Source organism: Actinosynnema sp. NPDC002837 (assembly GCF_040295345.1).
In the GTDB taxonomy this organism is placed as follows: Bacteria; Actinomycetota; Actinomycetes; order Mycobacteriales; family Pseudonocardiaceae; genus Actinosynnema.
On the sequence record NZ_JBEOVG010000008.1, the window covers coordinates 114428 to 169631 of the forward strand.

A 55204-nucleotide genomic window follows, 5' to 3' on the forward strand; every position below is an offset into this window, starting at 1 on the left:
GCGTTGCTGGCCATCGGGATGAACGGCGAACCGCTCCCGGTCGAGCACGGCTTCCCCGTGCGCATGGTCGTGCCCGGCCTGTACGGGTTCGTCTCGGCGACCAAGTGGCTGGTCGACGCCGAACTCACCACGTTCGCCGACTTCGACGCCTACTGGGTCCGACGCGACTGGGCGCGCCGTGCCCCGATCAAGACCATGTCCCGCGTCGACCGGCCGAAGGCCTTCGAGCAGGTGCCCGCGGGGAGGTTCGTCGCCGCCGGGGTCGCCTGGGCGCAGCACAGGGGCGTCGACAAGGTCGAGGTCCGCGTCGACGGCGGTCCCTGGCAGGCCACGACCCTGAGCACGGAGGTCGACGTCGACACGTGGCGGATGTGGCGAGTCGAGCTGGACCTGCCCGCCGGGTCGCACACGCTGGAAGTGCGGGCCACCGACCGCACCGGCCACACCCAGACCGGCGAGCGGGCCGAACCGATCCCGGACGGCGCTTCCGGTTGGCACACGATCGTGTTCACCACCCGGCCTTGACCAGCCGCGACCCGGGAAGTCCGAACTTTCCCGCCGGTCCGCCAATCCGACGCGGCGACGGCGCCGAACCACTCGTGACAAGCCTCGGAGCCCTCGTTCCGAGCATCGTCCACAAAGGAGCACCCCTCATGCGCAACACCCGGCTCGCGTCCGCGATCGGCGTCCTCGCCGCGGCACTGATCTCCGTCACCGCCTGTAGCAGCGAACCGGCCGCGTCGAACACGACGTCGGCGGCGGCTCCGACGACCACGACCACCACCGAGGCGATGAGCGACGGCGTCACCCGGACCAGTGATGTCTTCGGCGCCGGCTGTGCGAGCCTGCCCGCGGACACCGAAGGCTCCCTCGACGGCATGGTCGACGACCCGGTGGCCACCGCCGCGAGCAACAACCCGTTGCTCACCAAGCTCGTGGCCGCCGTCAAGGCCGCCGGCCTCGTCGACACCCTCAACAAGGGCGACGCCGGCTACACCGTCTTCGCGCCCTACGACCCCGCGTTCGACGCCCTCGGCGCGGACGCGCTCAACGCCGTGCTGGCCGACAAGGCCAAGCTCACGACCATCCTGACCTACCACGTCGTGCCGCAGCGCATGGACAGGGACGGCATCGTGTCCTCCGCGAGCCTGCCCACCGTCCAGGGCGGCACCCTCAAGGTCGAGGGCTCCGGCGACAACATCACCGTCAACGGCTCGAAGGTGCTGTGCGGCAACATCCCCACCGCCAACGCCACCGTCTTCGTCATCGACAAGGTCATGATGCCCGCCTCCTGACCCAGGGCGTCCGACGGGAGGGATCGTGGCCGCGTTCCGGCCGCGATCCCTCCCGTCGTGTCCCGGAGGCGGCGGTGGGGCTGCCCGCGCCGGAGGGGTGACGGAGCGTAAGGTTCGCGCATGGCCGTCGGTGGCAGCAGGAGGGCGCGTGCGGCGCGCAAGCGGAAGCGCCGGATGGAGCGCGTCGAGCACGACCTCTCCGTGGCGGAGTGGGCGGCGCTCAAGGAGGCGTGGGGTGGTTGCGCCTACTGCGGGTCGACCGGGGTGCCGCTCCAGAAGGACTGCGTGCAGGCGCTGTCGCGCGGCGGGCGCTACACGCTCGACAACATCGTGCCCGCGTGCGGGTCGTGCAACGCGAGCAAGTGCAACGACGAGGTCACCGGCTGGCTGAGGCGGAAGCGGCTGGACGAGCGGGCGTTCCTGCTGCGCCACGTGGAGGTCAACGCCGAGCTGGCGTCGCGGTTCACGCCCCCGGCCGTCCAGGCGATCGAGGCGCACGACTAGCCGGCGGGACCCGCCACTTCGGCAAGGGCTCCGCATCCCGGGCTTCCGGCCGGGGGAGGGCGCTCGCGTTCGCCGCGAGCGCCCGTCCCGTCAGAACGAGTTGCCGAACGCGCTGGACAGGTGCTCCTTCGCGTCGCGCAGGGCCTCGTCGATGATGCGCGCGGCTTCCCTCGCCTGCTCCGGCTCGTGCGCGGCCTGCACCTGCAACCGGAAGCGCGAGGCGCCGGTCGGGGTGACGGGGAACTCGACCATGAACGCGAGCACCCCCCGGTCGAACAGCAGGCGGTTGACCGTCCGGGCCAGCTTCTCGTTCCCGATCAGGACCGGCACGATCGGGCTCGGCGAGCCCATGCAGGTCAACCCGCGCGTGGTCAGCTCGTCGCGCAGGGCGTGGATCGCGGAGAACAGCCGCCCGCGCAGGGCGTCGCCCTCGTCGGTGCGGATGATCTGGGCCGCCTTGAGCACCACCGCGGTCTGCATGGGGGACAGGGCGTTGGAGAAGAAGTGGGACCCGGCGAACATCTTGATGTACTGCTTCACCGCGGGCGACCCGGCCGCGACGAAGCCGCCGTTGGAGGCGAAGGTCTTGGAGAACGCGCCCATGACCAGGTCGACCTTGCCCAGCATGTCCTGCATGCCCAGGACGCCGGTGCCGCCGGGGCCCATCGAGCCGAGGTCGTGGGCGACGTCGACCAGCAGGGTCGCGTCGTAGGCGTGGCAGACCTCCTGGAGGGTGACGAGGTCCGGCCAGTCGGCGTCCACGGAGAACAGGCCGTCGGTGATGACCATGATCCCGTTGTGGGTGTCCGTGGCGCGGATCCGGGCCAGGTGGGTGCGCACCGCCTCGACGTCGAGGTGGGTGTAGCGGGTGATGTTCCTGGTCGCCGCACGCGCGCCCGTCTGCAGGCACGAGTGGGCGAGGCGGTCGATGAGGACGTGGTCCTCCTGGCGGACCAGCCCGGTGACCGTGCCGAACCCCGCCGACCACCCGTTCGAGAACAGCGTGACGTGCTCCAGGCCGACCAGCTCGCCGAGGGCGACCTCCAGCTCGTCGGAGATGCGGGTGTTGCCCAGCACCATCGGCGACCCGGCGCTGTGCGGGCCGAAGTCGCGCATCGCCCGCACCGCCGCCTCCCGGATCTCCGGGTGGGCGTTGAACGACAGGTAGTCCTGGGAGTTGAAGTTGATGCCCCTGGCCGGTTTGCTCAGGTCGTTGGTGATGGTCGCGAACCCGCCGGGCGCGGCCTCCAGGACCCGGGAGTACTGCCAGGTCTCGGTGCGCCTGCGCGCCTCCACCCAGCCGTGGAACTCCTCGGTGCGGCCGAGCAGGTTGGCCCCGACGGGCCGGAAGAAGTCGTAGGCGTTCTTGTCGAGCGCGTAGTCCTCGTCGGGGTCGATCGCGGGCGCGGCCGTCGTCGCCGGCTCCCACATCGGTTCCAGGTCGGCGCGGACCGCCGGGTAGTCCTCGCCGAAGAAGCGGACCACCTCGTCCTCCGGGAGGGTGTCCAGCTCCTCCAGGTCCTCCCACGGGATGTGGGACGCCCAGTTCCGCATCATGTCCGACACCTCGCGGGCGGCCTCGGCGACCGCCTTGGCCGCGGCGAGCGGGTCGAGGTCGGCCGCGTCGGCGGCGGCGATCAGCGCGGCGACGACCTCGCCGTCCTCGCGCTCGTGGGCCAGGACGCCGGTCATCGGGTCGCCTCCGCCGCCACGCGCAGGAACGGGTTGCGCTGGTACTCGCGGTAGGTCGCCTCGAAGTCGGCGAACGCGTCGTGCTCCAGCGAGGACTCCTTGGCCGTGTCGTTGAGCAGGAACACGTTGGACGGGTCGAAGAACTCCGACACCGGCGCCACGTCGACGTGGGTGGCGATGAACCGGTCGGTCTCCGCCTGGTTGCCGCGCAGGATCGCGAACAGCTGCAGCTCGTCGTGCCGCAGCGGCTTCATCTCCGCGAGCGTGCACACGTAGTCGTAGTAGGCCGCGGCGGTCTGGCTGCGGCGCTTGGCGGCGTACCCGGCCATGGCGGTGTCCCGGTCGGTCTCGCCGCCGAGCCACCGGCCGACCGCGTCCGCGGCCAGCTCCGCGTCACGCAGGGCGTGGGTGATCCCGAGTGCCGTGCACTGGTCCTTGAACGACTCGGCGTCGCCCACCAGCACCCAGCCGGGTCCGTGGAGCTGTCTCAGGTACGCGGCCTGGTCGAGCGTCCCGTAGAAGCGCTCCTCCCGCCGCGCCCCCGCGACGGTGTCCGCCGCCTCCTCGCTGATCAGCCCGAGCGCGCGGTGGAAGTTGCCCTCGACGTCAGCCCGGAACTCCGCGGCCCACTCGCTGGGACCCCACGTCAGCACCATGGTCTGCCCGTGGTTGGTCGAGGCCATCGCCATCCCGAGCCTGCCCCGCCGGTGGATCTGCGCGTCGGCGTCGGGGATGCCGCTGAAGTAGCTCCAGTACGCGTAGGTGCACCTCGGCCGCTCGTCGAACTTCTCGACCCCGAGAGCCCGCGCGACGAACGAGTTGCGCCCGTCGGCCCCGATCACGACCTGCGCGTGCTCGACCGTGCCGTCCCGCCCCTTGATGCCGATGACGGTCCCGTCCTCGTCCCGCAGGAGCTCTTTGACGGTGTAGCCCTCGCGGAACTCCACACCGGCGCGGACCGCGTTGTCGACCAGGATCTTGTCCAGCACGTGCCGGCGAACCGAGAAGTACTCAGTGGTGATACCGGTGTCGTCGTCGTGCAGCAATCGGAACTGGTTGCGCAGCAGCTCTTCGGGGACGCTGCCGCTTAACGAGATCCCATTGTTGACCACCGTGACCTCGGTGTGGGCGGGTGTCACGGCCCGGACCTGGTCCAACACCCCCAGGCGGTTCAGGTAGGACGCTCCGTGCGGCCAGACGAAATGCGTGGACAGGACATCACTGGGAAAACGCGACCGGTCCACCACCAAAACCCGGAGCCCCCTTCGGGCCAGGTGCGTACCGACGGCCGCCCCGGCACACCGACCACCTATCACAATGGCGTTGTACATGTCGATCATCCCAACAGTGTCGCAATACCCTGTACAGGGCCGAACGGCCGAGCGTCCCCCTGCTTTCGGGGCACCGGTCATTCACCGCCGCGATCGACGAATCGGACGCCCCGATCAGGCGGTTCCGGACGCGGATTCGAATTGCAAAGTGACGATTCCTTGCATCTCTGCGATTCCGCGCCTGATCGGCATCGGGACGCGCTCTCCGCCGGACCGCTCTTTCACCGCCGCCGAAGCCGCTCGGCGGCCAGCCTGCCCGAGATGAGCACCGGCGGGATGCCGACGCCGGGCGTGGTGCCGCCGCCCGCGAGCACGATGTTGCCGTCGCGGAACGGGAGGTTGCGCGGGCGGAACGGGCCCGTCTGGGTGAAGGTGTGCGCCGCCGAGAACGGGGTGCCGGCGGCCTGGCCGGCCCGCCCCCAGTCGTCGGGCGTCGTCACGGACAGGACCTCGACGTCGGGGTCGAGCAGCTTGCGGGCGACGAGCTCGTCCACGACCTCCGCGGCGTAGCGGCGTCCGACGGCGTCCCACCGGATCGGCGCGGCGTCCAGGTTCGGGCACGGTGCGAGCACGTAGTGCAGGTGCCGTCCCTCCGGGGCCAGCCCGGGGTCGGTGAGGGTCGGCGTGGTGAGCAGCAGGGACGGGTCGCTCATCAGGCGGCCCTCCCGGATGATCTCGTCGAACGTGGCCTCCCACGCGGCGCCGAACGAGATGGTGTGGTGGGCCGTCCCTTCGGCCACCCGGCGCGCGCCGAGGTGCACCACCATCGCCGACGGCGACCACCGCAGCGTGCGCCGTGGTTCGCCGCGCAGCAGCCGCGTGCTCTGAGCGGCGCCGGTGGCGAGCACGACGGCGTCGCACGGGAAGCGGCCGGTCGTCGTGCGGACGGCGGTCACCCGCGGGCCGGTGCGGTCGAGCGAGACCACCTCGGTGTCGTAGTGGAACCGGACCCCTGCCGCCGCGGCGGCGTCGGCGAGGGCCTGCGGGACCGCACGCATGCCGCCGCGCGGGAACCAGACGCCGGCGATCGTGTCCATGTAGGCGATCACGGCGTAGGCGGCGAGCGCGTCGGTGGGGGACACGCCCGCGTACAGCGCCTGGAACGTGAAGACCCGGCGGAGCCGGTCGTCGTGGAGGAACCGACCCACCGCCCGGGACAGGGAGCCGAAGCCGCCGAGCCGCGCGAGGGTGACGAGGTCGCGGCCGAGCAGGTCGAGCGGCGAGTCGAAGCTCGCGCCGATGAACCGGTCGCGCTCGACCCGGTACAGCCGGGTCAGCCAGGCGCGCAGCTCGCGGTAGCCCTCGGCCTCGCGGTCGCCGGCGAACCCGGCGATCGCCTGGCCCATCGCGTCGGCGTCGGTGTGCACGTCGAGCGCGCTGCCGTCGGCGAACTCCGCCCGGTACGCCGGGTGCAGCGGCACGAGGTCGAGGTGGTCGGCGAGTCGTCCGCCCACCGCCGCGAACGCGTCCTCCAGCAGTTCGGGCATGGTCAGCACGGTCGGCCCGGTGTCGACGAGGTGCCCGGCCACGTCCAACCTGCCCGCCAGGCCGCCGGGGTGGCCGTGCTGCTCCAGCACCGTCACCTCGTGCCCGGCCCCGCGCAGGTGCAGCGCGGCGGACAGGCCGGCCAGGCCCGCGCCGACCACGACGACCGAGTCCGTGCGGCCCTTGACCACGTGCACCACGGCGTTCCCCGATCAATCGCGGCGGCGGACGGCCTTGACCGCCAACTGCCTCAGGTGCGTTCGGGCGACGTCGTCGACGGCCGCCCGGTCGAGCGCGGCGAGACCGCTCGCGGTCAGCGCTTCGATGTGCTCCTCGACGGCCTCCGCGGCGCCGTGGTCGATCAGCAGCGCCCGCGCGGCGGTCACGGTCCCGTCCGGCACGGGTCCGCCGTCGAGGCAGCGGAGCAGCGTCCGCGCCGCCGCGTGGTCGCCCGCCGCGGTGGCCCGGGCGATCGCGATGGCCATCAACGGGGTGCGCTTGCCCTCGCGCAGGTCCTCGCCCACCGGTTTGCCGGTCACCGCCGGGTCGCCGAACGTGCCGATCAGGTCGTCGCGCAGCTGGAACGCCACGCCGATGTCGCGGCCGAACACGCGCAGGCACTCGATCACGTCGACCGGCGCGCCGGCGAGCGCGGCGCCGAGGTGCAGCGGCCGTTCGACGGTGTACGCGGCGGTCTTGAGCGCCGCGACCCGAAACGCGCCCTCCAACGACCGGTCCCGGCCCGCGACCGCGAGCAGGTCGAGGTGCTGACCGGCCATCATCTCCGTCCGCATCCGCTGCCACGGCCGCCACGCGCGCTGCAACGCGTCGGCGGGCAGCCCGGCCGTGACGAGCGCGTCGTCGGCCCACGCCAGCGCGAGGTCGCCGGCCAGGATCGCGGTGGAGTCGCCGTAGCGGCGGGCGCTGCCCGACCACCGCGACCGCCGGTGCCGCGCGGCGAACGCCTCGTGCACGGCGGGTCTGCCGCGCCGGGTCGCCGAGCGGTCCATCACGTCGTCGTGCACCAGCGCGCAGCACTGCAACAGCTCCAGCGCCACGAGCGCGCGCACGACGGCCTCGGCCGTGTCGCCGTGCACCTCGCCGCCCGCCGCCCGCCAGCCCCACCACGCGAACGCGGGCCTGATCCGCTTGCCGCCGGCCAGGGCCAGCGCGCGGACCTCCTCGGCCAGTTCCCCTGCGGCGTCGACCTCCGGGCGCGTGCGGAAGAAGTCGTCCAGCTCGCCGGCGAACCGCGCCGCGAACGAGTCGGGCGCCGGGGGAGTGGGCGTGCGGGTGTCGACGCCGGCCAACAGCGACATCGTCGCTCCCTCGCGTGGTGGGTCGGGGCTCTGCGGATCGAGCTAAGCAGCGCGACGCGCGTCCCGCACAACGAGCGGCGTTGGTTGTGCGGTGGGTCGCGGGCCGACTTAGCGTGAGGAGGTGCCATCGCGGGAAGGACGCCCACGCATGTCCGCAGACCGGGAACTGGATGCCGCGGGCATCACCGAACCACAGCTGCGCGACGCCTATCGACGGTGCCGCGCGCTCAACGCCGAACACGGCCGCACGTACTACCTGGCGACGAGGATGCTCGGCCCGGAGCAGCGGCCCGCCGTGCACGCGCTGTACGGCTTCGCCCGGCGGGTGGACGACATCGTCGACGACGTCCACAGCGGACCGGCGCGCAAGGCCGAGGGCCTGGCGGCGGTCGAGGCCGACCTCGCCTCCGCGCTGGACCTGGGCACGAGTGCCGATCCCGTCGTGACGGCGCTGCTGGACACCGTGCGCCGGTACGACATCCCCACCGCGCACTTCCGCGACTTCATGGCGTCCATGCGGATGGACCTGACCGTCACCGACTACGCCACCCGCGCCGAGCTGATGCGGTACGCGCACGGTTCGGCGGCGGTCATCGGCCTGCAGGTGCTGCCGGTGCTCGGGACGGTCGTGCCCAGGCAGGAGGCGGAGCCCGCGGCCGCCGCCCTCGGGATCGCCTTCCAGCTCACCAACTTCATCCGCGACGTCGGGGAGGACCTCGACCGCGGCCGGGTGTACCTGCCCGCCGACGAGCTGGCGGCCTTCGGCGTCGACCGGGACCGGCTGGCGTGGGCCCGTGCCGCCGGCCGCGTCGACGACCGGGTCCGGGCGGCCCTGCGCGACCAGGTCCGGCGCACGCGCCAGGAGTACGCCCGGGCGCTGCCGGGCATCGCGATGCTCGCGCCGCGCTCGCGACCGTGCGTGAGCACCGCCTACCGGCTCTACGGCCGGATCCTCGACCTGGTCGAGGAAGCGGACTGCGACGTGCTGTCCCGGCGCGTCGCGGTGTCGAACGGCCGCCGGCTCGCGGTCGCGCTGCCCGCGTTCGCGAGGGCCGTGCTCGCCCGTACGGCCTGACCACCTGAGGAGTGACATGCCCGACCGTCTGCCGTTGCGCGCGTTCGCGAGGGCCGTCCTCGCCCGCACGGCCTGACCACCTGAGGAGTGACATGCCCGACCGCTTGCCGTTGCGCGCGTTCACCAGCCCGCCCTGGTCGCAGCAGGAACCGACCTGGCGGGACGCGAAACCCGCGCTCATCGAGACGGCGCTGAAACGCGCCACCGCCCGGCCCTCCGGCAACTGGTTCGTGGTCGCCGCGAGCCGCGAGGTGGTGCGGGACCGGCCGTTCGGTCGGACCGTCGCCGGGCGCGAGGTGGTGCTGTGGCGCGGGCCGGGCGACGTGCCGGTGGCCGGTCCCGGCTCGTGCCCGCACCTGGGTGCGCCGCTGTGCGACGGCGCGGTCAGCGGCGGCAGGCTGGTCTGCCGGTGGCACGGGCTGGCACTGGGCGGAGAGCGGTTCGGCGGGTGGAGCCCGTTCCCCGCGCACGACGACGGCGTGCTCGTCTGGGTGCGACTGGACGACGTGGGCGGCGAGGAACCCCTGCCCGAACCGGTTCTGCCCGCACGTCCGGCGGGCAGGGGGCTCGACGCGGTCACCACGCTGATCGGCCGCTGCGAGCCCGAGGACGTGATCGCGAACCGGCTCGACCCGTGGCACGGGGCGTGGTTCCACCCCTACTCGTTCGCGAACCTCCGGGTGCTGGAGACGCCCACCGAGGAGCGGGACCGGTTCCTGGTCGAGGTGACGTTCCGGGTGGTCGGCAGGCTCGGCGTGCCGGTGACCGCCGAGTTCACCTGCCCCGAACCGCGCACGGTGGTGATGCGCATCGTCGCCGGCGTCGGTGAGGGCAGCGTGGTCGAAACCCACGCCACCCCGCTGGGCGAGGGGCGGACGGCCGTGGTCGAGGCGACCCTCGCGCACTCCGATCGACCCGGGTTCGCGCTGGTCAGCAGGGCCGCGCCGGCGATCCGGCCGGTGATGCGGCGGGCCGCCGCACGGCTGTGGCGCGACGACCTCGCCTACGCCGAGCGCCGCTACGCCCTCCGGTCGAAGGGCGTGTTGCCCGGCTGAGACACCCTCAAGTTGAAACGGTTCTGAGTCGATTTTACGATGGGGTCCGTCAGCATCGCCGACTCGCCGAGGACGTGCGCCATGCCCGAGCTCTCCCGCCTGCCCCGCCCCGTCGCCGAGTCCTGGGACTGGCAGCTCTCCGGTCTGTGCCGAGGCATGGACAGCACCTACTTCTTCCACACGCCCAACGAGCGCGGCTCCGCCCGTGAGCGGCGCGAAGCCATGGCGAAGGCCATCTGCCACCGGTGCCCGGTGATGCGGGAGTGCCGCGAGCACGCGCTGGAGGTGCACGAGACGTTCGGCATCTGGGGCGGCCTGGGTGAGAGCGAACTGCGGGCTATGCTCTCCGAACGCGCCAGGAAGTGAGCCCGCAGTCGATGAGTTGGACACCCCGCGCGGTCGCGGCGATGCTCGGCATCTCACCGACCACGCTGCGCACGTGGGACCAGCGCTACGGGCTCGGGCCGTCCGACCGCACGGCGGGCGGGCACCGCCGCTACCGCGACGACGAGGTGGACCGGCTGCGGCGCATGATCGCGTTGACCGCGCAGGGCGTCGCGCCCGCCGCCGCGGCCCGGCAGTCGCTGGAGCACGCCCCGGCGTCGCCGCCGCCTGCCAGGCCCGAGCTCACCGCCGCCGCGGCCCGTTCCGCCCGGCGCGGGTTCCTGGCCGCCGCCGACCGCCTCGACGAGCCGCGCGTGCGGCGGTTGGCGGCCGAGCTGATCGCCGGGCACGGTGTCGTGGCGGCCTGGCAGGAGGTGCTCGCGCCGTTCCTCGTCGAACTGGGCGAGCGGGTGCGCAAGCGCGGCGCCGGGATCGAGGTGGAGCACCTGGCCAGCGCGGGCCTGCTGCACGCGCTGCGCGCGGTGCCCCACCCCGAGCGCGACGGCGTGCTGACCGCGTTGCTGTCGTGCGCACCGGACGAGCAGCACACGTTGGCGCTGGAAGCACTCGGTGCCGCACTGTCCGAAGCGGACCGCCGGTGGCGCAGCCTCGGCGCGCGGGTGCCGTCGACGGCGTTGCGCGACGCGCTGGAACGCCTGCGCCCGGCGGTGGTCGTGGTCTGGGCGCACCACGTCGACCTCGCCGCCGCCGTGCCGATCGGGGAACTGGGGCGGAGCACCGACGCGGTGCTCCTGGCCGCGGGCCCCGGCTGGGAAGGGCTGTCGTTGCCCGAGTCCGTGCGCCGGCCGGCCACGCTGGCCGACGCCGTGCGCCTGGTCGTGGACCCGCTTGGCGGTTAGTGGCGTGGCCGGCACCGGTGCGGGTAGGTAGCCGCACCGTCCTCGCGTCACACCGCCCCGGCCACCGGGGTCGAACTCGTCGGTGCCGCCGCGCGTTCCTCGGGTGATCGGTGGAAGATCGCCAGGAGGGCGAACCAGACCAGGATCAAGATGCCGGCCGGACGCAAGAACGATTCCGGGAGCACGTTGCCCACGAAGGAGTACGCGGCGAGCCAGACGCCCGTGACCACGCCGACCGCGCGGACCGGCCACGTCTTGCCGACCAGGGAACTCGACACGATCCAGACGCCGGCGAGGACGTGTCCGCCGAGCCGGACCGCCCAGGCGGTGTCGTGCGCGACGTCGTTGATCATCAGGATGCCGGCGAGCACGTCCAGTGCCACCCAGCCGTAGCCGGCGGCCTTGGCCCACGGCGCCGCGTCCAGGCGCGAGACGAGGAAGAGGATGGAGAGGTGGAAGAAGACGCCCAGGTATTCGCCCCACGCCACGCGCGGGTCCACGAAGAAGGCGACAACGGCCGGGAGGAAGAGCACGAGCGGGAGGAGTGCCGCAAAGCGCAGGTCGGCGTGGTGCCGTCGGCTGGCGAGCATCGAAGAAGTCCTTAAGTTCGGCTGCCTTGTAGGGTCGAACCGTAGAAGGGTGGTGTTGACATGTCAACACTTGGTCCGGGTGAGTCGACCGAGCTGTGGCTGCTGTGGAAGCGCGCGTACGAGACGGTTCGCGCCGCGGTCATCGCCGACATGACCACGGCGTCCGGGCTCTCCGAGGCAGAGCTGAGTGTGTTGGTGTGCCTGCACGAATCGGGCGGTGCACTGCGGCAGAACGCCATCGCCGCAGCCCTGGGCTGGGACCGGACCCGGCTCTCGCACCAGCTGACCAGGATGGAGAAGCGCGACTACATCGAGCGCGGCAAGGTCGCGAACGGGGTCGAGGTCACCCTGCGACCGGCGGGACGGCGCACGGTCGACGCGTCGGTGCCGACCCTGGACGCCTCGACTCGTCGTCACCTGCTGGACCGCCTGGGCCCCGACGACGCGAAGGCGCTCAAGGACATCGTCGAGCGGTTGCTGTCCGGCGAGAACAGCCGCTGACCACCCGTCTCGGCTACCCGTCCCCACCAGTGCCGTCGCGGTGCTGGGACGGGTCGTCGGGCGCCGGGGTCCGGCCCCACCGGCGGGCGACGGCGCGCAGCAGAGGACCCCGACCCGCGGTGGGCACGCTCCACAGCTCCGTCCCGGCGACGCCCCACCGGCTCAGCAGCCGGTTCGCCGCGGCGAACCCCGTGGTCGCCGCGCGTTCCATCAGCGCGACGGGCAGGTCGATCCGCACCAGGTCGCCCGCCAGCACGAGGAACTCGTCCGGGGTGCCCACGGTGGGTCGACGGGCGAACCCTCCCGCCGGGAACAGCGGGCAGTCGGCCCGCAGCTCGTGCCGCTCGTCCACCACACCCGCCCGCTTGGTCTCCGGGTAGACCTCGGTGAGCTGCTCCCACAGCCGCGCCCGGGGATCGGGCTCGTCGGACGGCAGCGCGTACCCGTGCAGCTCCACCACCGAGCCGCCGGTGCGGGCGGCCCAGGCCCGCGCCTCGTGCTCGTAGTGGTCGAGCACGCTCACGTTGTCCAGCAGCCCGTACCCGCTGGTGCCGAGGAAACCCGGGCGGTCGGGTTCCACCGGCCGGTCGAGCCAGTACCGCGACACCAGGAACGGCGGCGCGGTCCGCAGGTCCGCGATCCGCTCGCGCCACGCGGCGTCACCCAGCCCGGGTGACGCGGCCACGACCCGGCGCAGCCCGGGCACGTCGGCGGCCAGCACGACCGCGTCCGCGTCGAGCACGTCACCGGCCACGTCCACCGCGAACCGCCTGGTCCCGCCGGGTCGCACCGACCGCACCTCGACGCCCCGCCGCACGGTGGCGCCCAGCTCGGCGAGGTGGCGGCCGAGCGGTTCCCACAGGCCGTGCGGGAACGGGTCGGCCGCCACGTCGAACAGCAGGCCCTCCGCCGAGCCGAGGAAGTAGACGTGGAACATCACCGCCAGCTCGGCCGCCGACATGCGGCTCGGGTGGGCGAAGAAGCTGCGCGAGAACACCTCGAACGCCAGCGCGTGCGCGGGCCGGGGGAAGCGGATCCGCTCCAGGTAGGTGGCCGCGTCCAGCCCGTCGAGCTCCCGGTAGACCTCGGGCACCGACACGTCCAGCAGCGGCAACGCCGCCCGCGCGTCCACCGACGGCAGGTCGGACCACCGGAACGTCGGGCTGCGGCGCAGGAAGGCCAGCGCGTTCCAGGGCAAGGTCGTGGGCAGCCCGGCGAACCCGTCCCGGTGCCCGCCGGTGTGCCACAGCGGGTAGTCGGGCAGGCCCACCAGCGCCCGACCGCCGGGATCGACCCGGCGCAGCAACGAGCGCAGGTTGTAGTACTGCCGGAAGAACGCGTGGAAGCCGCGCGTCATCGTGACCTCGCTGCCGTCGGCGAGCCGGGTCGGCCACCCGCCCACCCGGCCGCCGAGGTGGTGCTCGCGCTCGCACACCACGACCCGGGCCCCGCGCTCGGCGAGGATCGTGGCGGCGGCCAGCCCCGCGATGCCCGCGCCGACCACGACCACCGTCGGCGCGTCCCCGTCGAACCGCGTGCGACCCGAGGGTGCGGCGACGCGAACCGCCTTGCGGTCACGAGGCTTCACGGGCGCTCCCGTTCCGGCGCACGCCCCGCGAAGGTGTGCACGACCCCGAGCTGCCACCCCGGCACCGGACGGCTGCGCACGCCGACGAACCCGGTGCGCCGGAGTCGGTCGCGCAGCGCGCCCGCGCCGTCGAACCGCAGCACGCTGCGCCACAGGTAGGTGTAGAGCGAGCGGTCGCCGGTGAGCAGCCACCCGGCCGGCACGACGACGAGTCCGCACATCGCGGTCCAGATCGCCGTGCGCGGCAGGGAATCCCGCACGGAGTACTCGTGCAGCACGAGAGGCGCACCCGGCTTCAACAGCCCGCGCACGGCCCGCAGCGCGGCGTCGGGATCGGTCAGGTTGCGCACGAGGTAGGCGGCGAACACCGCGTCGAACGGCCCGCGCACCTCCAGGTCCTCGACCCGGCTGTGCACGAACGCGACGGTGTCCGGCCACCGCTTGGCCCGTGCCCGCGCGAGCATCCCGGCGGACGCGTCCACCGCGACGACCTCCGCCTCCGGCGCCACGTCCAGCAACGCCGCGGTCGACGCGCCCGTGCCGCAGCCCAGGTCCAGCAAGCGCAGCCCGGCGCCGCGTCCGCGCAGGCCGAGCGCCCGCGCCGAGGTCCGCAACGCCCGGTGGTAACCGGGGTTCAGCCCGACCAGCAGGTCGTAGCCCCGCGCCGCGCGGTCGAACGACCCCGGCACGTCAGCGGCGGTCAGCCGAGTCACGCGCACTCCTCCTCCGCTCCCACAGCAGCAGCACCGCGGTCACCATCGCGAACCCGTACAGGAAGTCCTCGACCGGGATGTCCCACGGCGCCCGCACCCCGCTGATCGCCCAGTCCGCGTACAGCACGACGGGCGCGTCGAGCCTGGTCAACCACCCGTCCACCGGGACCTGGAAGCCGAGCACGATCGCCATCGTGACCCAGTAGACGACCCGTCGGAACAACCCCGTGCGCAGGACCAGCAGCTCCCACAGCACCACCAGGACCGCCGCGGTGGTCGCGGCCAGCAGGTACTCCCTAGCCATCGCGCAACAACCGGCCGACGGCTTCGTAGGTCAGCAAGGCGCAGAGCGGGATGGCGACGAAGAACAACACCTCTTCGATCGGCAGGACACCGCCCAGCACCACGCCCGTCGTGCCGTCGCGGTGGAAGCTCCAGTGCCCGCGCGCGATCGCCACGACGTCCCACACGACCAGCACCAGCAGCACGGGCAGGACCGTCCGGGCCACGTCCGGACCGCGGCGGTACACACCGCGGCCCACCCACTCCAACGGCAACGTGACGAGCAAACACACGGCGAGCACGGCCACGTACTCGTACTGGCTTCTCATCGCACCTCCGCGGCTCTGCCTGTCGTCGACAGTAAGAGCACGCACGTGGGTCCGCATGACAAGCGGCCGCGACCACCGGGTGATCGGCACCCGGGCGGACTACGGCTTGCCCGATCGGGGGGAACGTCGCCGGTCGGGCGGTCGCGGGTCGGCCCGATCCCCGAGCAGGGCGGCGAACCCGTCGAGGTGACGTGCCAGGCCGTACTCGAAGAGCTGGTCCAAATCGGACGCCACACCCTGAGGAATCGTTGCCAGCAAGGGGAACTGCCCACCGGCGAGCAGTTCGTCGGCCCGTGCGCGCTGCGCCAGCCACCACCGGTCCAGCGGCACGCCGGTCTCCTGCTCGGCTTCGACCTCGTCCGCCAGGGGCAGGGCCGCGGTGATCACCAGTGCGTGCAGCGTGAGCGCTTCGCGGACCCGTGTCCCGATGGGCAGTCCGAGCCCGTCGAGCGCGCGCAGGACCCATTCCGTCTGGGCCATCATGTTGGGCACGAGCAGCGGGCGGGTGAACGAGACGGCTCGGGGCAGCCAGAGGTGCCGTCGGCACAGCCGCCACTGCCGGCGGGCGATCAGCTCCAGCTTGGCGCGCCACCCCGGTGGCCCTTCGACGGGCAGGTCCGCTTCGCCGAAGACCACGTCGGCCATCTGCGCGACCAGCTCGTCCTTGTTCTCCACGTGCCGGTACAGCGACATCGGGCCGACGCCGAGCTCGGCCGCCAGCCGCCGCATGGACACCGCGTCGAGCCCTTCGGCGTCGGCGATCGCGATGGCGGTGCGCAGCACGTGCTCGCGGTTCAACGCCTGCCGGGCGACGCCCGCCCGCACGGCCCGGTCGGTCGACCGCGCCGGGTCGGTGCGGGCGCTGATCACCGTGCCGGACCCGACCTTCGTCTCCACCAGGCCGTCGTCGCGAAGGGCCGCCACCACCTTGGTCGCGGTCGCGACGGCCACGCCCCACCGCTGGGCGATCTGCCGGGTGGAGAGCATCCGGTCGCCGGGCCGCAGGTCGCCGGTCAGGATCCGGGCGCGGAGCTCCGCGGCGATCCGCAGGTAGGGAGGGTTCGGCCGTGGTGACGACATGCCGAAATCGTACTAGTCCAGTTCTTCGAGGTACTAGTGCACTTCGGAGCCGTAAAACGCGATCTCTGCGTGCCTCGTCGATACGGTGTACGCATGTCGCCAATACGGTGTACGCACCCGCCTGCCCGTCCCACCATGGACGGATCGTCATGACCTCGACCGCGCCGCGCGCCGCTGCGCCCGACCGTGCGCGAGCCTGGTGGCGTCGCCCGTGGATCGCGCCGCTGATGACGGTGGCCGCGGTGTTCCTCGCCTTCTCCGTGCCGCCCTACCTGACCTTCGACCCGTCCCTGTCCCGCCTGCGACCGCCGGAGGGCGACGACCTCTACTACCCGCTGCTGGTCGGGCACGTCCTCTTCGGCGCGGTGGCCATGGTGACCGCCTGCTTCCAGGTCTGGCCCTCGTTCCGCGCGAGCCACCCGCGCGGGCACCGGATCACCGGCCGGATCTACGTCTTCGCGGGTGTGCTGCCCGCCGGAGTGCTCGGGCTCTACATCGGCTGGCACACCGCGGCGGGCCCCTCCGTGCGCGTGGCCAACCTCGTGGGCTCCGCCCTGTGGGTGGCCGTCACGATCATGGGGCTGCGGATGGCCCGCCGGCGCCGTTACGGCGAGCACCGCAGGTGGATGTCGCGCAGCTTCGCGCTCAGCATGTCGATCACGTTGAGCCGGGTCGTCACCATCATCGCCACGATCGTGCTCATGCCGCAGCTGGACACCACGTTCAAGGGCAGCCGGGAACTGCTCCAGTACAGCTCAGCGAGCATCGGGGTCTGGCTCAGCCCCTTGCTCCTGCTGCTGATCACGGACTGGGTGCTCGAACGCCGCAAGCCCGCCGCCCGCCGCCAGGCCGCCGGTGGCACGGGGCCGCCTCGCGGCGCGGACGCCACCGCTCAGGTCCGGTGATGGGCCACCGGGCGTTGCGGGACGCTGGCCCGCAACGCCCGGCGGCACGGACTAGCGCTTGTCCGAGACCTTGATCCTGCCCTCGATGATCTGGGCCTTGAACCCCTCGAGGATGCCCTGGAGGTTCGCGTCGATCCGGCCGCCCGACGTGGCGTAACCGACGCCGTTCACCTTGAGGTCGAAGACGTCCGGCAACGAGGCCAGGTCGTTCTTCGCGGCGGCCTTGAAGAAGTCGTACACCGCCACGTCGACGCGCTTGAGGCTCGACGCGACGATGACGTCCTTGGTGTCCGCGAGCGCCGGCTGGTTGTACTGGTCGGCGTCGCACCCGATCGCCAGCACGCCCGCCTGCTTCACGGCGGAGAAGACGCCGATGCCGGACGCGCCCGCGGCGGGGTAGAGGACGTCCGCGCCCTTCTCGATGAGGCCCTTCGCGGTTTCCAGGCCCTTCGCCGGGTCCTGGAAGCCGGTGAAGTCGGTGGCCGGCGTGATGTACTTCTTCTCCACCACGATCTTCGGCGCGGCGGCCTTCGCGCCCTGGACGTAGCCCGCCTCGAACTTGTGGATCAGCGGGATGTCGACGCCGCCGACGAAGCCGACGTGGCACTTCTTGCTCTGGTACGCGGCCACGACCCCGGCCAGGAACGCGCCCTCCTGCTCGGCGAAGACCAGTGGCGTGACGTTGGCCGCGCCCTCGACGGCCGAGTCCACCAGACCGAACTCCACGTCCGGGAACTCCGGCGCGACGACCCGCAGCGCCTCGGTGTACGCGAAGCCGACGCCGACGATCGGGTCGAAGCCCTCGCGCGCGAGCTGCCGCAGGCGGGACTGCTTCACCGACTCGTCCTCGTTCGGGGCGGCGGAGAGCTCCCGGGTGTTCTCCTTGGCGACACCCAAGTCCTTGATCACCCGGTCGAACCCGGCGGCGGCGAGGTCGTTGAACGACGCGTCGCCACGGCCGCCGATGTCGTAGGCCAGACCGATCTTCAGCCCGCTTCCGTCGACCTTGTCCTCGGACTTGGCGTCGTCGGCGGCGCCGGCGCTCGACGTGGCGGGCGGGCTGGGCGGGGTCGCGAACTCGCACGCGGCGCCGGCGACGTCGGTCGACCCGGTGCTGCCACCGGAGTCCTTCGCGCAGGCGCTCACGACCATGAGGGTGGTCAGCGCGATAGCGGCCACAGCGGTGCCACGGACAGGACGGCGCACGGCTCGGTTCCCTCCCAGTTCGTCGAGCGGACACTCCCCCCGCTGGGGGTATCAGGGCTCGCGCGACGGACCGTACCTTGCTCACCGTGACCGTTCGGACGAGCGTTCACCTATTGGGAACGCGTGCGGCACTCGGTCCGGCGACGGACCGGAAACCGAGCGACAACCCCGACGCGCGGGCAATACTGTGCGCCGCATGGACGAACAATCCGCCTCGCTCACGTGGCGGCCGCTCACCCGCGAGGACGCCAAGGCGTCGGCCGACCTCCTCAACGCCATCGAGACCGTGGACCGGATCGGCGAGAACTACACCGAGGAGGACACCCTCCAGGAGCTGGTCGACCCCTACGCGGACCTGGAGCGCGCGAGCCTCGCCGCCTTCGACGGCGAGGTGATGGTCGGGTACATGAAGATCCGCTACCAGCCGGTCGCGGAAGAGGTCCACCGGGTGTTCCTCGACGGCGGCGTCCACCCGGGCTACCGCCGCCGCGGCATCGGCGCCGCGCTGGTGGAAGCAGGGGTGGCGGCGGCGAAGGCGGTGCACGGGCGACATCACCCCGCGCTGAAGCTCGTGGTCGACGTCCACAAGGTCGAGCACATCGCCGGTGTGCCCGAACTCGTCCGCTCCCGGGGCTTCGCGCCGGTCCGCTACTACCGGTACCTGGAGCACCCGCTCGGCGACGCGGTCCCGGACGCGGCGATCCCCGAAGGCCTGCGGGTCGAACCGTGGTCGGCGCGCAACGACGAGGAGTTCCGGTCGATCCGCAACGAGTCGTTCAGGGACCGCTGGGGCTCGGCGCCGATGCCCGTGGACGCCTGGCGGAACAAGATCACCAACCAGACGTTCAGGCCGGAGGCGAGCTTCCTGGTCCGCGACGTGGCGAGCGGGGCCGGGGTGGGCATGCTGGTGACCATGCACTGGGAGGCCGACACGGTGGCCACCGGCCGTCGTGACGCCCGCTTCATGCTCGTCGGAACGCTCCGGGAGCACCGGCGGCGGGGTGTCGCCGGCGCGCTGATCGGGCACGCCCTGCGTGCCGTCGCCGACCAGGGCTACGACCGCGCTTGCGCGAGCGTGGACTCGGCGGACCCCTCCGGCGCATCGGGGATCTTCGAGAGGGCCGGCTTCACGCCGACGATGCGGCACGTGCGCTGGGCGCTCGAAGCATGACGCACCGGCCGGCCGCCGACCCCCGCAGGCCGTCGTGGCTCCGGTGACCGCGGGTCTGGTCCGGGCCGGCGAGGACGCCTGGCGCCTGCCCCTGGCCGGGCTGTCCGTCGCCCAGTGCCGCGTCGACCACGCGGTGACCTTCCTCTTCGACTCCCCGGACGGGACCTACGACCTGCGGATCGAGGAGGACTTCGCCTTCGTGTCGGCCGAGGGCGTCGAGGTCGTGCTGCGACCGGAGACCGACCCGACCGGGTTGGGCCCGGTGCTCGCCTGCACCCGCACGTCGGTCACGGAGGCCCTCGCCTTCGACGACGGGCGCCTGACGGCGTCGTTCGCCGACGGCAGCGGGCTCGCGGTCGACAGCTCGCGGGAGTACGAGCCGTGGATGCTGTCCGGCCCCGCCACACTGCTGGTCGTGTCCACTCCGGGCGGCGGCCTGGCGGTGTGGCAGGACCGCCTGATGCTCTGAGACGAGCGCGACCGGATCTTGGGAGGTGTCGAGTTGTCGGGTGCGGTGTTCCGCGGCATGCGGCCGTGGGCGTTGGACGCCGGGATCGTCGAATGCGAGGGAACGGCTCTGGGCGTGGTCGACCTCCACAACGAAGCCGACGTCGTGGAGGTCGTGATCACCACTGACGGCACGGTCCGCCTGCGCTTTTCCCACCCGATGAGCGGGCGTGCGTTCGAGTTGGCGTTCACCGGCGTTTCCCGGTTCGAGGCGACCCGTCTCGATCACCACCCCGACGACGCGGCCCTGTTCCACGACCTGAGCCACGTTCCGGTCGAGGGCGGCTCGGACTGCGAGATCACGCTGGCGGCACTCCGGTTGGAGCTGAGGGCGGCCGGGGTGGAGTTCTCCGTCTGAGCAGCGGTCCGGGACGGTGGTCGGGAAGGCGCCCGGTCAACCGATCCCGTTGGTCCACTCGGCGACCGCGCGGTGGTAGCCGGGCGCGTTCGGCGAGAAGTTGAGCGAATGCCCGTAGCCGGGGACGACGTAGGCGCTCAACCGGGCCTCGGGCGCGTAGAACGGTCCCTCCGACGTGCGCAGCGCCTCGCTGGACGAGCAGTCCGCGCCGAGCGGCGGGCCGCAGAAGTTCCCGTCGCCGCCGCCCATGACGACCATGACCGGCACGGTGATCCGCCGTGACACCGGGACGAGCTGGCTGATCAGCACGGTGCCCACGGTCTCCGCCGGCGTGACGACGTCCTTGGTGGCTTCGTCGAAGTCGAGCGCGCCCCGCTCCGCCACGCCGGGCGCGTGGAACGACGAGTGCCGGGAACCGGCGATCGTGGTCAGGTAACCGAGGTCGAGGCCGTGCGCCCGCGTGCGCGGGTCGAGCGCGGCCGGGACCAGGGTGGTGAACACCGGCACGGCGCCCGGCAGGTTGATCCGGTGCGTGAGCCCGGTGATCACCACGCCGTCCACGTCCCGGTACGTGTCCGCCTCGATCGTGGCCACCGCCGAGCCGATCGAGTGGCCGACCAGCACGACCCGGTCGAACCGCGGCCGCAGCGACCCGACCACCGCGTGCACCGCCCTGGCCTGGGTGGAGAGGTCGAGCAGGACGCTCAACGGCTTGGAGCTGCGCCCGCTGCCGAGCCGGTCGACGGCGACGGTCGCGATGCCGGCCCGGTTCATGGCCTGCCGGTAGGACCGGGTCTCCGGGACGTGGCCGATGTCCCAGTAGGCGCTGTTGTACGTGCCACCGGGGACCAGCACCTGGAGCGTCGTGGCGCCCGGCGGCACGCACAGCCGGCCGTACACCGAGTGCACCGCCAGGGCGACCCGCACCGGCACCCTCACGTCCTCGCACGCGGTCTGCTCCGCGCCCGCCGTGCCGGGTGCGAGGCAGAACCCGGCGGTGAGCAGCGCGACGGCGACGATCCGGCGCAAGCGCAACGAACCCACGGACGACATCCTCCAACTCAGTTCCGGGGAACCGCCGTCATCAGCATCCCGCTGGGGTAGGCGGCGGAGGTGAACTTGACCCGCACGGGCTTGCCCGGCACGGGTACCAGCCGCCACCGGGCCGCCACGGTGGCGACGGCGATGGCGATCTCGGTCTGGGCGAACAGGTTCCCGACGCACTGGCGCGTGCCCGCGCCGAACGGGACGTACGCGCCCTTCGGGATCAGCGCGGCGCGTTCGGGGGACCACCGGTCGGGGTCGAAGCGGTGGGGGTCGGAGAACGACGCCGGGTCGTGGTGCAGGGCGTGCGGGCTGAAGATCACCTCGGCGCCGGCGGGCAGCGCCACGTCGCCCAGCCGCACGGGCGCGAGGGTGCGCCGCATCAGGAACCACACCGGGTACGCCCGCAGCACCTCGTTCACGACCTGCCGGAGGTAGACCAGGCGGCCGACGTCGGCGAACGTGGGTGCGCGCCCGCCGAGCACCTCGTCGACCTCGGCGTGGACGCGGCGCTCGACCTCCGGGTGCCGGGCGAGTTCGTGGAACGTCCAGGCCAGCGCCAGCGCGGTGGTCTCGACGCCGCCGACGAGCAGCGTCATGACCTCGTCGTGGACCTGCTCGTCGGACATGCCCGCGCCGGTGTCCGGGTCGCGGGCGGTCAGCAGCACCGACAGCAGGTCGCCCCGGTCGACGCCGTCCACCCGCCACCCGCGCACCACCTCCAGCACGATCGCCCGCATGCGCGCGATGGCCTGGTCGAACGCGCGGTTGCCCGGCAGGGGGAGCTTCTCGACGAACGACGGCGACAGCGCGCGGATCATGCCCTGCTTGAGCACGGTGAACAGCGACCGGCGCACCTCGTCGACCGCGCGCTTGCCCAGTTCGGTGGAGAACAGCGCCTCGCCCACGATGGTGACGGCCAGCGCCTGCGCGTCCTCTTCGACCACGCGCACCTGGCCGGGGCGCCAGTCGGCCGTCCAGTCGGCCGCCGCGCGCGCCATGGTCCCGGTGTAGTGGGCGATCCGGTTGCGGTGGAACGCGGGCCGCACCATCCGGCGCTGGAGCTGGTGGAACTCGCCGTTCGAGGTGGCCAGACCGTTGCCGAAGATCGGCTGGAACCTGTCGAACAAGGCGCCCTTCCTGACCGACGTCCCCTTGGCGACGAGAAGCTCGTGGACTAATCGAGGATTCGTCACAAAGTAGGTCCGCATCGTGCCGAGGTCAATTCGGACGACGTCGCCGTGATTCCGCAATAATGCGGTGAACAGGTGTCGGCGGCGCAACATCGACACGGTGTGGCCGAGCACGGGAAGGCGACCCGGGGCCACCGGGACGGACATATCCGCTCCTCGCCTCTGTTGTCGGGACGGCCCACCATAGAAGCCGTTCGGGTGAGGTCGACAGTGCCCGATCGGGTGACTGCGCGCACTCGGGTGTCGCAATGACGCTATCGACCGGCTGGTTAGGATGATGCCCTCTTTCCGAAAGGGTGTTCGCAGTGGTGCAACCGGAGTGGATTCCCCAGAGCGTCGACATTTCGGTGCCGAGCATGGCCCGCACGTACGATTACCTGCTGGGCGGCGCGCACAACTTCGCGGTGGACCGCGACCTCGCGGTGCAGGTCGAGCGCATCATGCCCGACGCCCGGTCCGCGGCCAGGGTGAACCGGGCGTTCCTCGGTCGGGCCGTGCGGCACATGGTCGAGCGGGGCATCACCCAGTTCCTCGACATCGGCTCCGGCATCCCGACCGTGGCCAACGTGCACGAGGTCGCCCAGGCCGAGGACCCCGAGTGCCGCGTGGTGTACGTCGACAAGGACCCGATCGCGGTGGCGCACAGCGAGCTGATGCTGGCGGAGAACGACCGCGCGGCCGTCGTGCACGCCGACATGCGCGACCCCCGGTCGATCCTCGGCCACCCGGAGACCCGGCGGCTGCTCGACTTCGACCGGCCGATCGGCCTGCTGGTGCTGATGATGCTGCACTGGGTCCCCGACGAGGCCGACCCGTGGCGGCTGATGGCGACCTACCGCGAGGCGCTGGCGCCCGGCAGCCACCTGGCGATCACCCACGTCACCGCCGACAACCAGGACGAGGGCCTGTCCGACGTGACGGACCTGATCAAGGACAGCCGCAGCGCCGACCAGCTCAACGAGCGCTCGCACGACCAGGTGCTGGCGCTGTTCGGCGACTTCGAGCTGGTCGAGCCCGGCCTGGTCGGCTGCGCGGCGTGGCGGCCCGGCGGTCCCGGCGACATGTCCGAGACCCCGGGCATGAACATGGTGATCTACGGCGGGGTCGGCCGGAAGCCCTGACGTGCCCGCGTGCCGCCGGCACGCTCCGGCCGGCCGAGATCCCGGCGAGGCGTTGACCTCGAAGACCGCGCTCGCGGCACCGGCGTCCGTGAGGACGCTCCACGCGCGGGTGAGCACCCCGTGCTCGAAGAGGTGCAGGACGCGGCGCGTCAGGTAGGGGTGGTGGGACGGTTGGCCCGCACTGAGGAGTCTCCCCGTGGGTGGTTCCGTGCCCCTGACCGGCGCGACTTGACGAAGGTCAAGTGTGGTCGGTGTCGAAGGTGGGGTCAGGTCCGTGCCGGAAGTGCGCGGCGCCCGCCCCTGTCTCGCTCCTAACTTCGCATCGAGCGGAGTCGACCCGTGGACGCGGGTCGGTGGAGGGGACGTGACGAAGTGCGGTGGGGTGGGACGACCCGGTCCGGGAGCGACCTGTACGACGGGATCGTCGAGGTGGCGGGTGCGGCGCCGGCGTGGGTGCGGGGGATCTTCTCCTGGTACACCGACGTCGGCCTGCTGCTGTTCGGCGCGCTGTTCGTGCTCACGTGGTGGCGGGCGCGCGGTCGCAACGACTCCGAGGCCACCGCCGCGGCCCTGCTCGCGCCCGCGTCGACCGTCGTCGCGTACGTCGTGAGCGAGCTGCTGAAGACCTTGGTGGACGCGGACCGCCCGTGCCGCGCGCTGCCGGTGGACGCGATCATCGCGCGGTGCCCCGAGGTGGGTGACTGGTCGTTCCCCAGCAACCACGCCACGATCGCGTCGGCGGCGGCCGTCGGCCTGGCCCTCGCGTGGCGCGCGCTCCTGCCGTGGGTGGCGGCCATGGCCCTGCTGATGGTGTTCTCCCGCGTGTTCGTGGGCGTGCACTACCCGCGCGACGTGGTGGTCGGCCTGCTGCTCGGCGCGGCCGTGGCGTGGTCGGTCCTCCGGCTCGGCACGCCCCGACTGACCGCGCTGGTCCTGAGGTCCGGCGACCACCCCCGGCTGGGCCGGCTGCTGCACGCCACGCCGCCCGACCTGACCGCGACCCGCCGACTCCGGCGGCCACCGCTGCCCGGGCGGCGCGACCCCCGTCAGGGCGGCGGGCGCTGACCGCACGTCGGCGGCACTGTCCGATGTGGACGCTCCGCTGGACCGGCGTGCCGCCCGACCGGCGCGGCTGAGGCCGCCGGGAAGAACAAGACTGTTCCTCGGCGGATTCGCCGCGCATCCTCGACGCCACTGATCGTCGATTCGTGGGGGCGCGGGACGTGAGCGGCAGTGAGGTCGAGAGCGAGCAGGATTACGTGGCGGGCCTGTACGCACGGGTGGACGCCCTGCGGGACGAGGCGGCGGCGCACTTGGCGGCGGCCCGGCGCGCCGGTGCGGACCGGGACGCGGTCGCCGTCTGGGAAGCGGAAACGACCCGGCTGGACGCCGTGGAACAGGGGCTGTGCTTCGGGCGGATGGACCTGCGCGACGGCCGCCGCGTCTACGTGGGCCGGCTCGGGCTGTTCCGGGACGAGGACGACGAGCCGTTGTTGGTGGACTGGCGCGCGCCCGCGGCCCAGGCGTTCTACACCGCGACCGCGGCCGCTCCACAAGGCCTGCGGCGTCGTCGGCGGATCAGCACGCGTGGCCGGGTGGTCGTCGCGCTGGACGACGAACTGCTCGACCCGGACGTCGCGGGCGCCGATGGAGGCCTGGTCGGGGAGGCGGCGATGGTGGCGGCGGTGAGCGCGGACCGGACCGGCCGGATGCGCGACGTCGTCGCGACCCTGCAAGCGGAGCAGGACCGGATCGTCCGGGACGAGTACCGGGGTGCGCTGGTCGTGCAGGGCGGTCCGGGCACGGGCAAGACTGTGGTCGCGCTGCACCGCGTCGCCTACCTGCTGTACCGGCACAAGCACCTGCGCACGCGCGGTGTGCTGGTCGTGGGCCCGAGCCGGATCTTCCTCGACTACATCGGCCAGGTCCTGCCCGGCCTGGGCGAGCACGGCGTGGTGACCGCGACCATCGCCGACCTGCGCGCGGACGTCGAGGTCAGCCGGGTGGACCCACCCGGCGCCGCCGAGCTCAAGGGCCGGGCGGGCATGGCGGACCGGCTGGCGGCCGCGGTCCGCGCGCGGGTCCGGGTTCCCGACGAGCCGGTGGACGTCTGGTTCGAGCGGCACGTGCTGCGGCTCGACCCGGAGACCTGCCGCCGTGCCGTGCGGAACGCCGCCCGCACCGGGCTCCCGCACAACCGGGCCAGGCTGGTCTTCCACCGGGAGGTCGTGGACGTGCTCGCGCGGCGGCTGGTCGAGGAGCTGGAGGCCGTCGTGCTCACCGACACCGGCGAGGCGATCGACGGCGGCAGCGCCGACGGGCGGCTCGGCGAAGCGGACCTGCGCGCGCTGGCGGCCGCGGGCGTGGTGATCGACCAGGACGATCCCGGCGGGGGACGGGACGTGCTGGACGAGGCCGACCGGGCCGCGCTGCGGGACTCGTTGCTCGCCGACCGCGGCGTCCGGGTCGCGCTCGACGACGTGTGGCCGCCGCTCACCCCGGAGCGCGTGGTGGCGGACCTGCTCGCCAAGCCCGCGGGGGACTGGAGCGCCGCGGACGTCCCGCTGCTGGACGAGGCGGAGGCCCTGATCGGCCGCGACGGCGACGGCCGGACGACCTTCGGGCACGTGGTCGTCGACGAGGCGCAGGAGCTGTCCGAGATGGCCTGGCGGATGCTGATGCGCCGGTGCCCCACCAGGTCGATGACCATCGTCGGCGACCTCGCCCAGACCGGGGACCCGGCCGGCGCCTCCTCGTGGGCGGACGTGCTGCGACCGCACGTGGACGACCGCTGGCGGCTCGCCGAGCTCACCGTCAACTACCGCACCCCGGCGGAGGTCATGGCCGCCACCGCGGACCTGCTCGCCACCCACCACCCCGGACTGCGACCGCCCCGGTCGGTCCGGTCGACCGGCGAAACCCCGTGGCGCGTCGGCACGACTCCCGCCGACCTGCCCGAGGTCGTCGCCGACCTGGCCCGGGCGTGGACCGGCGGCCGACTCGCGGTCATCGCCCCACCGACCCACTTCGACGCCCTGGCGACCGCGTTGTCCCTCAAGACGCCGGCGGACCTGACCGACGAGGTGGTGCTGCTCGGTCCCGGCCAGGCCAAGGGACTGGAGTTCGACTCGGTCCTGATCGTCGACCCGACCGCGATCCTCGACGCGGCGCCGCTCGGCCACCACGACCTCTACGTCGCCATGACCAGGGCCACCCACCGGCTGGGCGTCGTCCACCCGGGACCACCACCGGCCGAACTGTCGGCCATGCGCGAACTGCGGCGCTGACGACGCGGTGGTGGACGGGCGTTCGCCGATCGGCGACCAAGATCGACGAACGCCCGGTGGCGGCGGGTCCGGCCGTGGAAAACTGGCCGTCGATCGAAGCGGCCGATGTGGGAGTGGTGGATTCATGGGCATGACGCTGTCGTTCACCCGGGTCACCCCGGAGGAACTGGACCGGGCGTTCGAGGACCCGGAGCTGGCGTGGGAGCACGTGGACGACGAGGGCCGGCCGGACTGCTTCCTCGAGAAGTCCTGGGCGGGCATCCAGTTCCTGCTGGACGAGGCCGGGGTGAGCGTCGACGTGTACGAGGACGGCGACGCCATCGACGAGGAGTGCACCCTCTTCGGCTGGCACGACGACATGGTCGCGGCGGCCGCCAAGGCCTTGGGCGCGGTGCCGTTCGAGGTGTTGGAGGGCTACTACGACCCGCGGAAGCTGAGCGAGAAGGACGTCTACCCCATGAGGCACCTCTGGGACGACGACGACCTCGACTACCTGCGGCACAACTACCGGGACCTGGTCACGTTCTTCGAGGAGACGGCCGCGTCGGGAGGCGCGGCGATCCGGCACTTCAGCTTCTGACCCGCCGACCGGCCCGAGCGGAAGAACGGCCCGGCGCGAGTGTCGCCGCGCCGGGCCGGGTACTTCCGAGTTCCGGTCGTTCGCCGGATTCCTAGCCGAAGTTCACGTCACTGCACCACATGTAGGCCTGGTCGAGGTGCGAGGCCTGCCAGATGGTGAAGACGATGTGGTGCCCTCGGTACGAGCCGTTGGTCGAGATGTTGAACCTGATGTCCTTGGCGGGCGCGTACCTGCCGGTCTGCGTGATGAAGTCGAGGTTGTCCCAGCCCAGGGTCTGGGTGGCCGGGTTGAACCCCTGCTTGCTGATGTACACGCGGAAGTAGTCGGCGCCGTGGCTGGCCTGGTCGTACAGGTGCATGGTGAAGCTGCTGCCGACGCTGGTCTGCTTCCACTGACCGGGGGTGTTCAGGGAGTTGTTGCGGGACAGGGCGTTGCTGCAGAGCTGCCCGTTCGGGGTCCGTCCCTGGAAGTTCCCGCCGAGCCCGTCCCGCAGCGCGCTCATCCAGTTCCACATGGTGTCGGCGTTCGCCTGGAACGCCTGGTAACACATGGGGTCCTGCTGCTGCATGGCCGGGTTCGTGTGCTGACTGCCCCACGTCTGCCAGCACTGGTACTGGCGGGTGGCGGGACCGACGATGGTGCCGTGGGCCGAGGCCGTCGGCGACCAGACGAGCATGGTGGCCATCACGCCGAGGATCAGCGCGATGATGCCCTGCCGTCGGGTGACGGACACCGAGGTGCTGCGCATTCGCATGGAGGAACCTCCACTCTTCGGATGGTTGAGCGGCGGCGGCGGAAAATGGGAGCGCTCCCAGACCAGTCATCACACTATACGTCACTCACCGAAACTTCAACGAAACATTGTGTAGTGGTCGCGGCTTTCCGCATCTCGGGAACCGCAGGCCGTTGACGTGCGGCAATGGGTCCCCGCTCGGGTGTTCCGGCGATAGTGCCCGGTATGACCGGTTAGTTGCGGAGTACGGGCATGTCCGCCGACCGGCGCAGAACAACGGCACCCATTCGGCAACGGCGCGCTAGATGATCTCCAGGTTGGCCATCATCCCCATGTCCTCGTGCTCGGCGTTGTGGCAGTGGAAGAGGTAGCGGCCCCGGTAGCCGTCGAAGCGGGTGATGATCTCCACGGCTTCGCCGGGCCGCAGGGAGACGGTGTCCTTGAGGCCGGCGTCGTGCGGCAACGGCGGCCCGCCGCCGCGCGTGAGCACCTGGAAGCCGACCAGGTGCAGGTGCACGGGGTGGTGCACGTCGGCGACCAGCCGCCACACCTCGACGTCGCCGAGCCGGGTGGTGACGTCGGTGCGGGCCGGGTCGAACGGCAGCCCGCCGATCAACCACCCGCGACCGCCGTGCATCCGCCCGGTGCGGAAGGAGAAGTCGCGCACCGCCACGGCGTCCGCGCGGCTCCACGTCGGCAGATCGGTCGACAGCGTGCGCGGGACGCGGCTGTCGTCCTTGGCGCGGCGGGCGACGCGGAAGGCCATCACGTCGCGGGTGCGGCCCGAGCCGAGCCGGTTGAGCAGCCTGACCCGGCCGCCCACCGGGACGCCGGCGAAGTCGACGATCACGTCGTGGCGCTCGGCGGGCGCGGTGGGCAGCAGCCGGTGGGTGACGGGCGCGGCGAGCAGTCCCTGGTCGGCGCCGACCTGAACGAGGTCGAGCGCGCGCCCGTCGTCGGTGACCGCTTCGAGCTCGTAGTGCCGGGCGTTGGAGGCGTTCAGGACCCGCAGCCGGTAGCGGGCCGCGTCGACCTCGTGCACGGGCCAGGGCGCGCCGTTGACCAGGATGACGTCACCGAGGACACCGGCGAAGTACGGCTCCTGCACGCCCGGTTGCTCGTGCAGGTCGGGGTCGAGGGAGGGGTAGGCCAGGCTGCCGTCGGCCGCGAACGCCCGGTCGGTGATCATCAGCGGCAGCTCGCGCGGCCCGGCGGGCAGGCCGAGGCCGTCCTCGGCGTCGTCGCGCACGACGTGCAGCCCGGCCAGGCCGCGCCAGATCGCCGGAGCGGTGAAGTCCATCCGGTGGTCGTGGTACCACAGCAGCGTCGGCCGCTGGTCCAGCGGGAACGCGTAGTCCCGCGTCAGCCTCGACACCACGGCCCGCGGGTCGCGCATGCCGTGCCCGCCGTGCCCGGCGGCGTCGTGCCGGTCGGGCAGGACCAGGTCGGTCGGGTAGCCGTCGGAGTCCGCCGGCGTCCGCCCGCCGTGCAGGTGCACGACGGTCGGCACGGGCAGCTCGTTGCGATGCGTCACGGTGACCGGCCGGCCGCGCCGCGACTCGATCGTCGGCCCGGGGAAGGTGCCCTCGTAGGTCCACAACGGCGTCCGGACACCGGGCAGGATCTCGGCGCTCGCCTCGCGCTGGGTGATCTCGTAGCGGTCGGCGGCGACCGGCGCCAGCACGCCGGGGATCGGCAGCGGCGCCTGGAACGGCGGCGGCAGCGGCACCGCGCTGCGCAGCTCGGCGCCGGTCGTCGCCGGTCGGCGGGCCAGCACGGCCGACGCCGACAGTCCCGTGGCCGCCACCAGCCCGAGCGCGCCGCCGATGCCCAGCACCCGCCGCCTGGTCAGGCCGTCACGCATCGCGGGCCTCCCGTCGCGGGAAGGGGCGGCGCCAGACGTCGATGAACTGCACGACGAGCGCCGCGACGGTCATCACCCCCAGCGGGACGTGCAGCCACAGCGCGCTTTCCAGGCCCGCGAAGTACTGCGCCGTCTCGGCCGCCACCACCGCCACCGTGGCCAGGAACGGCCCGGCCCGCCGCAACCGGGCCCAGACCACGATCGCCACGATCACCTGGACGTAGCCGATGGAGGACGTCACGTCCGCGCCGACGGCGTGCCGGCGCAGGCTGTCGAAGTCCCCGGTCAGGTACACGCCGGCGAACACCGGCTGGGCGACGATCGCCACCACGTGCGCGCTGACGACGGCCCGGTAGACCCATTCGGTCGGCGCGGTCCGAGGCGCGGCAACGGATCCCGGCCCGATGGCCATGGGGGATCCCTCCTCACTGGTGATCTCGGGTGCGAACGCCTCTCAAGCTATGACCTGTGAGTTATCGTGTCTAAGATCGATATTGCTATGGCGTTATGCACGCGGAGGCATGGTGGAGCTGAACTCGCTCCGGCAGTTCCTGGTGGTGGCCCGGCTGGAGCACCTCAGCCGGGCCGCCGACGAGCTGCGCGTCGCCCAACCGTCGCTGAGCCGCACCGTCGCCCGCCTGGAGCATGAGCTGGGCGCGCCGCTGTTCGACCGCGGCGGCCGGCTCCGGCTGAACGACACGGGCAAGCTCTTCCGCGATCACGTCGAACGCGCGCTCGGCGAGCTCGACGCGGGACGACGCGCCGTCGCCGAAGCCGCCGACGAGGGGCAGGGCGCCGTGCGACTGGCGTCGGAGACCTTCCTCACCCTCACCGGGCCGCTGGCCGCCTACAAGCGGGCCCACCCGTCCGCCGAGGTCGCACTCCACTGGTCGCCGGCCGACGACATGGCCCGCCGCCTGCGGGCGCAGGACGTCGACCTGTGCGTGGCCTCGCAGCCGATCCACGCCGAGGGCCTGGCGTCGGCACGGCTGTTCGACGAAGCGGTCGGCGTGGGCACCCCGCCGGGCCACCCGCTGGCGAGCCGCGCTTCGGTGCGCGTCGAGGAACTCGCCGACCTGCCCTTCGTCACCGCGCGCGAGGGGCACTGGATCCGCCGGCTGCTCGACCGGCTCTTCGCCGCGCGCGGCCTCACCCCGAAGATCGTCTGCGAGAGCGACGAGCCCGGCGCCATCGCGGAGCTGATCGGCGCGGGGCTCGGCGTCGGCCTCGTCCCGGCGTTCGCGCTGCGCGGCGCCACCCGCGTCCCCGGCGCCTGGGTGGCCGTGGACAGCGCCGACTGCCGCCGCACGGTCACCCTGTACTGGGGCGCGGACAGCCGCCTGTCCGCCGCCGCGCGGCTGATGCGCACCACGATCACCGACTGGGACTGGACCGGCGGAGAGCCCCGGGACCGGCGCTGACGGTCAGCCGGCCGTCCACGGGCGGAGCTTCTCCGGGTTGCGCACCGCCCAGATGCGCTTGATCCGGTCGCCCTCGATCTCGAACGCGTACACCGACACCGTGACGCCGTCCTGCTGGGCGATCAGGCCGGGCTGGCCGTTGACCGCGCGCTCCAGCATCGTCTGGCCGCGCAGCCGGTCCGCGAGGTGGCGCAGCGCTTCGGCGATCCGCTCGGCGCCCTCCACCGGGCGCAGCGACGTGCGGACCAGGCCGCCGCCGTCGCTGATCACCGTGGCGTCGTCGGCGAGCAGGTCGACGAGGGCGTCGATGTCCCAGCTCTCGAAGGCCTGCTTGAAGTCCCTGACGATCCGGGCCTGCCGGGCGGTCGGGGTCGTGGGCGCCTGCGCGGCGCGGATGCGGCGGCGGGCCGACGAGGCCAGCTGGCGACAGGCGGCCGGCGTGCGGCCGACGATCTCGGCCACCTCGCCGAAGGGGTAGCGGAAGACGTCGTGCAGGACGAACGCGACGCGCTCGGCGGGCGTCATCGAGTCGAGCACGACGAGGAAGGCCATGCCGACCGACTCGTCCAGGGTGATCCGGTCGGCCGGGTCGGTGGTGGCGGCGCCCGCTCGCCCGCCGGCCCACTCGGTCCGGTCGGGCAGCGGCTCGGGCAGCCACTCGCCCACGTAGCGCTCACGCCTGACCCGCGCCGAGCCGAGCAGGTCGAGGCAGACGCGGCCGGCGACCGTGGTGAGCCAGGCGCCCGGCGACTCGATGGCGTCCCGCTGCTCCCGCGACAGGGCGTACCAGCGGGCGTAGGTCTCCTGGACGGCGTCCTCGGCCTCGGCCAGCGAGCCGAGGAGGCGGTAGGCGAGGTTGATCAGCTGACGCCGCTCGCCGACGATCGCGCTCAACCCCGCGTCGGACCGGTCGTGCTCGGGTCCTGAGTGGTCGGTCATGTTCCGCTGGCTCCCCCGGGTCGGCTCTTCCCTCACCCTGTCCGACGGGATAGCACACCGAAACGTCAGGTCGCCGTGCCGCCCGTCCGGGACGACCGCCGTGCCGCCTCACATTCCACCCGGCTGCGTCGTCGTACCCGGCAAGTCACGAAAGGGGTGGATGGCGATGCCTGTGCACCGCGAGGCGGAGGAAGCCGGGATCCGGCGGCAGGTCGACCGGATCGTCGAAGCGCTCAGGGCCAAGGATCTCGAAGGCCTGGAGCGGATCTACGCGCCGGACGTCGTGTCCTTCGACGTCGAGCCGCCGTTGCGGCACGTGGGAATAGCGGCGAAGTCGAAGAACTGGGCGAACGTGTTCGCGTTCTTCCGGGAGGTGGACTACGAGGTGCGGGACCTGAGCGTCACCGCGGGCGACGACGTGGCGTTCGGGCACGGCTTCGGCCGGCTCAGCGGCACCACGCGGGACGGCGTGCCGACGAGCGGCATGTGGGTCCGGGCCACGTTCGGCTTCCGGAAGGTCGACGGCCGGTGGTTGATCGCGCACGACCAGGTCTCCGTGCCGTTCGACGTGTCGACCGGCCGAGGGGTGGCCGACCTTGAGCCCTGAGCCGCCCGCCGTGAACGTCGCGATCATCTACTACAGCGCCACCGGCAACGTGCACGCCTTGGCGCAAGCCGCCGCCGAGGGCGCGGAGGAGGCCGGCGCGCAGGTGCGGCTGCGCAAGGTCGCCGAGACGGCGCCGGCGGCGGCCGTCGACTCCAGGCCGGAGTGGGCCGCGCACGTCCGGAGCACCGCCGACGTCGCCGAGGCCGCCCACGACGACCTGGAGTGGGCCGACGCGGTGCTGTTCGGCGCGCCGACCCGCTTCGGCAACCCGGCCGGGCAGCTCCGGGCGTTCATCGAGACGACCGGCCCGCTGTGGTTCCACGGCAAGCTCGCGGACAAGGTGTACTCGGCCTTCACGTCCTCCAACAGCCCGCACGGCGGGCAGGAGTCCACGATCCTGGCGTTGAGCACGACCTTCCACCACTGGGGCGGGATCATCGTGCCGCCTGGGTACACCGACCCGATCCAGTTCCAGTCCGGGAACCCCTATGGCACCTCGCACGTCGCCGGCACCGGTGCGCCCGGCGAGGTGACCTTGGCGGCGGCGCGCTACCAGGCTCGCCGCGTCGTCGACGTCGCGACCGCGCTGAAGGCCGGCCGCGCCGCGTGACGAGAAGTCCGAAAACCTCGAACGGAGAAGCGATGAGCTCGAACGAGTCCGAAGTGGTGGCGTTCCTGGAGGGCCGCGCCGCCGCCCAGCAGGCGAAGGACATCGACCGGCTGATGTCCTGCTATTCCCCCGGGATCGTCTACTACGACGTCGTGCCGCCCCTGCGGTTCACCGGGACCGAGGAGGTGCGGCGCAACTTCCTGCGGTGGTTCGACGGCTACGAAGGGCCCATCACCCTGGAAACGCACGACCGCACCATCGTGACGAGCGGCGACGTCGCGTTCGCCAACATGCTCCACCTGGACTCCGGTGAGCGCAAAGGCGGCTTCCAGCGGTCGATCTGGGTGCGGGAGACCGTCTGCCTGCGACGGTCGAACGGCAGGTGGTCGATCACGAACGAGCACGTCTCGATCCCGTTCGACCCGACGAACCTCCAGGTCTGGCTCCCGACGGAGAAGGACCAGCCCGCCTGACCGCACGCCCGGGGTCGGACGAGGGCGTGCCGCGTCCTCGCCCGACCCCGCCGGTCACCTCGCCGCCGTGACGGCGGGCGCGGGTTTGCCGCGCGACACCGCGACGCCGACCAGGCAGAGCGCGCCGCCCGCCAACGCCACGAGACCGGGCACCTCGTCGAGCAGCGCCCACGACAGCACCACCACGATCGCCGGCACGAGGTACGTCGTGGCGCCGAGCTTGCCGGTGGTCATGTGGGAGAGCGCGTACGCCCACGTGTAGAACGCCAGCGCGGTCGGCAGCAGGCCCAGGTACACCACCGAGAGCGTGGCGCTCGCCGGCGCGTCGCCGAGGTCGCGGACGAGCTGCCCGCCGAACGGCAGGCACACGATCGCGCCGACCACGCAGCCGAACGTGGTGGCCTGCAACGCGGACGCGTGCCGAAGGGCGGGTTTCTGCGCCACCACGCCGACCGCGTACCCGGCCGCCGCGACCAGGCAGAGCAGCGCGCCCCGGGTCGTCGAGCCGCCGCCGGAGTCGACGAGCCCGACCGCCGCGACGCCCGCGAACGCGATCGCGAGCCCGACCAGCAACCGCACCGGGAAGCCCTCGCGGAGCAGCCACCCGGCCAGGAACGCCACCAGGATCGGGCCGACGCCGACGATCAGGGCGGCCGTGCCCGCGTCCGCGTGCCGCTCACCCCAGTTCAGCGCGACCATGTACAGCGCGAACCAGAACACCCCGGACCCGATGATCCCCGGCCACGCCGCTCTCGGCGGCACGCCGACACCGCGCAGCGCGGCGATCGCACCGAGCGCGATCGCGCCGACCAGCAACCGGCCGAGCGCCAGCGACCCCGGCTCGAAGTGCTCGCCCGCGTACCGGATGCCGACGAACGCCGACGCCCACAGCACCATCGTGACCACGACCGCCGCGGCGGCCTTCCCGTTGACACCGCTGCGCTCCACGGATCAACCCCCCGCCATCGCGCGGATCACCCGTCGCCGCAGCTTGCCCGTCGGCGTGCGGGGCAGCTCGGCCACGAAGACCACGTCCTCCGGAACCTTGTACCAGGTGAGCGTCGCCCGCGCGCCGGCGAGCAGCTCGGCGCGCACCTCCTCCGGCGACGCGCCGTCGTCCAGCACCACGAACGCGCGCAGCGACGTGACACCGCTCTCGCGCCGTGCCGAGCACACCGCGGCCTCCCGCACGGCGGGGTGGCGCATCAGGTGGTCCTCGGTCTCCGCCGGGTGCACGTTCTGGCCGCCGACGATCTCCACGTCGTCCAACCGGCCGTGCAGCCGCACGTACCCGTCCTCGTCCGCGGTGGCCGCGTCGCCGGTGGCGTACCAGGAGTCCCCGGCCCGCGCCGGCGGATCGCTGCCCCGTGCCACGCCCAGCGCGATCGACGGACCCGCCACCTCCAGCGCACCCGGCACGCCCGGCGGAGCCTCGACGCCCGCCTCGTCCACGATCCGCATCCGGTACGGCGGCAGGATCCGCCCGATCGTGTGGTCACGGCTGTGGCCGATCGCGTTGGCCACCAAGGCGTGCCCGATCTCCGTCGTGCCGAAGATGTTCAGCAGCCGTTCACCGAGCACCTGCCTCAGCCGCACCTCCAACGGCGCCGGCAGCACCTCGCCCGCGACCAGCGCCAGCCGGAGGCCGGACAGCAGCGCGTGATCGGGGTGGCGCGACAGCCGGGCGTAGAAGCTCGGCTGGCCGTAGAACACCGTCACGCCGCGGTCTTTGATGATCCGCAACGCGTCGTCCTCGGTCGCCCGTGCCGGCGACAGCACCGTGGTGCCGCCGCGGTGCAGCGGGAGGAACACGGAGTTGCCCAGGCCGTAGGCGAAGTACATCCGCGACACCGAGAACGTGACGTCGTCCGGCGTGATGCCGACGACCGACCCGATGGCCCGCTCGTACACGCCGGGGTCGCCGTGGGTGTGGAAGCACAGCTTCGGGTCGCCCGTCGTGCCCGAGGTGAACACCGCGTACGCCGGGGTGTCCGGTGTGGCCGGCGCACAGGGCGGGTGGGGCGTGAGGCCCTCCGCCCGCAGCTCCTCCGGCGGGATCAGGTCGGCGGGCGGACCGCCCGGGTCCTCCTCGCACACGACCGCGTCCGGCACCGCGATCCCGATCGCCCGGCGCAGCTCGTCCGGGTGCATGGTCGAGTTCACCGGCACCGCGACCGCGCCGATCCGCAACGCGCCCAGGAACGCCCACACCGCGTCGATGCCGTCCGGCAGGACGAGCGCGATCCGGCTGCCGGCGCCGAGCCCTCTCGCGGTGTACGCGGCGGCCGCACGGCCCGCCCCCTCGTAGACGTCGGCGAACCGGTAGGTCTCGTCGTCCACGTGGTAGGCGGGCCGGTCCAGCCAGCCGTGGTCGCGCGCGAGCCCTTCGAGCCGTTCGACCAGGTTCCCCGTACCGCCCTGCTTCGCGCGCAGGGTGTTCTCGCTCGACGACATGATTCCCCCGTCATCACGTCGAAAGGTGATCGGCGACGACTCCCCGGGTCGCCGCCGCATCGAGATTGACCGCCCGTGCCGCGCAATGTCAAGGACAGGTGCTCGGCAACCAGCTCCGATCACGCTGAACGTGCAGGTCAGTGCGTCGGCGTATCACACGATGGAGTGGTTGTTCGGGTGCGCTTGGAAATTGCCGATCACGGGAGCGCGTTCGTGGCAATGAGCATTTCCGCGACCGGTCTTGGTTGCTATCGCAGCACGACGGGGAGCGAGTGGAGGCGGCTGCCCATGATGCCGCCGGGCCCGCTGTGGCGGAGGTCGTCGAACGGGGTGGTGAGCCGAGCGGCGGGGTAGTGGGTGCGGAAGGTCTCGGCGACGGCGCGGAGTTCGAGCCGCGCCAGCTGGGCGCCGATGCAGTAGTGCGGGCCCGCGCCGAAGGTGAGGTCGGCGCCGTCGCCGCTCTCGTTGACGCCCTTGATGTCGACGAGGACGGGGGAGCGCGCCGGCAGGCGGGTCCCGGCGAGGTCCAGTTCGGTCGACGTGAAGCGCCACAGGGTGAACGGCGCCGCCGGGTGGTGGCGGAGGGTGTCGCGGACGAGCTCGTCGTCGGCCGGGGCCGCGGGATCGCCGAGCAGGCGTGCCACGAGGAAGCCGATCGTCAGGTCGGTGGTGAGCTGACCGGCGAACAGCAGGGTGAAGACCTGGTAGTGCAGGTCCCGCCGCGTGCTGCCCGGCGGCATCCGGTCCGCGAGCTCGGTGGCCGGTCCGCCGCCGTCGAGCGCGGCGGTCGCGAGGTCGGCGAAGGCGGCCATGGCCTGCCCCACGTGGTCCGGGTAGTCGGTGTGCATCAGCCTGCACGCGCGCATCGCGCCGTCCACGTGCTCGTCCGGGATGCCGAGCAGGTCGCACAGGACGGCCAGCGGGTACCTGGTGGTGAAGTCCTCGAGGAGGTCGACCTCGCCGGGTCCGAGGCGGGCGAGCAGCCGTTCTGCGATGGCCCGCAGCCGCGGGTAGGCCGCCCGCACCCTGGCCGCGCCGAACAGCGGTGCGAACGCGCGCCGCAGCCGACCGTGCGCCTCGCCGTCCAGCGTGGTCACCGACAGCTGCTCGGCGGCGGTGGGTTCGAGGCCGGCCACGCGGTGATCCCAGTGCGGCGGCGCCAGGGCGGTGTCCTTGGCGAAGCGGGTGTCGGTCAGGACTTCGCGGGCCAGGTCGAGGTCCGTGACGATCCAGACCGGTCCGCCGGCCGGCGCTTCCGCCTGGACGAGGGGTCCGGCCGCCCGCATCTCCGCCCGGTGCGGGTCGGGAGCGTCGATGGCGCGGGCTCGGGTGGAGAACGGGCAGGTGACGGTGGGTGCGTCGGTCATGGGCGCCTTCCCTGGTCGCGACAGTACGCCCAATATAGCTGCATGACGCAGATACTCTGCAACGCAGAAGCTGTGTCATGCATCGACTGCGTGGCGCAGTATGCTGGCCGGGTGGAGCGAACGGGATGAGCAAGGCGCCTGACGACGCGCGGTCGGAAGTCCTGCGGGCCGTCGCCCGGTGGCAGATCCCGGTCATCCAGCTCAACGGGATGATCGCCGAACGCCTCGGCGTGCCCTGGGCGGACCTCCAGGCGCTGTACGTGCTCGCCAACGAGGGCCCCGCCACCGCGGGCGAGCTGGCCCGGCGCGTCAACCTCACCAGCGGCTCGGCCTCGCGGATGATCGATCGCCTGGTGCGCGCGGGTTTCGCGCGCCGCGTGCCGGACGAGCACGACCGGCGGAAGGTGCTCATCGAACCGGATCCCGACGCGGTGGAGCGGGTCGGCCGGATGTACGACGGCCTCAACGAGCGGCACCGCCGTGACGTCGAGGCGTTCGACGACGCGGAACTCGCCACGCTGCTGCGGTTCATGGAGACCGCCGCCCGTCGCACGGAAGAGGAGATCCGGGACTTCGGGGGTTAGTCCGTCGCGGCGGCGAGCCGGGCCGCACCGGCGGCCGCGCGCGGGCCCGTCGCGACCGCGAGGTGTCCTGGATGTGGCGCGCTTGGTCGTCGTGCCACATCCAGGACGATCAGCTCCGAACCCTAGCCGCAGGTCCGCGTGTCGTACGACGCCCAGCGGAACACGCCGTCGGGGTCGTAGAACCCGTACTTGCCGCCATCGCGGTTGCGCATGACGGGGAAGCTGCGCTCGATCCCGAAGTAACCGCCCCACCGGTAGTCCCCGTCGGGGCCTTGGTCGGTCACCTTCCGGCCGGCCCGGGCCCACGTGTCCCTGCCGACCGAACCGTCGCCGTACAGCCCGTGGGCCTGCTGCCACCGCACGGTGGCGGCGTGGGTCCGGTCGCCGAAGATCCCGTCGACGTCGCTCGCGGCCAGGTAGCCGTCCGCCCTCAGGATGGTCTGCCACAGGCAGGTGGCGTTGGAGTGGCGGTGCGTGCTCACGTTGTTGACGCCCTCGTCGGCCCAGTCCCCGTCGAGGTAGCCGGCGGCGCCGTAGATGAACGCCCGTCCGGTGTAGCTGCCCGAGGCCGCGGCCGAGCCTGCCGTGACGACCCCGAAGCCGAGTGTCGTTGCGGTCAACGCGATCGCGACGAACGCGGTCCGGAGCCCCCTCTTGCCCGGTTGTGCCATATTCCCCTCCGTGTCGAATAGCCGGTGCCCATTCCGACGAGGGCGACGGCTGAGGGGTGACAGCGCCGAGGCGGCCTGAGATCGGGATCACACCCGTCGAGCACGACGTCGTGCGCCGGTCCGAATCCGGTCGCGGCGGCCACTTCGCGCCCGGGGAGGCGCCCGACTTGCCCGTCAGGCGACGCCCGGGAGTTCTTCGCCAACCCCTACGCGGACGGGACCGGGCCTCCCTTGCCGCCTTCCAGCACGGCCGGTTCGGGCGGGTTCAGCACCGCCAGCAGCCGCACGAACCCGTCGCGGTCGCCCCGCACGGCGACCTCGCCGGCCGCTTCCGCGTCTTCGAGCCGCCGCGCGCCCCACACGACCTCGTGCAGCGAACCGGGATCGGTCACGACCACGGCGTCCGCGCCCGCGCCGTCGCGCCGGTCCACGTCGATGGCGCCGTCCGACACGGAGACCCGGAACTCGTCGCCGCCGACCCGGACGGACACGTCGACGGCGAACCCGGCGGCCAGCCGCGGCTCGAACAGGCTCTTGAACGCCAGCATCACGGCGTCGGCGCCGATGGCGGCACGCCGGTCGAGCCCGGGCGAGCGCCCGCCCCACCGGCCGAAGCCGACGATCACCGGTTCCAGCTCGCGGCCCCAGGGCGTCAGGTCGTACACCCGCGTCGACGCGGACCGCAGCAGCCTGCGCCGCCGGACCACGCCGGCGCGCTCCAACTGCCGCAGGCGTTGGGACAGCACGTCCGGGCTCGCGCCCGGCATCCCGGCGCGCAGGTCGGTGAACCTCTTGGGGCCGAACAACAACTCGCGGACCACCAGCAGCGCCCACCGCTCACCGACGAGGTCGAGCGCGTGGGCGGCCGGACAGCTCTCCTCGTACTTGCGCTTGCTCGCCACGGGTGCACCTGCCCAGGGTGAGAACGGCCTTGCGAGGACGCCCGAGTGGTCCGGGCGGTGGTGCGGAACGTCGGCCCGCCTCGTCCGGCGCGGGTGGAGGCAGGCCGACGTCCGCGCTCGGCTCCTGCTACCCGAACCGGTAGGAGCCGACGATCTTCGCCTCGCTGAACTTCGGCGGGCTGCTGACGCGGTCGCCGAAGTCCTTCATGAAGTCGGCGAACGCGGAGACGCCGTCCAGCGGGTTGTCGTCGGTCTCGTGGACGACGATGTGCACGAAGGTCACGCCGTCCTCGAGCCGGAAGGTCGCGTACCGGATGCCACCCGGATCCTGGGCGCCGAGCTCGGTGTAGATCCGCTCGACGAGCTCCTGGTTCTCGTCCGCCTTCTCCACGCTGTCGGCGGTGTACTGGATCACGTGGTTGCTCATGCAGTTCCTCTCGGTGGTGTGCTGGCAGGACGCCGCGTGGGTGGGCCGTGCGTCGGCCCACCCACGCGACTCCGGGTGGCGGACGTCAGTCCTTCTCGGACGGGAACGCCACCTCCGTGCCCGCGTCCGCTCCCGGTGGGCGAGGGGGTTTCCCGGGGAGCGGGGACGCGGTGAGCAGACCCGGCGTCGCGAACACCGTCGCGACGGGGAACGTCGTGGCCGGCGCCGACCGGCGGCGCGGATCCGGTGGTTCGGACGAGTCCGGTGTCGGTGGTGGCTGGTCGTTCCGTCGAGTGGACATCCGCTCCCCCAGGGGGCTGTCAGTCCTGGAAACAACCCGCTCGGTTGAACACTACTAGTGCCTAGTCCTAAAAGACAACCACGGACCCCGTCCGGAGGACTTCCGCTGGTAGGATGCCGTCATGGCGACCAAGCGCAAGTACGATGACGGGTGCGCGACGGCTCACGCCCTCGACCTGGTGGGGGAGCGCTGGGCGCTGCTGATCGTGCGCGAGTTGCTGTTCGGCCCGAAGCGCTTCACCGACCTGCGGACCGGCATGCCGGGCGCGAGCCCCAACGTGCTGTCGCACCGGCTGCGCGAGCTGGAGGAGTTCGGCGTGGTGCGCCGCCGCAAGCTGCCGCCGCCCGCCGCCGCCTGGGTCTACGAGCTGACGGCGTGGGGCCGCGAGCTGGAGCCCGTCATCACTTCGCTGGGGCGCTGGGGCGGTCGGTCGCCGTCGCTGCGGCACGACGCCGCGATCAGCGTGGACTCGCTGATGCTCGCCCTGAAGACGTTGTTCGACCCCGGCCGCGCCGATGGCTTCACCGCCGACCTGGTGCTGCGGCTGGGCGAGGACTCGTTCCGCGTGCAGCTGTCCGTGGACCGGATCTGGATCACGCGCGGCGAGCTGGACCACCCGCAGGCGGTGATCGAGACCGACCCGGCGACGCTCAACGCGTTGATCTGGAGCGGGCGCGGCCTGTCCGAGGCGATCGAGGCCGGCGACGTCGAGCTCACCGGCAGCCGGGAACGCGTGGAACGCTTCCTCGGCCTGTTCCCCCTGCCCGAGCCCGCCGTGGTCGCCTGACCCGCGCGGCACCCGCCGGGCGTTCGGGCCCGCAGCGTCGGGACGGCGCTTCCCGCGCCCGCGAAGGGGGGAAGCGCCGTCCGGTCTCAAGCGGTCGACGCGGTCACGACGGTGGCCGGGGTGGGCGGCTGCCGGCCGAGGATCAGGTCGGCGGCCTTCTCCGCGATGGCGATCGTGGGCGCGTTGGTGTTGCCGCGGATCACCGTCGGCATCACGGAGGCGTCCACCACCCGCAGCCCTTCGACGCCCCGCACGCGCAGCTCGGCGTCGACCACGGTGCCCATCGCGCACGTGCCGACCGGGTGGAACTCCGTCTGCGTCGCCCGTCTGACGTGCTCGCGCAGGTCGGCGTCGGATTCGGACGCGGGCCCGCCCACCTGCCGCTCGGTGTAGGGCGACAGCGACCGCTGCCGGGAGAGCTCCAGACCCCGCCGCACGCCCTCGACCATCGCGCGCAGGTCGGCGTCGTCGTCGTAGTAGTTGTGCCGGATCTGCGGCTTGGCGGTCGGGTCGTCGGACGCGATGGTCACGCTGCCCCGGCTGCGCGGGGTCAGCAGGCACGCGCCGAAGGAGATGGCGTGATCGGTCGGCGTGCCCAGGCCGCCGTCGGCGAACATCACCGGACCGGCGATGAACTGCATGTCCGGCGCGGGCAACCCGTCCTCGGACCGGAAGAAGCCGCCCGCCTCGCCGATGTTGGACGTCAGCGGACCGGTGCCGTGCTCGACGAACTCCCGCCCGTACTTCGGATCGCTCGCGATGAGCAGGCTCACCGGCTGGGAGTGGGCGAAGACCAGCATCACGTGCGGGTGGTCCTGGAGGTTCCGCCCGACCTCCGGCTGGTCCAGCACGACCGGGACCTCCAGCGCCCGCAGCAACTCCGCCGGACCGATGCCCGACAGCTGGAGCAGCTGCGGCGAGTGGTAGGCGCCCGCCGAGACGATCACCTCGCGCTCGGCCCGGATCTCCAGCTCCTCGTCCAGCCGCGAGCCGACGACGCCGGTCGCCCGGTCGCCGTCGAAGCTCACCCGGTGCACCTCGACGTTGGTCTCCACGGTCAGGTTCGGCCGCGCCATCGCCGGGTGCAGGAACGCCACCGCGGCGCTGCACCGCTTGCCGTCCCGCTGGTTCACCTGGTACAGCCCGAACCCGTCCTGCTCGGCGCCGTTGAAGTCGTCGTTGGTCGGGTAGCCGGCCTGGACCGCGGCGTCGACGAACGCCGCGGACATCACGTTGCGCGACCGGCCGTCCGAGACGGTCATCGGCCCGCCGACGCCGTGGAACTCCGAGGCGCCGCGCTCGTTGTCCTCGGAGCGGATGAAGTACGGCAGCAGCTCGTCGTAGGACCAGCCCGGCTGGCCCCAGCCGTCGAAGTCGAGGCGGTGGCCGCGGATGTAGATCATGGCGTTGATGGAGCTGGAGCCGCCGAGCACCCGGCCGCGCGGGAGGTAGATCCGGCGACCGTTGAGGTTCGGCTCGCCGTGCGTGTCCAGGTCCCAGTCCAGCCGGGTGCGGAAGAGCTTGCCGAACGCGGCGGGCACGTGCACGGTCGGCGAGGTGTCCGCCGGTCCCGCCTCCACCAGGCACACCTTGACGTCCGGGTCCTCGGACAGGCGCGCCGCGAGCACACATCCCGCTGAACCGGCGCCGACGATCACGTAGTCGTACATCCGCGTCTCCTCTTCCCGGGGGAACTGTCGCAATGAGTGACGAAACCCAGGGGGAATATCGTAAAAAATGCCCCACACGGCCGCTTGTTCCAAAGTGCTTACCTGTCGTAAAGGGGCGGTTCGCGGCGCTGCCGGTAGCGCCTCCCGGTTGCGCACCGTCACCCCGTGCACGACAAGAGGTCCCGCTCGGAGAAACCGAGCGGGACCTCTGGGATCGGACCTGACCGCCGTGCCGGAGCGGCTTGACCTGGTCGGGGGCGGCTGGTGGGTTCTTCCTCGATCACCTTCCGGGTTGCGAGAGCGGAATTCCCATTGGGGGAGAATCAGGCGGACGTGCCGATTGAACTGCGTTCGGTCACCTTTTGGGTCCGGTCCTGAAGTCGGTTGATCGGCAGGTTCGGGAATGGGATTCCGGGCCACCCGGAATTCATTGCCGAACCGGCGTGACGGGAGCACGCACGGCGGCACGGGTCTTGAGCCCGAGGGCCAGCACCCCGCCGAACAGGATGGCGCCCGCCGCGACGGCCAGCGCCGGTCGGCTGGCGGAGACGAAGGCGGTGCCGAACGCCTCCCGCGCCAGGGAGCCGAACAGCTCCGCCTGGTCCGGGGGGAGGTCGGCCGGGGTTTCCACGCCGCCCTGCTGACCGGCGCCGAGCCGCAGCCCGTGCGCGGCGGCCTCCTCGAACGCGTCGAGGAACCGCGGCCGGACGTTCTCGGGCAGCCGGGTGGACAGCACCGCGGTCTCCTCCCGCAGCGCCGCCACGAGCCGGTTCTGCAGCACCGCGCCGACGACCGCCGCACCGAGCGCGGCCCCGGTCTGCCGGGCGGTGTTGAGCACACCGGAGGCGATGCCCGCGCGTTCGGGTGGGATGCCGCGCATGGCCTCGGTCGTGGCGGGGGCCAGGGCGAGTCCCATGCCGACGCCGATGAACACCATCGGCACGACGAACGTGGCGGGCGTCGACGTCGCGTCGGGCACGAACGCCACCCCGAGCACGCCGGCCGCGTAGAGCACCATGCCGACGGTCAGGGGCAGCCTGCCCCCGATCCGGTCGGCGAGCCGCCCGCCGACCGGCGCCACGGCGCTGAGCAGGAGCGTCCACGGGAGCGCCGTCACGCCGGACATCAGAGGGCTCATGCCGAGCAGGGTCTGCGTCTCGATGACGAACACCAGCATCAACCCGTACACCGCGAACGACGTGATGAGCGTGATGCCGGTGGCGATGGAGTAGTTGCGGTCGCGGAAGAGGTCCAGCGGCACCAGGGCCTCGCGCTGCCGCCGTTCCCACAGCACGAACGCCACCGCCGTCACCGCGCTCAGGACGAGCACCGCCGGGATGCTGACCACACCAGTGATCACGCCCCAGTCGTGCCGCTGCCCCTCGACCAGCGCGTAAACCAGCGCCAGGAGCGCGACGGTGGCGAGGACGACGCCGACCACGTCGAACCGGTGCGGCCGCCCGGCGCGCAGGTCCGGCACGAACTTCAGCGCCAGCACCACGCCGAGCACGCCGAACGGGACGTTGAGCAGGAACACCGCCTGCCAGCCGAACGCCGTGACGACGAGCCCGCCCACGGTCGGCCCGCTCACCGCCGCGACACCGGCCACCGCGGTGAAGATCCCGAACGCCGCGCCCCGCCGCTCGGCCGGGAAGATGCCGGAGATCAACGTCAACGCCTGCGGTGTCAGCGCCGCCGCGCCGATGCCCTGCAACACCCGCGCGCCGATGAGCAGGCCCGGTGACGTGGCCACCCCGCAGAGGACCGACGCGACCGTGAAGACGGTGAGGCCGGCGACGAACACCGCCCGCGGCCCGACCAGGTCGCCGACCCGGCCGAAGACGATCAGCAGCGACGCGAACGCGAGCAGGTAGCCGTTGAGCACCCACAGCACCTCGTCGATGCCCGCGTCGATGCCCGACATGATGTCCGGCGCGGCGGTGTTGACGATGGTGGTGTCGAGCAGGATCAGGAAGTTCGCCAGGCACAGGACCACCAGGGCCCGCCACGGCCGCTGCACCTCACACCTCCGTCGCGCGGTGCAGCAGGCCCGCCATCCGCCGGGCAGCCGTGAACGCGGACCAGGACACCAGCTCGACCAGCCGCCGGTCGTCACCGCCGAACGCGGCCACGGTGTCGTCGTCGACCTGGTAGGACGCGATCGCCACGAGCAGCGCCAGGGTCGCGCCCGGCCGGTCCTCGGCGGGCAGGCCGGCCACCGCGTCGGTGACCCAGGCGCGGCTCAAGCCCGGTGGCGTGCCGTCCCACGCGGCGATCCGGTCGAGCACCAGCTCCCGTGCCGGCTGCGACAACGCCCGCTCCCCGCCGGCGTCGAACGCCGCCGCGATCCGGCCGAGCGCGTCGGCGATGACCGGGTTCCCGGCCGACCAGGCGAGGTCGTCCGGCCGCGGCGCCTCCGCCAGCAGCCGCAGCGAGCGGCCCGGCGGGTAGTCCTTGCGCGCGCTCGTGCCCATGAACTTGCCCAGGAACCGGCGGGCGGGCGCGGGCGCGTTGGCCGGCAGCGGCGAGTCGCCCAGGAAGACGTTCACCAGGCGGTTGAGGTAGTGGAACGCCACCACCACGCCGAGCAGCTCGGGCAGCTGCTCCGCCGGGAACGGCCGTGCCGCACCGGACCCGCTCGCCCACGCCTCGACGTCCTCGAACGAGGTGGGGGTGAGCTCTTGGAGGGTCGCGGTGTGGATGGAGACGCAATAGGGGCAGGTGTTCGAGCGCGACACGGCCGCCGCGACCGCCTCCTTCACCGCGCGCGACGCGTGCCCCGACGCGACCAGCGTCTCGCGCAGCAGCGACCAGGTGGCAGCCAGGGCGACCGGCGCGGGGGAGTGCAGCGCGACGGGCGGCGCGAGCATGCCGAAGTCGGCCTCGACGTCGGAGTACACGGCCGCCACCAGGCCGGTCGCCGCGCTCGGCTTCACCGGCTCGACGTGACGGATCTGGTTCAGGGAACGGCGCAGCGCGGTGCGGACGATCCTGCCCATCGGAATCTCCCTAGCTGGTGTGAGGTTTCACGGTCGGCGCCGCACCTGGCGCCCCGAGCACGGTGGCGGAGCCGGGGCCGCCGAACGCCACGAACACCGCGCCGCCGGCGTTCGACCGGTGCGCGACCGCCGTCGACACGCCCGCACCGCTCGTCGCCGGCACCGAGAGGCAGGTCGGGGGCGGACGCGCTGATCACGGGGTCCCGCGTCAGCGGCCCGACCACCGCGAACCGCCGGGCCGCGACCAGCGTGCGGACCGCGATCGTGGCGGTCCGCGTTCGGGCACTTCCCGGAGGTGCCGGGTGAGCGGGAACGACGACTCGCACCGGGCCGGTCCGACGAGGGCGCGCCGGTCGCCCGGCGCCGCGCCGACCGGCCACCGCCACGTCGAGCGCGACGGTGGCCGACGCCGAGGTCGGGCCGTGCGCCCGGCGCTGCGCGGTGTCCGCGCGCGGAGTGGTCACGCGTAGATGCTCTCGCCGTTGGCCCCGGAAACCTTCTTCCGGACTGCTCGGACGTCTGCCGGCCCGGCGGCGGGCGCGCACGGACGAAGATGACCGGGTCGGGCAGTCCTTGCGACGATGGTGGGTCGCGCGGAACGAGGTGCGCGCGCCCTCACCAGGGCACGCCGGAGCGCGCGATCACCGCCACCCGGCCGTGACGCGTGAAGACCGCGAGCGGCGGCGCGAGCCGCTTCGGGTACAGCGGTACCCGGCCGCGAGGGACGCCCTCGCGACCGGGTCCCACCGGCGACTCAGTCGTGCACCAGGTCCGGCAGCAGGTTCTTCACACCGCGCCGACCGCTGGTCTCGCCGTCCGGTGACGGGGCACCGTACTTCACGTCCACCCCGCGCTCCTGCAGCGCCCGCACGATGCCCGGCATCGCGCGCTCCGCCAGCGCGGCGATGGTCAGCGCCGGGTTCACCGTCAGGGCGCCCGGCACGGCCGCGCCGTCGGTCACGAAGATGCCCGGGTGCCCGCGCAGCTCGTGCCGGTCGTCCAGCGCGGAGGTCTCCGGGTCGTCGCCGATGCGGCACGACGCCAGCGGGTGCACGGTGTACGCGCCCACCACGTCGTTGGTCCACGGCATGACCTTCGACAGGCCGTCCTTCTCCATGATCGACTTGACCGCCGCGTCCGCCTGCCGCCAGCCGAACAGGGTGTTCTCGGTCGGGTTGTAGGTGATCGGCCCCCGACCCAGCATCTGCTGGGAGATGCGGACCGAGTTGCCGGTGGGCGGGGGCGTCCCGAACACGCCCTCGTTGTCGTCCTCGGTCATCGAGAAGATCGTCAGCCAGGACTGCCACTTCTCGACGATCTTCTTCTTCTCCGCGCCGAACCACGTGGGCGCGCCGGGCAGCGCGTCCGGGGTCTGCGCCAGGATGGTGCCGAAGCCGGGCGGGAAGTACAGCTGCTCCAGGCAGAACCGCGAGAACTCCGGCAGCGAGGGGTCCAGGTTGTCCCAGCTCGCGACGGTCGGACCCTTGCCGATCTGGTTCGCCGCGTAGGACAGGTCGTCCTCGCGCGACAGGCCGAGCAGGTCGCGGGCCTTGTCCTCGTCGATGATGGCCGTGTTCAACCGCTCGCCGTTGCCGGAGAAGTACCGGCCGACGGCGTGCGGCATCTTGCCGAGCGTGTCCTCCGACCGCTGCAGGATCACCGGCGTGGCGCCCGCGCCCGCCGCCAGGATCACGATCTTGGCCTCGATCTCGCCCTGGCCGATGCTCACCCGGTAGTCCACGTCGTGGATGACGTTGTAGCTGACGCGGTAGCCGCCGTCCGCGGTGCGGGTCAGCTTCTGCACCTCGTGCATCGGCCGGATCTCCGCGCCGTGCGCGATCGCCGCGGGCAGGTAGTTGAGCAGCAGGGACCGCTTGGCGTCGAACTTGCAGCCGGCCATCATCCAGTTGCAGTTGGTGCACAGCTTGGTGTCGATGGCCACCGGCACGGGGTTGGCCGTGCGGCCGGCGTGGTCGCACGCCGCGGCGAACAGGCCGCCCGAGTAGCTCACCTGGTCCCAGTCCTGCTTGGTGACCGGCAGCGCCTCGCTGACCTTGTCGTACCAGGGGTCCAGGGTGTCGCGGTTGATGGCGCCGGGCCACATGCGCCGACCGATGCTGCCCTTGCGCTCGAAGACGAACCGCGGCGCGCGGGGCATCGCGGCGAAGTACACGACGCTGCCGCCGCCGACGCAGTTGCCGCCGAGCAGGCTCATGCCGTTGCCGACGACGAAGTCGAAGATCCGCGTGTACGAGGAGCCCATCAGGTAGTCGTGCTCGAAGTCCTTGCCCTCGAGCCACGGGCCTCGTTCCAGCACGGTGACCTTGGCACCGCCCGCGGCGAGGTGGTAAGCGGCGATGGCGCCGCCGAACCCGCTGCCGACGATGAGGACGTCGGTGCTCTCTGTGCTCGTCATGGAAACTCCAATCGCCGGGCCTGACGGGCGCGGCAGAACGTTGCGGACACGGGTCAGGCGGGGTTCCCGGACGGCGTGGTGTCCGGGTGCTTGCGTGCGAGCGCCCTGCCGTACGTGAAGGCGGGGAACCGCCAGAGGCCGTCGGCGTCCGGCATGGAGAACTTCATCGCCTTGAGCCCGGGGTGCCCGGCGGCGATGGCGTCGAGCGTGTGCATGTGCGCGCCGGTGTCGAAGGCCATGTTGCTGAACAGCGTCAACGCCACCCAGCCGTCCTTCTCCGGGTGGCCGGGCGCGACGAGCCGGGCGACCAGCGCGGTCCGGTGCTCGAACGCCAGCGCCACGAACGGCGGCACGTCCTCGTCCAGCTCCAGGCCGTGCTCCGCCGCGTAGTCGCGGGCGTGCCCGTTGAGCATCTGGGTGAGGCTGTCCAGCCCTTCGGCGACGCCGGCGGCCGGTGTCTCCAGGAGTTCGACGGCGCCGGCGACCACCGCGCCGCCACCCTCGCTGGCCCCCGCGATGGCGCGGTCGTCCGGCGAGCGCTTCGCCCCCGGCACGATGGTGTCCGCGAACGCCTCCAGGGTCATGGTCCGTACGGCGCGATCCGGTGCGGTGTCCAATTGCACGGGTGATCCTTCCTCCGGGTCGGCGAAGAATGGGTCGACCGGACACCCGAAGACATCGTGCGGCCGACTCCTGAAATGCGCGGGAGCTCTCGCCCCGCGTTCTCACCATGGTCCGACCGGAGCACTAAAAGATGCTTCTCCGTGGTTGCCTTGATAATGTCGCTAGGGCACTTGCCGGCGGCTGCTGGGCCGATGGATTCACTCGACGTGCGGCTGTCCGCAGGTGTGGCGGGACGGCTGACCGGGCTACCGGGGCGGCCGGGCGCATTTGTCGATGCGCCTCATGATCGGATGATCACTCGTGGCTCGCCAGGGGTGCTTATGCATCCGGGACCCCGTAGTGCCTTGAAACGTGCCTTGACAAGATCATCCCGGCGTCCCGCCGATGATCTTGTGGACCTCGTTGGCGAACCTTGCGCAGGCTGTGGGGGCCATGTAGTTTGCAAGAATCAGGGTGACTACTGGGGAATTCTGGGGGTTCTCCGAAGGCTGCGCGCCATCGGAACCCGAAGGACTGCGGCCCTATCCCCCTCGCCGGTGGGCCGGCCGTGGTCGGAGTTGGTGTTCCACCTCTGTCGGCAAACTCTACGATATGGGGGTCGTAGTGGGCGAAGTACTCGAGCGAGCAGTGGGCCGGGTAATCGACTTCATGCGCGAGAATATTGGCGACCAATTCTCCCTCGACGACATGGCGCGCACCGCGAATTACAGCAAGTTCCACTTCTCGCGGGCCTTCCAGAGGGTCACCGGAGTGTCACCCGGTCGGTTCCTGGCCGCCGTCCGATTACAGGAAGCCAAGCGCCTGCTGGTGTCCACGTCACTGACCGTGACCGACATCAGCCACCGAGTCGGCTACACGAGCGTCGGCACGTTCAGCTCCCGCTTCCGCGCCAGCGTCGGCGTCTCGCCGACCACCTACCGCCAGTTGGGCGGCTTCGCGCCGCACATCCCGATGGCACGGCGTTCGGGGAACACGCGCACGGCCACCGTGCAGGGCGAGGTCTTCGCCCCGTCCTGCGGCACGCCGGGGCTGATCTTCATCGGCCTCTTCCCGGACGGCATCCCGCAGGGTGCGCCGATCAGGTGCTCCGTGCTCAGCCGCCCGGGTCCCTACGTGCTCACCTCGGTCCCGCCGGGGACGTGGCACCTGCTCGCGCACTCCGTGGCGCTGGGCCGCGAGTCGATGCTGGCCGACGGGCCGTTCGCCGACGACCTGGCGCTCGCGGTCGCCTCGTCGGGCCCGATCACCATCCGACCCGGTGTGCCGGTCCGGCACGCCGACCTCGCCCTGCGCCCCAGCTGCGTCCTGGACCCACCGGTCCTGCTGGCGCTGCTGGACGTGCGCACGGTCGCACTGGGGGCGGGTGCCGCCTCCTGAACCACCAGGGCGGACCCGCTGCGATCACAGATAACCGGACACCAAGGACGAAGACACATAATCAGGGCCGCCCCGAGGGGCGGCCCTGATTGTGTGCGGTGCTATTACGCGACGGCGTGCACGGTCATCGGCAGACCGCCCCGAATCCTCAGCGAGAGCATCGGTTCGGGCACCACGTCGTAATCGGGCACCGTGCGCAGGTCCAGCTCACGGGCGATCATGGCGATGGTGAACGTCGCCTCCATCATCCCCAGGTGGTTGCCGACGCAGAACCGGGGTCCGGCGCCGAAGGGGATGTAGGCGTAGCGAGGACGGTTGTGCGTGGTCTCCGGGTTGAACCGCTCCGGGTCGAACCGGTCGGGCTCGTCCCAGAACGCCGGGTGCCGGTGCAGGGTGTACGGGCAGATCAGCACGTCCGCGCCCTTCGGCACGAAGTAGCCGCCCACCTCGTCGTCGGCCTGCGCCGCGCGCGGCAGGATCCACACCGGCGGGTAGAGCCGCATGACCTCCTCCACGACCATCGTCGTGTAGCGGAGGCCGTGCAGGTCCTCGTACGTGGGCATCCGGTCGCCGAGCACGGACTGCGCCTCGGCGCGGACCCGCTCCTTGATCTCCGGGTGCCGGTCCAACAGGTGGAAGGTCCACCCCAGCGTGCTGGCCGTCGTCTCGTGCCCGGCCAGCATCACCGTCACCAGCTCGTCGTGCAGCCGCTGCCTGCCGAACGCGGGGTCGGGCTCCTCCGCGGTCGACGCCATGACGCGCGAGAGCACGTCGTCACCGTCGGCGTGGCCGTTGGCCACCCGCCGGGCCGCCAACTCGTCGACGACCCGGCGCAGCTCCTTGCGCGCCTTGCGGAACCGCAACTGGTGGGGGAGCGGCACCCACATGGGCACCGCGCTCATCGACACCATCTCGAACATCGCCTGGTCCTGCACGGCCTCGAAGGCGTGCCCGACCTGCTCGAACTCCGAGAGGTCCTCCGACAGGAGCGTACGCCCGAGGACGTCCAGCGTCAGACCGGTCATCTCGTCCATCAGGTTCATCGGCGTGCCGTTGACCCCGGCGCGGAGCCGGTCGACGAGCCTGCCCGCCGACTCGGCCACCGCGCCCGCCTGCTGCGCGATCCGCTTGTGCTGGAACGCGGGCTGGGTCGCCTTGCGCTGCTTGCGCCACAGCTCGCCCTCGCTGGTGAGCAGCCCGTCGCCGAGCGCGCGGCGGGCGTGCACGAGGCCGATGCCCTTGTGGTAGTTCGCCGCGTTGTCGGCTAAGACGTGCTTGGCGTGCTCGGGGTGGTTGAAGAAGTACAGCGTCTTGGGTCCGATGGCCATCCGGACGGCGTCGCCGTACCGGTCCGCGGCCGACGTCATCAGCGCCAACCGGTCACCGACCAACTTCTTGAGCAGGCCCAGCGTCGCGCTGCGCGGAGGTCCCGGAGGGTTCCGCCGGACGCCGGCCGCGGTCGCGGTCATGTCGGCACGACCTCCGTCTTCTTCTGCGCACCGTTCCCGTTGAGGGCGGGGTCGCCGGCGGCCTGCTCGACGGGCGGCTGCTCGGCGGCCGCCATCGCCTTCTGCTGTGCCGCGGCCTCGGCACGCGCCTTGTCCACGATGTGCAGGGCCCACAGGAAGCCGCCGCGGATGAGGCACACGATCGCCGTGGCGAAGAAGATGCCGTAGGGGATCGACATGCCCATCAGCACGCCGTACACCGCCGCCACGCCGCCACCGAAGGCCACCTGCGACAGCGGCCGCGACGGGCTGGTGCCCGGGTCGGTCACCATGTAGTTGGTGAACAGCACGAACGCGACACCCGACATCATGCCCAGGCCGGCGGGGATCGAGACGTCCAGCAGGAACCCGCGGACCACCGCCTGGAGCACGAACCCGATGATCCACGCCATGATCAGCCACAACCGGCCGGTCAGCATGCCGTTGAGCATGGTGCCGCCGAGGAGGATCAGCGCCGGGATCAACCAGTCGACGAAGGTCCCGACGTGCTCGGTGAAGTGGTAGGGCGGCGCGATGGACGCCCACGGGAACACCAGCAGGATCACCGCGATGCCGAAGTTCGACGGGTTCATGTAGTGCCGCATCCGGCCCCGCACCGGGACCCGCAGCACCCACTTCGCGCCGACGGCGACGGTGACGCCGAAGATCAGCGCCCACACGTTGTCGTTGACGTAGATGAGCATGTTCATCGCGAGGCTCGTGATGTGCGCCGGGTAGAGGAACTCCATCAGCCCTCGGAACCCGTTGCCGGCGAACCGCGGCGCGCGGCCCTCCTGCCGGGCGCCCACGATCTCGAGGAAGATCTCCACGACGTAGCCGGTGGCCAGCGCGATGAACGGCCACAGCCACGGCTGCTCGAACCCGAGGATCGTGTAGCCGACGATGTTGAAGATGGTGATCGAGATGGCGAACCGCCGGAGGGCGGTGACCACCTTGGGATCGTGCCGAGGCGGGCTCGGTTGCGTCTCAGCCATGCCGTCACTTCTCCTTGGCCTGGTCGCCGAGCTGCAGGTCGTGCCAGCCCGCGGACAGTGTCAGGTCTTGTTCGTGGATCGAACCGTCGCGGTCGCGCCACTCGATGTGCACGTCGACCGGTCCGGACTGCTCGCCGAGTCCGAAGTGGACTTCGTGGCTGCGCTTGCCGGAGTGGCCGCTTCCGCCGTCGACGCGGTTGATCTGGGTGCGCCCGTCGGCGGTCTTGATCGTCACCTGCGCGCCGATCACGGGGGAGCCGACGGTGTCGTCGCCGTCCTGCTCGTGGGTCAGCCGCAGGCCGAGGAACTCGTTCGAGGACTTGCCGGTGTTGTGGTAGAAGACCGGGTCCTCCCACTGCCGGGAGATCGCCATGTCGAGCCGGCCGTCGCCGTCCACGTCACCGGTCGCGATGCCGCGGGTGGGCACGGGGATGTCCAGGCCGAGCGTCGGCGAGAGGTTGTCGTAGCGGCCCTCGGCGTTCTTGACGAAGAGGTGGAACCGCTGGCTGCCACCCACGTCGTCGCCGGCGGTGACGTACGGCCACCACATCGGGTTGGCCAGCAGCGCGTCGTTCGCCGTCGCCAGCTCCTGCAGCTGGGGCCATCGGTTGACCTCGCCCTTCACGAACCCGGTCGCCTGGGCGACTTCCAGCTCACCGCTGTTGTCGAAGTCGGACAGCTTCACGTCCCAGCCCCAGCCGGACCAGGCCAGCAGCAGCGGACCGCTCTCGTCCTCCCACGGCGCCTCGCCCCCGCTCAGGGACGACTTCATGTCGGCGCCGGTGCTCATGAACGCGAAGTGGCTCTCCTCGATGCCGAACGAGGTGGTGATGTTGCTGACGTACATGTCGTAGAGGGCGTCCCCGTTGAGGTCGCCGAAGTCGACGCCCATGCCCTTGAACGAGTCCACGCCGACGTTCTTGGACTTCGGCTCGAACGGCGTGATCCTGCCCTCGACCGCCACGAACTTGAAGTTGCCGGGGGTGGACCGGTTGTGCAGCAGGCGGTCGCGGCCGAAGTCGTGCGCGACGTACAGCTCGGGCAGCAGGTCGCCGTCGACGTCGTTGGAGGCCGATGCCAGGGCCCAGCCCTTGGACGCGTCCACGGGGATCGCGTCGTCGTGCTGCTTGAAGCTGGCGGTCGGGTTGGCGCCCGCCGTGCCACCGGTCCACTCGAAGACGTAGTCCTCACCGCCGTTGAGCGCCGCCGACATCGAGGCGTTCATCTCCACGCCGGTGTCCTTGCTCGGGTCGAGCACGGGACCGTGCGGGAAGTAGTTGCCGATGAAGATGTCGTCGTGCCCGTCGCCGTCGAAGTCGGCCACGGTGGCGGAGTTGGAGTTCCACTCCGGCCCGGCGTAGCGCCCGCTCGACGCGCCGGGCACCAACTCGGTGGCCTGGAACGAGTCGGCGGTCAGCTCGTCCTCGCCGGACTTGGCGAGGTGCAGGATCGGCGTGCGGCCCCACAGGTAGACCAGCAGGTCCATCGCGCCGTCTTCGTTGAAGTCACCGGGGACGCAGCCCATCGGCGCCATCACGTCGTTCACCGGCAGGCTGCCGGAGCTCAGGGCGAACGGCGCGTACCGCGGCGTCTTCCCGGCCTCCGGCGCGGGGGTGATGATCACTTGGTCGATGCGCACGTCGACGAAGCAGATGTCGTTGGACAGGCCGTCGCCGTCGAGGTCGTTCATGGCGATGGCGGAGCCGACCGACGAGATCCACGCGTCGATGTGCTTGTAGTCCTTGTTGACCTTGCGGATCGTCTGCTGGGTGTAGCCGCCGGGCAGGGCGATGTTCTCCGGCGCGAACCCGAAGCCCGACGCCAGCTCCTGCTTCTCGGCGGCCGACGACTCGGGGTGGCTCGCCACCGAGAAGGTGGCGGCTACCAGTACCAGCGCGATGATTCCGGGGAGTTGCTTGCGCAGCCAGCCGATGGTTCCGCTCACGAGCCGACTCCTTCCTGGTGGACGAACTGTGCGGCGATGCGTCGCCGCCACGTCTCGAACGCGGGCTCGGCGCCGTCGACGATCGGCGGTGCGGGA

57 protein-coding genes (2 of these 57 cut by a window edge) are annotated in these 55204 nt (G+C 72.0%); 23 read left to right on the top strand and 34 right to left on the bottom strand.

Annotation, left to right across the window (positions count from 1 at the left end):
- The 3 genes from ABTZ99_RS08555 to ABTZ99_RS08565 all read left to right on the top strand — a co-directional run.
- Positions 1-525, top strand: partial view of a molybdopterin-dependent oxidoreductase gene (locus ABTZ99_RS08555; protein WP_499609563.1) — the 3' portion only. The gene continues 1071 nt to the left of window position 1, outside the view; the window shows 525 of its 1596 coding nt (coding positions 1072-1596); its start codon lies beyond the left edge, outside the window; it ends in the stop codon at positions 523-525.
- Between the two features lie 128 nt (positions 526-653).
- A complete protein-coding gene (locus tag ABTZ99_RS08560; RefSeq protein ID WP_498782599.1) occupies positions 654-1295 on the top strand; it encodes a fasciclin domain-containing protein in 642 nt (213 codons plus the stop codon).
- Positions 1296-1415: 120 nt separating this feature from the next.
- Positions 1416-1799 carry an HNH endonuclease gene (locus tag ABTZ99_RS08565; RefSeq protein WP_498782597.1) on the top strand — a complete coding sequence of 128 codons (384 nt, stop codon included), beginning with the start codon at positions 1416-1418 and terminating at the stop codon, positions 1797-1799.
- Positions 1800-1889: 90 nt separating this feature from the next.
- Here ABTZ99_RS08565 and ABTZ99_RS08570 read toward each other — a convergent pair whose 3' ends face one another.
- From ABTZ99_RS08570 to ABTZ99_RS08585, 4 genes are all read right to left on the bottom strand, one after another.
- Positions 1890-3491 carry an aminotransferase class I/II-fold pyridoxal phosphate-dependent enzyme gene (locus ABTZ99_RS08570; RefSeq protein ID WP_499609566.1) on the bottom strand — a complete coding sequence of 534 codons (1602 nt, stop codon included), beginning with the start codon at positions 3489-3491 and terminating at the stop codon, positions 1890-1892.
- Complete coding sequence (locus ABTZ99_RS08575) at positions 3488-4831, bottom strand: NAD(P)/FAD-dependent oxidoreductase (RefSeq protein ID WP_499609569.1); 1344 nt, start codon at positions 4829-4831, stop codon at positions 3488-3490. The genes ABTZ99_RS08570 and ABTZ99_RS08575 overlap by 4 nt, the downstream gene beginning before the upstream one ends.
- 212 nt (positions 4832-5043) lie before the next feature.
- A complete protein-coding gene (gene crtI / locus ABTZ99_RS08580; RefSeq protein WP_499609706.1) occupies positions 5044-6504 on the bottom strand; it encodes a phytoene desaturase family protein in 1461 nt (486 codons plus the stop codon).
- Positions 6505-6519: 15 nt separating this feature from the next.
- Positions 6520-7626 (bottom strand): polyprenyl synthetase family protein, encoded by a 1107-nt coding sequence (locus ABTZ99_RS08585; protein ID WP_499609572.1) that lies wholly within the window; start codon positions 7624-7626, stop codon positions 6520-6522.
- A 148-nt stretch (positions 7627-7774) separates the two neighbouring features.
- Between ABTZ99_RS08585 and ABTZ99_RS08590 the strand changes: the two genes are divergently transcribed.
- From ABTZ99_RS08590 to ABTZ99_RS08605, 4 genes are all read left to right on the top strand, one after another.
- The gene (locus ABTZ99_RS08590) at positions 7775-8701 is read left to right on the top strand and encodes a phytoene/squalene synthase family protein (protein ID WP_499609575.1); all 927 of its coding nucleotides are present in this window, start codon (positions 7775-7777) and stop codon (positions 8699-8701) included.
- Positions 8702-8793: 92 nt separating this feature from the next.
- Positions 8794-9756 carry a DUF5914 domain-containing protein gene (locus tag ABTZ99_RS08595; RefSeq protein ID WP_499609577.1) on the top strand — a complete coding sequence of 321 codons (963 nt, stop codon included), beginning with the start codon at positions 8794-8796 and terminating at the stop codon, positions 9754-9756.
- Between the two features lie 81 nt (positions 9757-9837).
- Entirely contained in the window at positions 9838-10122 is a 285-nt protein-coding gene (locus ABTZ99_RS08600; protein WP_498782585.1) for a WhiB family transcriptional regulator, read from the top strand.
- An 11-nt stretch (positions 10123-10133) separates the two neighbouring features.
- Positions 10134-11000, top strand: coding sequence for a MerR family transcriptional regulator (locus ABTZ99_RS08605; RefSeq protein WP_499609579.1), 867 nt, complete (start codon positions 10134-10136; stop codon positions 10998-11000).
- Between the two features lie 47 nt (positions 11001-11047).
- Here the strand turns inward: ABTZ99_RS08605 and ABTZ99_RS08610 are convergent, their stop codons facing one another.
- Positions 11048-11590, bottom strand: a complete 543-nt coding sequence (locus ABTZ99_RS08610) for a hypothetical protein (protein WP_498782581.1) — start codon at positions 11588-11590, stop codon at positions 11048-11050.
- Between the two features lie 60 nt (positions 11591-11650).
- Here ABTZ99_RS08610 and ABTZ99_RS08615 point away from each other — a divergent pair, with 60 nt between their 5' ends.
- On the top strand, positions 11651-12091 hold the full coding sequence (locus ABTZ99_RS08615; protein WP_498782579.1) for a MarR family winged helix-turn-helix transcriptional regulator: 441 nt from the start codon (positions 11651-11653) through the stop codon (positions 12089-12091).
- A gap of 13 nt (positions 12092-12104) precedes the next feature.
- Here ABTZ99_RS08615 and ABTZ99_RS08620 read toward each other — a convergent pair whose 3' ends face one another.
- The 5 genes from ABTZ99_RS08620 to ABTZ99_RS08640 form a co-directional block, all read right to left on the bottom strand.
- Positions 12105-13679 carry an FAD-dependent oxidoreductase gene (locus tag ABTZ99_RS08620; protein ID WP_499609582.1) on the bottom strand — a complete coding sequence of 525 codons (1575 nt, stop codon included), beginning with the start codon at positions 13677-13679 and terminating at the stop codon, positions 12105-12107.
- Positions 13676-14392 carry a class I SAM-dependent methyltransferase gene (locus ABTZ99_RS08625; protein WP_499609585.1) on the bottom strand — a complete coding sequence of 239 codons (717 nt, stop codon included), beginning with the start codon at positions 14390-14392 and terminating at the stop codon, positions 13676-13678. Before ABTZ99_RS08625 ends, ABTZ99_RS08620 begins: the two co-directional genes overlap by 4 nt.
- Positions 14370-14696 carry a lycopene cyclase domain-containing protein gene (locus ABTZ99_RS08630; RefSeq protein WP_498782573.1) on the bottom strand — a complete coding sequence of 109 codons (327 nt, stop codon included), beginning with the start codon at positions 14694-14696 and terminating at the stop codon, positions 14370-14372. The genes ABTZ99_RS08625 and ABTZ99_RS08630 overlap by 23 nt, the downstream gene beginning before the upstream one ends.
- A complete protein-coding gene (locus ABTZ99_RS08635) occupies positions 14689-15003 on the bottom strand; it encodes a lycopene cyclase domain-containing protein (protein ID WP_499609587.1) in 315 nt (104 codons plus the stop codon). The genes ABTZ99_RS08630 and ABTZ99_RS08635 overlap by 8 nt, the downstream gene beginning before the upstream one ends.
- A gap of 99 nt (positions 15004-15102) precedes the next feature.
- Positions 15103-16083: a TetR/AcrR family transcriptional regulator C-terminal domain-containing protein gene (locus ABTZ99_RS08640; RefSeq protein WP_499609589.1), complete on the bottom strand. Its 981-nt coding sequence runs from the start codon at positions 16081-16083 to the stop codon at positions 15103-15105.
- Positions 16084-16232: 149 nt separating this feature from the next.
- Here ABTZ99_RS08640 and ABTZ99_RS08645 point away from each other — a divergent pair, with 149 nt between their 5' ends.
- On the top strand, positions 16233-16988 hold the full coding sequence (locus ABTZ99_RS08645) for a DUF2306 domain-containing protein (RefSeq protein ID WP_499609592.1): 756 nt from the start codon (positions 16233-16235) through the stop codon (positions 16986-16988).
- Positions 16989-17039: 51 nt separating this feature from the next.
- Here the strand turns inward: ABTZ99_RS08645 and ABTZ99_RS08650 are convergent, their stop codons facing one another.
- Complete coding sequence (locus tag ABTZ99_RS08650; protein WP_498782669.1) at positions 17040-18140, bottom strand: BMP family lipoprotein; 1101 nt, start codon at positions 18138-18140, stop codon at positions 17040-17042.
- A gap of 250 nt (positions 18141-18390) precedes the next feature.
- On the opposite strand from ABTZ99_RS08650, the gene ABTZ99_RS08655 reads away from it, so the two are divergent.
- From ABTZ99_RS08655 to ABTZ99_RS08665, 3 genes are read left to right on the top strand one after another with little or no spacing between them, the layout of a single operon-like run.
- Positions 18391-19365 carry a GNAT family N-acetyltransferase gene (locus tag ABTZ99_RS08655; protein WP_499609595.1) on the top strand — a complete coding sequence of 325 codons (975 nt, stop codon included), beginning with the start codon at positions 18391-18393 and terminating at the stop codon, positions 19363-19365.
- 43 nt (positions 19366-19408) lie between these two features.
- Positions 19409-19834, top strand: a complete 426-nt coding sequence (locus tag ABTZ99_RS08660) for a DUF6188 family protein (RefSeq protein WP_499609598.1) — start codon at positions 19409-19411, stop codon at positions 19832-19834.
- 33 nt (positions 19835-19867) lie between these two features.
- Positions 19868-20230: a hypothetical protein gene (locus ABTZ99_RS08665; protein ID WP_498782561.1), complete on the top strand. Its 363-nt coding sequence runs from the start codon at positions 19868-19870 to the stop codon at positions 20228-20230.
- A gap of 36 nt (positions 20231-20266) precedes the next feature.
- Here the strand turns inward: ABTZ99_RS08665 and ABTZ99_RS08670 are convergent, their stop codons facing one another.
- A complete protein-coding gene (locus ABTZ99_RS08670; protein WP_499609600.1) occupies positions 20267-21274 on the bottom strand; it encodes an alpha/beta hydrolase in 1008 nt (335 codons plus the stop codon).
- A 17-nt stretch (positions 21275-21291) separates the two neighbouring features.
- Positions 21292-22614, bottom strand: coding sequence for a cytochrome P450 (locus ABTZ99_RS08675; protein ID WP_499609603.1), 1323 nt, complete (start codon positions 22612-22614; stop codon positions 21292-21294).
- 176 nt (positions 22615-22790) lie between these two features.
- On the opposite strand from ABTZ99_RS08675, the gene ABTZ99_RS08680 reads away from it, so the two are divergent.
- The 4 genes from ABTZ99_RS08680 (at position 22791) to ABTZ99_RS08695 (ending at position 27455) form a co-directional block, all read left to right on the top strand.
- Positions 22791-23588, top strand: a complete 798-nt coding sequence (locus ABTZ99_RS08680; protein WP_498782667.1) for an SAM-dependent methyltransferase — start codon at positions 22791-22793, stop codon at positions 23586-23588.
- A 339-nt stretch (positions 23589-23927) separates the two neighbouring features.
- Positions 23928-24653: a phosphatase PAP2 family protein gene (locus ABTZ99_RS08685; protein WP_499609605.1), complete on the top strand. Its 726-nt coding sequence runs from the start codon at positions 23928-23930 to the stop codon at positions 24651-24653.
- Positions 24654-24811: 158 nt separating this feature from the next.
- Complete coding sequence (locus tag ABTZ99_RS08690; protein WP_499609607.1) at positions 24812-26875, top strand: HelD family protein; 2064 nt, start codon at positions 24812-24814, stop codon at positions 26873-26875.
- A 124-nt stretch (positions 26876-26999) separates the two neighbouring features.
- Positions 27000-27455, top strand: a complete 456-nt coding sequence (locus tag ABTZ99_RS08695) for a DUF1877 family protein (protein WP_498782551.1) — start codon at positions 27000-27002, stop codon at positions 27453-27455.
- A 91-nt stretch (positions 27456-27546) separates the two neighbouring features.
- Here the strand turns inward: ABTZ99_RS08695 and ABTZ99_RS08700 are convergent, their stop codons facing one another.
- The 3 genes from ABTZ99_RS08700 to ABTZ99_RS08710 form a co-directional block, all read right to left on the bottom strand.
- Complete coding sequence (locus tag ABTZ99_RS08700) at positions 27547-28209, bottom strand: lytic polysaccharide monooxygenase auxiliary activity family 9 protein (protein ID WP_498782549.1); 663 nt, start codon at positions 28207-28209, stop codon at positions 27547-27549.
- Positions 28210-28489: 280 nt separating this feature from the next.
- Entirely contained in the window at positions 28490-30052 is a 1563-nt protein-coding gene (locus tag ABTZ99_RS08705; RefSeq protein ID WP_498786791.1) for a multicopper oxidase family protein, read from the bottom strand.
- Positions 30045-30464, bottom strand: a complete 420-nt coding sequence (locus tag ABTZ99_RS08710) for a hypothetical protein (protein WP_499609610.1) — start codon at positions 30462-30464, stop codon at positions 30045-30047. Before ABTZ99_RS08710 ends, ABTZ99_RS08705 begins: the two co-directional genes overlap by 8 nt.
- A gap of 109 nt (positions 30465-30573) precedes the next feature.
- Here ABTZ99_RS08710 and ABTZ99_RS08715 point away from each other — a divergent pair, with 109 nt between their 5' ends.
- A complete protein-coding gene (locus ABTZ99_RS08715; RefSeq protein ID WP_499609612.1) occupies positions 30574-31473 on the top strand; it encodes a LysR substrate-binding domain-containing protein in 900 nt (299 codons plus the stop codon).
- 3 nt (positions 31474-31476) lie between these two features.
- Here ABTZ99_RS08715 and sigJ read toward each other — a convergent pair whose 3' ends face one another.
- Positions 31477-32412 carry an RNA polymerase sigma factor SigJ gene (gene sigJ, locus ABTZ99_RS08720; RefSeq protein ID WP_499609614.1) on the bottom strand — a complete coding sequence of 312 codons (936 nt, stop codon included), beginning with the start codon at positions 32410-32412 and terminating at the stop codon, positions 31477-31479.
- A 166-nt stretch (positions 32413-32578) separates the two neighbouring features.
- Between sigJ and ABTZ99_RS08725 the strand changes: the two genes are divergently transcribed.
- The 3 genes from ABTZ99_RS08725 to ABTZ99_RS08735 are packed head-to-tail and all read left to right on the top strand — an operon-like array spanning position 32579 to position 34102.
- A complete protein-coding gene (locus ABTZ99_RS08725; protein ID WP_499609617.1) occupies positions 32579-33019 on the top strand; it encodes a YybH family protein in 441 nt (146 codons plus the stop codon).
- The gene (wrbA, locus tag ABTZ99_RS08730; protein ID WP_499609619.1) at positions 33009-33629 is read left to right on the top strand and encodes an NAD(P)H:quinone oxidoreductase; all 621 of its coding nucleotides are present in this window, start codon (positions 33009-33011) and stop codon (positions 33627-33629) included. Before ABTZ99_RS08725 ends, wrbA begins: the two co-directional genes overlap by 11 nt.
- Positions 33630-33661: 32 nt before the next feature.
- Positions 33662-34102, top strand: a complete 441-nt coding sequence (locus tag ABTZ99_RS08735) for a YybH family protein (protein ID WP_498786797.1) — start codon at positions 33662-33664, stop codon at positions 34100-34102.
- A 54-nt stretch (positions 34103-34156) separates the two neighbouring features.
- Here ABTZ99_RS08735 and ABTZ99_RS08740 read toward each other — a convergent pair whose 3' ends face one another.
- The 3 genes from ABTZ99_RS08740 to ABTZ99_RS08750 all read right to left on the bottom strand — a co-directional run bounded on the left by ABTZ99_RS08740 (position 34157) and on the right by ABTZ99_RS08750 (position 37923).
- On the bottom strand, positions 34157-35050 hold the full coding sequence (locus tag ABTZ99_RS08740; RefSeq protein ID WP_498786798.1) for a DMT family transporter: 894 nt from the start codon (positions 35048-35050) through the stop codon (positions 34157-34159).
- A 3-nt stretch (positions 35051-35053) separates the two neighbouring features.
- Positions 35054-36556 carry a class I adenylate-forming enzyme family protein gene (locus tag ABTZ99_RS08745; protein ID WP_499609623.1) on the bottom strand — a complete coding sequence of 501 codons (1503 nt, stop codon included), beginning with the start codon at positions 36554-36556 and terminating at the stop codon, positions 35054-35056.
- Positions 36557-36804: 248 nt separating this feature from the next.
- Positions 36805-37923: a cytochrome P450 gene (locus tag ABTZ99_RS08750; RefSeq protein ID WP_499609626.1), complete on the bottom strand. Its 1119-nt coding sequence runs from the start codon at positions 37921-37923 to the stop codon at positions 36805-36807.
- A 125-nt stretch (positions 37924-38048) separates the two neighbouring features.
- On the opposite strand from ABTZ99_RS08750, the gene ABTZ99_RS08755 reads away from it, so the two are divergent.
- Positions 38049-38507: a MarR family winged helix-turn-helix transcriptional regulator gene (locus ABTZ99_RS08755; protein ID WP_498786801.1), complete on the top strand. Its 459-nt coding sequence runs from the start codon at positions 38049-38051 to the stop codon at positions 38505-38507.
- 122 nt (positions 38508-38629) lie between these two features.
- Here the strand turns inward: ABTZ99_RS08755 and ABTZ99_RS08760 are convergent, their stop codons facing one another.
- The 4 genes from ABTZ99_RS08760 to ABTZ99_RS08775 all read right to left on the bottom strand — a co-directional run bounded on the left by ABTZ99_RS08760 (position 38630) and on the right by ABTZ99_RS08775 (position 40808).
- The gene (locus tag ABTZ99_RS08760) at positions 38630-39178 is read right to left on the bottom strand and encodes a peptidoglycan-binding domain-containing protein (protein ID WP_498786802.1); all 549 of its coding nucleotides are present in this window, start codon (positions 39176-39178) and stop codon (positions 38630-38632) included.
- 206 nt (positions 39179-39384) lie between these two features.
- The gene (locus ABTZ99_RS08765; protein WP_499609631.1) at positions 39385-40080 is read right to left on the bottom strand and encodes a winged helix-turn-helix transcriptional regulator; all 696 of its coding nucleotides are present in this window, start codon (positions 40078-40080) and stop codon (positions 39385-39387) included.
- 127 nt (positions 40081-40207) lie between these two features.
- The gene (locus ABTZ99_RS08770) at positions 40208-40507 is read right to left on the bottom strand and encodes a hypothetical protein (protein WP_498786804.1); all 300 of its coding nucleotides are present in this window, start codon (positions 40505-40507) and stop codon (positions 40208-40210) included.
- A gap of 85 nt (positions 40508-40592) precedes the next feature.
- The gene (locus ABTZ99_RS08775) at positions 40593-40808 is read right to left on the bottom strand and encodes a hypothetical protein (RefSeq protein WP_498778933.1); all 216 of its coding nucleotides are present in this window, start codon (positions 40806-40808) and stop codon (positions 40593-40595) included.
- Positions 40809-40929: 121 nt separating this feature from the next.
- Between ABTZ99_RS08775 and ABTZ99_RS08780 the strand changes: the two genes are divergently transcribed.
- On the top strand, positions 40930-41595 hold the full coding sequence (locus tag ABTZ99_RS08780; protein ID WP_498778931.1) for a winged helix-turn-helix transcriptional regulator: 666 nt from the start codon (positions 40930-40932) through the stop codon (positions 41593-41595).
- An 86-nt stretch (positions 41596-41681) separates the two neighbouring features.
- Here ABTZ99_RS08780 and ABTZ99_RS08785 read toward each other — a convergent pair whose 3' ends face one another.
- From ABTZ99_RS08785 to ABTZ99_RS08810, 6 genes are all read right to left on the bottom strand, one after another.
- Positions 41682-43265 (bottom strand): GMC family oxidoreductase, encoded by a 1584-nt coding sequence (locus tag ABTZ99_RS08785; RefSeq protein WP_498778930.1) that lies wholly within the window; start codon positions 43263-43265, stop codon positions 41682-41684.
- Between the two features lie 427 nt (positions 43266-43692).
- Positions 43693-45285, bottom strand: a complete 1593-nt coding sequence (locus tag ABTZ99_RS08790; RefSeq protein WP_499609636.1) for a DHA2 family efflux MFS transporter permease subunit — start codon at positions 45283-45285, stop codon at positions 43693-43695.
- A gap of 1 nt (position 45286) precedes the next feature.
- Positions 45287-46264 (bottom strand): carboxymuconolactone decarboxylase family protein, encoded by a 978-nt coding sequence (locus ABTZ99_RS08795; RefSeq protein WP_498778928.1) that lies wholly within the window; start codon positions 46262-46264, stop codon positions 45287-45289.
- Positions 46265-46274: 10 nt separating this feature from the next.
- Positions 46275-46403 (bottom strand): hypothetical protein, encoded by a 129-nt coding sequence (locus ABTZ99_RS08800; RefSeq protein ID WP_498778926.1) that lies wholly within the window; start codon positions 46401-46403, stop codon positions 46275-46277.
- A 615-nt stretch (positions 46404-47018) separates the two neighbouring features.
- Entirely contained in the window at positions 47019-48680 is a 1662-nt protein-coding gene (locus tag ABTZ99_RS08805) for an FAD-dependent oxidoreductase (protein ID WP_499609641.1), read from the bottom strand.
- 53 nt (positions 48681-48733) lie between these two features.
- Entirely contained in the window at positions 48734-49264 is a 531-nt protein-coding gene (locus ABTZ99_RS08810; RefSeq protein WP_499609644.1) for a DUF5987 family protein, read from the bottom strand.
- 688 nt (positions 49265-49952) lie between these two features.
- On the opposite strand from ABTZ99_RS08810, the gene ABTZ99_RS08815 reads away from it, so the two are divergent.
- Entirely contained in the window at positions 49953-50681 is a 729-nt protein-coding gene (locus ABTZ99_RS08815; RefSeq protein WP_498778923.1) for a helix-turn-helix transcriptional regulator, read from the top strand.
- A gap of 104 nt (positions 50682-50785) precedes the next feature.
- On the opposite strand, the gene ABTZ99_RS08820 is transcribed toward ABTZ99_RS08815, so the two are convergent.
- The 4 genes in view from ABTZ99_RS08820 to ABTZ99_RS08835 are tightly spaced (at most 4 nt apart) and all read right to left on the bottom strand, a layout consistent with a single transcriptional unit that may run on beyond the window.
- A complete protein-coding gene (locus tag ABTZ99_RS08820; RefSeq protein ID WP_499609647.1) occupies positions 50786-52150 on the bottom strand; it encodes a cytochrome P450 in 1365 nt (454 codons plus the stop codon).
- Positions 52147-53163, bottom strand: a complete 1017-nt coding sequence (locus ABTZ99_RS08825) for an enediyne biosynthesis protein (RefSeq protein ID WP_498778920.1) — start codon at positions 53161-53163, stop codon at positions 52147-52149. Before ABTZ99_RS08825 ends, ABTZ99_RS08820 begins: the two co-directional genes overlap by 4 nt.
- Positions 53164-53167: 4 nt before the next feature.
- Positions 53168-55108 carry a CRTAC1 family protein gene (locus ABTZ99_RS08830; RefSeq protein WP_498778918.1) on the bottom strand — a complete coding sequence of 647 codons (1941 nt, stop codon included), beginning with the start codon at positions 55106-55108 and terminating at the stop codon, positions 53168-53170.
- Positions 55105-55204: the end of a DUF1702 family protein gene (locus ABTZ99_RS08835; protein WP_498778915.1), read on the bottom strand. The gene runs 887 nt beyond the window's last position; 100 of the gene's 987 nt are visible here — the last part of the coding sequence; its start codon lies beyond the right edge, outside the window; its stop codon occupies positions 55105-55107. Before ABTZ99_RS08835 ends, ABTZ99_RS08830 begins: the two co-directional genes overlap by 4 nt.

Coding starts and splice junctions, on each gene's coding strand:
- ABTZ99_RS08745 (WP_499609623.1), bottom strand. CDS start 36,556: ATGTCGTCGAGCGAGAACACCCTGCGCGCGAAGCAGGGCGGTACGGGG.
- ABTZ99_RS08785 (WP_498778930.1), bottom strand. CDS start 43,265: ATGTACGACTACGTGATCGTCGGCGCCGGTTCAGCGGGATGTGTGCTC.
- ABTZ99_RS08570 (WP_499609566.1), bottom strand. CDS start 3,491: ATGACCGGCGTCCTGGCCCACGAGCGCGAGGACGGCGAGGTCGTCGCC.
- ABTZ99_RS08640 (WP_499609589.1), bottom strand. CDS start 16,083: ATGTCGTCACCACGGCCGAACCCTCCCTACCTGCGGATCGCCGCGGAG.
- ABTZ99_RS08815 (WP_498778923.1), top strand. CDS start 49,953: ATGCGCGAGAATATTGGCGACCAATTCTCCCTCGACGACATGGCGCGC.
- ABTZ99_RS08760 (WP_498786802.1), bottom strand. CDS start 39,178: ATGGCACAACCGGGCAAGAGGGGGCTCCGGACCGCGTTCGTCGCGATC.
- ABTZ99_RS08770 (WP_498786804.1), bottom strand. CDS start 40,507: ATGAGCAACCACGTGATCCAGTACACCGCCGACAGCGTGGAGAAGGCG.
- ABTZ99_RS08635 (WP_499609587.1), bottom strand. CDS start 15,003: ATGAGAAGCCAGTACGAGTACGTGGCCGTGCTCGCCGTGTGTTTGCTC.
- ABTZ99_RS08560 (WP_498782599.1), top strand. CDS start 654: ATGCGCAACACCCGGCTCGCGTCCGCGATCGGCGTCCTCGCCGCGGCA.
- ABTZ99_RS08655 (WP_499609595.1), top strand. CDS start 18,391: ATGGACGAACAATCCGCCTCGCTCACGTGGCGGCCGCTCACCCGCGAG.
- ABTZ99_RS08705 (WP_498786791.1), bottom strand. CDS start 30,052: ATGCGTGACGGCCTGACCAGGCGGCGGGTGCTGGGCATCGGCGGCGCG.
- ABTZ99_RS08630 (WP_498782573.1), bottom strand. CDS start 14,696: ATGGCTAGGGAGTACCTGCTGGCCGCGACCACCGCGGCGGTCCTGGTG.
- ABTZ99_RS08750 (WP_499609626.1), bottom strand. CDS start 37,923: ATGACCGACGCACCCACCGTCACCTGCCCGTTCTCCACCCGAGCCCGC.
- ABTZ99_RS08755 (WP_498786801.1), top strand. CDS start 38,049: ATGAGCAAGGCGCCTGACGACGCGCGGTCGGAAGTCCTGCGGGCCGTC.
- sigJ (WP_499609614.1), bottom strand. CDS start 32,412: ATGACCGACCACTCAGGACCCGAGCACGACCGGTCCGACGCGGGGTTG.
- ABTZ99_RS08715 (WP_499609612.1), top strand. CDS start 30,574: ATGGTGGAGCTGAACTCGCTCCGGCAGTTCCTGGTGGTGGCCCGGCTG.
- ABTZ99_RS08590 (WP_499609575.1), top strand. CDS start 7,775: ATGTCCGCAGACCGGGAACTGGATGCCGCGGGCATCACCGAACCACAG.
- ABTZ99_RS08615 (WP_498782579.1), top strand. CDS start 11,651: ATGTCAACACTTGGTCCGGGTGAGTCGACCGAGCTGTGGCTGCTGTGG.
- ABTZ99_RS08700 (WP_498782549.1), bottom strand. CDS start 28,209: ATGCGAATGCGCAGCACCTCGGTGTCCGTCACCCGACGGCAGGGCATC.
- ABTZ99_RS08795 (WP_498778928.1), bottom strand. CDS start 46,264: ATGGGCAGGATCGTCCGCACCGCGCTGCGCCGTTCCCTGAACCAGATC.
- ABTZ99_RS08775 (WP_498778933.1), bottom strand. CDS start 40,808: ATGTCCACTCGACGGAACGACCAGCCACCACCGACACCGGACTCGTCC.
- ABTZ99_RS08695 (WP_498782551.1), top strand. CDS start 27,000: ATGGGCATGACGCTGTCGTTCACCCGGGTCACCCCGGAGGAACTGGAC.
- ABTZ99_RS08805 (WP_499609641.1), bottom strand. CDS start 48,680: ATGACGAGCACAGAGAGCACCGACGTCCTCATCGTCGGCAGCGGGTTC.
- ABTZ99_RS08645 (WP_499609592.1), top strand. CDS start 16,233: ATGACCTCGACCGCGCCGCGCGCCGCTGCGCCCGACCGTGCGCGAGCC.
- ABTZ99_RS08600 (WP_498782585.1), top strand. CDS start 9,838: ATGCCCGAGCTCTCCCGCCTGCCCCGCCCCGTCGCCGAGTCCTGGGAC.
- ABTZ99_RS08565 (WP_498782597.1), top strand. CDS start 1,416: ATGGCCGTCGGTGGCAGCAGGAGGGCGCGTGCGGCGCGCAAGCGGAAG.
- ABTZ99_RS08780 (WP_498778931.1), top strand. CDS start 40,930: ATGGCGACCAAGCGCAAGTACGATGACGGGTGCGCGACGGCTCACGCC.
- ABTZ99_RS08585 (WP_499609572.1), bottom strand. CDS start 7,626: ATGTCGCTGTTGGCCGGCGTCGACACCCGCACGCCCACTCCCCCGGCG.
- ABTZ99_RS08575 (WP_499609569.1), bottom strand. CDS start 4,831: ATGATCGACATGTACAACGCCATTGTGATAGGTGGTCGGTGTGCCGGG.
- ABTZ99_RS08710 (WP_499609610.1), bottom strand. CDS start 30,464: ATGGCCATCGGGCCGGGATCCGTTGCCGCGCCTCGGACCGCGCCGACC.
- ABTZ99_RS08735 (WP_498786797.1), top strand. CDS start 33,662: ATGAGCTCGAACGAGTCCGAAGTGGTGGCGTTCCTGGAGGGCCGCGCC.
- ABTZ99_RS08595 (WP_499609577.1), top strand. CDS start 8,794: ATGCCCGACCGCTTGCCGTTGCGCGCGTTCACCAGCCCGCCCTGGTCG.
- ABTZ99_RS08725 (WP_499609617.1), top strand. CDS start 32,579: ATGCCTGTGCACCGCGAGGCGGAGGAAGCCGGGATCCGGCGGCAGGTC.
- ABTZ99_RS08675 (WP_499609603.1), bottom strand. CDS start 22,614: ATGTCCGTCCCGGTGGCCCCGGGTCGCCTTCCCGTGCTCGGCCACACC.
- ABTZ99_RS08810 (WP_499609644.1), bottom strand. CDS start 49,264: ATGACCCTGGAGGCGTTCGCGGACACCATCGTGCCGGGGGCGAAGCGC.
- ABTZ99_RS08605 (WP_499609579.1), top strand. CDS start 10,134: ATGAGTTGGACACCCCGCGCGGTCGCGGCGATGCTCGGCATCTCACCG.
- ABTZ99_RS08650 (WP_498782669.1), bottom strand. CDS start 18,140: ATGGTCGTGAGCGCCTGCGCGAAGGACTCCGGTGGCAGCACCGGGTCG.
- ABTZ99_RS08610 (WP_498782581.1), bottom strand. CDS start 11,590: ATGCTCGCCAGCCGACGGCACCACGCCGACCTGCGCTTTGCGGCACTC.
- ABTZ99_RS08825 (WP_498778920.1), bottom strand. CDS start 53,163: ATGGCTGAGACGCAACCGAGCCCGCCTCGGCACGATCCCAAGGTGGTC.
- ABTZ99_RS08820 (WP_499609647.1), bottom strand. CDS start 52,150: ATGACCGCGACCGCGGCCGGCGTCCGGCGGAACCCTCCGGGACCTCCG.